Origin of the sequence: Rugamonas sp., assembly GCF_025354735.1 — a bacterium.
Taxonomy (GTDB): domain Bacteria; phylum Pseudomonadota; class Gammaproteobacteria; order Burkholderiales; family Burkholderiaceae_D; genus Rugamonas.
The window spans coordinates 57,074-108,141 of record NZ_JANXMI010000001.1; the positions used below are offsets into that span (position 1 = coordinate 57,074).

The 51,068-nt window shown below is 65.6% G+C and carries 46 protein-coding genes and 1 pseudogene (1 of these 47 cut by a window edge); 33 read left to right on the plus strand and 14 right to left on the minus strand.

Going from position 1 to position 51,068, the window contains the following annotated elements:
- Together Q0S71_RS00245 and Q0S71_RS00250 are read right to left on the minus strand one after the other, a co-directional pair.
- Positions 1 to 27, minus strand: the 5' portion of a protein-coding gene (locus Q0S71_RS00245; RefSeq protein WP_295989984.1) for a GAF domain-containing protein. The gene continues 1,203 nt to the left of window position 1, outside the view; 27 of the gene's 1,230 nt are visible here — the first part of the coding sequence; it begins with the start codon at positions 25 to 27; its stop codon lies beyond the left edge, outside the window.
- Positions 24 to 1,106, minus strand: a complete 1,083-nt coding sequence (locus tag Q0S71_RS00250; RefSeq protein WP_295989986.1) for a serine/threonine-protein kinase — start codon at positions 1,104 to 1,106, stop codon at positions 24 to 26. Before Q0S71_RS00250 ends, Q0S71_RS00245 begins: the two co-directional genes overlap by 4 nt.
- A 462-nt stretch (positions 1,107 to 1,568) precedes the next feature.
- On the opposite strand from Q0S71_RS00250, the gene tssA reads away from it, so the two are divergent.
- The 13 genes from tssA to Q0S71_RS00315 all read left to right on the plus strand — a co-directional run bounded on the left by tssA (position 1,569) and on the right by Q0S71_RS00315 (position 17,117).
- On the plus strand, positions 1,569 to 2,609 hold the full coding sequence (gene tssA / locus Q0S71_RS00255; protein ID WP_295989988.1) for a type VI secretion system protein TssA: 1,041 nt from the start codon (positions 1,569 to 1,571) through the stop codon (positions 2,607 to 2,609).
- A gap of 91 nt (positions 2,610 to 2,700) precedes the next feature.
- Positions 2,701 to 3,201: a type VI secretion system contractile sheath small subunit gene (tssB, locus tag Q0S71_RS00260; protein WP_295989990.1), complete on the plus strand. Its 501-nt coding sequence runs from the start codon at positions 2,701 to 2,703 to the stop codon at positions 3,199 to 3,201.
- 21 nt (positions 3,202 to 3,222) lie between these two features.
- Positions 3,223 to 4,710 carry a type VI secretion system contractile sheath large subunit gene (gene tssC / locus Q0S71_RS00265; protein ID WP_295989992.1) on the plus strand — a complete coding sequence of 496 codons (1,488 nt, stop codon included), beginning with the start codon at positions 3,223 to 3,225 and terminating at the stop codon, positions 4,708 to 4,710.
- Between the two features lie 89 nt (positions 4,711 to 4,799).
- A complete protein-coding gene (locus tag Q0S71_RS00270) occupies positions 4,800 to 5,297 on the plus strand; it encodes a type VI secretion system tube protein Hcp (RefSeq protein ID WP_295989994.1) in 498 nt (165 codons plus the stop codon).
- A 127-nt stretch (positions 5,298 to 5,424) separates the two neighbouring features.
- Positions 5,425 to 6,291 (plus strand): type VI secretion system accessory protein TagJ, encoded by an 867-nt coding sequence (locus Q0S71_RS00275; RefSeq protein WP_295989996.1) that lies wholly within the window; start codon positions 5,425 to 5,427, stop codon positions 6,289 to 6,291.
- Positions 6,284 to 6,793, plus strand: coding sequence for a type VI secretion system baseplate subunit TssE (tssE, locus tag Q0S71_RS00280; RefSeq protein WP_295989998.1), 510 nt, complete (start codon positions 6,284 to 6,286; stop codon positions 6,791 to 6,793). The genes Q0S71_RS00275 and tssE overlap by 8 nt, the downstream gene beginning before the upstream one ends.
- The gene (gene tssF, locus Q0S71_RS00285; protein WP_295990000.1) at positions 6,790 to 8,664 is read left to right on the plus strand and encodes a type VI secretion system baseplate subunit TssF; all 1,875 of its coding nucleotides are present in this window, start codon (positions 6,790 to 6,792) and stop codon (positions 8,662 to 8,664) included. Before tssE ends, tssF begins: the two co-directional genes overlap by 4 nt.
- Positions 8,649 to 9,689, plus strand: coding sequence for a type VI secretion system baseplate subunit TssG (gene tssG, locus Q0S71_RS00290; protein WP_295990002.1), 1,041 nt, complete (start codon positions 8,649 to 8,651; stop codon positions 9,687 to 9,689). Before tssF ends, tssG begins: the two co-directional genes overlap by 16 nt.
- 79 nt (positions 9,690 to 9,768) lie before the next feature.
- Entirely contained in the window at positions 9,769 to 12,504 is a 2,736-nt protein-coding gene (gene tssH / locus Q0S71_RS00295; RefSeq protein ID WP_295990004.1) for a type VI secretion system ATPase TssH, read from the plus strand.
- Positions 12,505 to 12,583: 79 nt separating this feature from the next.
- Complete coding sequence (locus Q0S71_RS00300; protein ID WP_295990006.1) at positions 12,584 to 13,279, plus strand: hypothetical protein; 696 nt, start codon at positions 12,584 to 12,586, stop codon at positions 13,277 to 13,279.
- Between the two features lie 63 nt (positions 13,280 to 13,342).
- Positions 13,343 to 14,677, plus strand: a complete 1,335-nt coding sequence (locus Q0S71_RS00305; RefSeq protein ID WP_295990008.1) for an anthrax toxin-like adenylyl cyclase domain-containing protein — start codon at positions 13,343 to 13,345, stop codon at positions 14,675 to 14,677.
- An 82-nt stretch (positions 14,678 to 14,759) separates the two neighbouring features.
- Positions 14,760 to 15,983, plus strand: coding sequence for a hypothetical protein (locus Q0S71_RS00310; RefSeq protein ID WP_295990010.1), 1,224 nt, complete (start codon positions 14,760 to 14,762; stop codon positions 15,981 to 15,983).
- A 48-nt stretch (positions 15,984 to 16,031) separates the two neighbouring features.
- A complete protein-coding gene (locus Q0S71_RS00315) occupies positions 16,032 to 17,117 on the plus strand; it encodes a hypothetical protein (RefSeq protein WP_295990012.1) in 1,086 nt (361 codons plus the stop codon).
- Positions 17,118 to 17,211: 94 nt separating this feature from the next.
- On the opposite strand, the gene Q0S71_RS00320 is transcribed toward Q0S71_RS00315, so the two are convergent.
- On the minus strand, positions 17,212 to 17,499 hold the full coding sequence (locus tag Q0S71_RS00320) for a tetratricopeptide repeat protein (RefSeq protein ID WP_295990014.1): 288 nt from the start codon (positions 17,497 to 17,499) through the stop codon (positions 17,212 to 17,214).
- 112 nt (positions 17,500 to 17,611) lie between these two features.
- Here Q0S71_RS00320 and Q0S71_RS00325 point away from each other — a divergent pair, with 112 nt between their 5' ends.
- The 8 genes and pseudogenes from Q0S71_RS00325 to tagF all read left to right on the plus strand — a co-directional run bounded on the left by Q0S71_RS00325 (position 17,612) and on the right by tagF (position 29,215).
- A complete protein-coding gene (locus tag Q0S71_RS00325; protein WP_295990015.1) occupies positions 17,612 to 18,001 on the plus strand; it encodes a DUF4280 domain-containing protein in 390 nt (129 codons plus the stop codon).
- 24 nt (positions 18,002 to 18,025) lie between these two features.
- Positions 18,026 to 19,969 carry a type VI secretion system Vgr family protein gene (locus tag Q0S71_RS00330; protein WP_295990016.1) on the plus strand — a complete coding sequence of 648 codons (1,944 nt, stop codon included), beginning with the start codon at positions 18,026 to 18,028 and terminating at the stop codon, positions 19,967 to 19,969.
- A 206-nt stretch (positions 19,970 to 20,175) separates the two neighbouring features.
- Positions 20,176 to 22,131: a type VI secretion system-associated FHA domain protein TagH gene (gene tagH, locus Q0S71_RS00335; RefSeq protein ID WP_295990017.1), complete on the plus strand. Its 1,956-nt coding sequence runs from the start codon at positions 20,176 to 20,178 to the stop codon at positions 22,129 to 22,131.
- A 30-nt stretch (positions 22,132 to 22,161) separates the two neighbouring features.
- On the plus strand, positions 22,162 to 23,493 hold the full coding sequence (tssK, locus tag Q0S71_RS00340) for a type VI secretion system baseplate subunit TssK (RefSeq protein ID WP_295990020.1): 1,332 nt from the start codon (positions 22,162 to 22,164) through the stop codon (positions 23,491 to 23,493).
- A 6-nt stretch (positions 23,494 to 23,499) separates the two neighbouring features.
- A complete protein-coding gene (icmH, locus tag Q0S71_RS00345; RefSeq protein WP_295990022.1) occupies positions 23,500 to 24,894 on the plus strand; it encodes a type IVB secretion system protein IcmH/DotU in 1,395 nt (464 codons plus the stop codon).
- Between the two features lie 46 nt (positions 24,895 to 24,940).
- Positions 24,941 to 27,709: pseudogene (tssM, locus tag Q0S71_RS00350) on the plus strand (type VI secretion system membrane subunit TssM); the annotation flags it as partial.
- Between the two features lie 382 nt (positions 27,710 to 28,091).
- Positions 28,092 to 28,505 (plus strand): type VI secretion IcmF C-terminal domain-containing protein, encoded by a 414-nt coding sequence (locus tag Q0S71_RS00355; protein WP_295990062.1) that lies wholly within the window; start codon positions 28,092 to 28,094, stop codon positions 28,503 to 28,505.
- 14 nt (positions 28,506 to 28,519) lie between these two features.
- The gene (tagF, locus tag Q0S71_RS00360; RefSeq protein ID WP_295990063.1) at positions 28,520 to 29,215 is read left to right on the plus strand and encodes a type VI secretion system-associated protein TagF; all 696 of its coding nucleotides are present in this window, start codon (positions 28,520 to 28,522) and stop codon (positions 29,213 to 29,215) included.
- Between the two features lie 109 nt (positions 29,216 to 29,324).
- Here tagF and Q0S71_RS00365 read toward each other — a convergent pair whose 3' ends face one another.
- Genes Q0S71_RS00365 through Q0S71_RS00380 form a run of 4 tightly spaced genes read right to left on the minus strand, consistent with a single transcriptional unit; the run spans position 29,325 to position 33,413 of the window.
- Positions 29,325 to 30,170, minus strand: a complete 846-nt coding sequence (locus Q0S71_RS00365; protein WP_295990023.1) for a protein phosphatase 2C domain-containing protein — start codon at positions 30,168 to 30,170, stop codon at positions 29,325 to 29,327.
- Between the two features lie 22 nt (positions 30,171 to 30,192).
- Entirely contained in the window at positions 30,193 to 31,692 is a 1,500-nt protein-coding gene (locus Q0S71_RS00370; RefSeq protein WP_295990024.1) for a serine/threonine-protein kinase, read from the minus strand.
- Between the two features lie 14 nt (positions 31,693 to 31,706).
- Positions 31,707 to 32,585 (minus strand): DUF3365 domain-containing protein, encoded by an 879-nt coding sequence (locus tag Q0S71_RS00375; protein WP_295990025.1) that lies wholly within the window; start codon positions 32,583 to 32,585, stop codon positions 31,707 to 31,709.
- A gap of 60 nt (positions 32,586 to 32,645) precedes the next feature.
- A complete protein-coding gene (locus tag Q0S71_RS00380) occupies positions 32,646 to 33,413 on the minus strand; it encodes a FecR domain-containing protein (protein WP_295990026.1) in 768 nt (255 codons plus the stop codon).
- Positions 33,414 to 33,731: 318 nt separating this feature from the next.
- On the opposite strand from Q0S71_RS00380, the gene Q0S71_RS00385 reads away from it, so the two are divergent.
- Positions 33,732 to 34,403 carry an alternative oxidase gene (locus tag Q0S71_RS00385; protein WP_295990027.1) on the plus strand — a complete coding sequence of 224 codons (672 nt, stop codon included), beginning with the start codon at positions 33,732 to 33,734 and terminating at the stop codon, positions 34,401 to 34,403.
- A gap of 81 nt (positions 34,404 to 34,484) precedes the next feature.
- Here Q0S71_RS00385 and Q0S71_RS00390 read toward each other — a convergent pair whose 3' ends face one another.
- Positions 34,485 to 34,778 carry an H-NS histone family protein gene (locus tag Q0S71_RS00390; RefSeq protein WP_295990029.1) on the minus strand — a complete coding sequence of 98 codons (294 nt, stop codon included), beginning with the start codon at positions 34,776 to 34,778 and terminating at the stop codon, positions 34,485 to 34,487.
- A 224-nt stretch (positions 34,779 to 35,002) separates the two neighbouring features.
- Here Q0S71_RS00390 and Q0S71_RS00395 point away from each other — a divergent pair, with 224 nt between their 5' ends.
- From Q0S71_RS00395 to Q0S71_RS00410, 4 genes are all read left to right on the plus strand, one after another.
- On the plus strand, positions 35,003 to 35,209 hold the full coding sequence (locus Q0S71_RS00395; RefSeq protein WP_295990031.1) for a DUF2892 domain-containing protein: 207 nt from the start codon (positions 35,003 to 35,005) through the stop codon (positions 35,207 to 35,209).
- Between the two features lie 109 nt (positions 35,210 to 35,318).
- Positions 35,319 to 35,648, plus strand: coding sequence for a hypothetical protein (locus Q0S71_RS00400; RefSeq protein WP_295990032.1), 330 nt, complete (start codon positions 35,319 to 35,321; stop codon positions 35,646 to 35,648).
- Between the two features lie 64 nt (positions 35,649 to 35,712).
- Positions 35,713 to 36,099, plus strand: a complete 387-nt coding sequence (locus Q0S71_RS00405) for a thioredoxin family protein (protein ID WP_295990035.1) — start codon at positions 35,713 to 35,715, stop codon at positions 36,097 to 36,099.
- 8 nt (positions 36,100 to 36,107) lie between these two features.
- The gene (locus Q0S71_RS00410) at positions 36,108 to 36,836 is read left to right on the plus strand and encodes a cytochrome c biogenesis CcdA family protein (RefSeq protein ID WP_295990037.1); all 729 of its coding nucleotides are present in this window, start codon (positions 36,108 to 36,110) and stop codon (positions 36,834 to 36,836) included.
- Between the two features lie 19 nt (positions 36,837 to 36,855).
- Here Q0S71_RS00410 and Q0S71_RS00415 read toward each other — a convergent pair whose 3' ends face one another.
- Genes Q0S71_RS00415 through Q0S71_RS00425 form a run of 3 tightly spaced genes read right to left on the minus strand, consistent with a single transcriptional unit; the run spans position 36,856 to position 40,267 of the window.
- Positions 36,856 to 37,656 carry a sulfite exporter TauE/SafE family protein gene (locus Q0S71_RS00415; protein WP_295990039.1) on the minus strand — a complete coding sequence of 267 codons (801 nt, stop codon included), beginning with the start codon at positions 37,654 to 37,656 and terminating at the stop codon, positions 36,856 to 36,858.
- Between the two features lie 28 nt (positions 37,657 to 37,684).
- Positions 37,685 to 39,355: a bifunctional protein tyrosine phosphatase family protein/NAD(P)/FAD-dependent oxidoreductase gene (locus Q0S71_RS00420; RefSeq protein WP_295990041.1), complete on the minus strand. Its 1,671-nt coding sequence runs from the start codon at positions 39,353 to 39,355 to the stop codon at positions 37,685 to 37,687.
- Between the two features lie 30 nt (positions 39,356 to 39,385).
- Positions 39,386 to 40,267 carry an MBL fold metallo-hydrolase gene (locus tag Q0S71_RS00425; protein WP_295990044.1) on the minus strand — a complete coding sequence of 294 codons (882 nt, stop codon included), beginning with the start codon at positions 40,265 to 40,267 and terminating at the stop codon, positions 39,386 to 39,388.
- Between the two features lie 224 nt (positions 40,268 to 40,491).
- On the opposite strand from Q0S71_RS00425, the gene Q0S71_RS00430 reads away from it, so the two are divergent.
- The 3 genes from Q0S71_RS00430 to Q0S71_RS00440 all read left to right on the plus strand — a co-directional run bounded on the left by Q0S71_RS00430 (position 40,492) and on the right by Q0S71_RS00440 (position 43,544).
- Complete coding sequence (locus Q0S71_RS00430) at positions 40,492 to 41,820, plus strand: sigma 54-interacting transcriptional regulator (RefSeq protein WP_295990046.1); 1,329 nt, start codon at positions 40,492 to 40,494, stop codon at positions 41,818 to 41,820.
- A 203-nt stretch (positions 41,821 to 42,023) separates the two neighbouring features.
- Positions 42,024 to 42,755: an ABC transporter substrate-binding protein gene (locus Q0S71_RS00435; RefSeq protein ID WP_295990048.1), complete on the plus strand. Its 732-nt coding sequence runs from the start codon at positions 42,024 to 42,026 to the stop codon at positions 42,753 to 42,755.
- A 33-nt stretch (positions 42,756 to 42,788) separates the two neighbouring features.
- On the plus strand, positions 42,789 to 43,544 hold the full coding sequence (locus Q0S71_RS00440; RefSeq protein WP_295990050.1) for an ABC transporter substrate-binding protein: 756 nt from the start codon (positions 42,789 to 42,791) through the stop codon (positions 43,542 to 43,544).
- Between the two features lie 80 nt (positions 43,545 to 43,624).
- On the opposite strand, the gene Q0S71_RS00445 is transcribed toward Q0S71_RS00440, so the two are convergent.
- On the minus strand, positions 43,625 to 43,813 hold the full coding sequence (locus Q0S71_RS00445) for a hypothetical protein (protein ID WP_295990052.1): 189 nt from the start codon (positions 43,811 to 43,813) through the stop codon (positions 43,625 to 43,627).
- Positions 43,814 to 43,829: 16 nt separating this feature from the next.
- Between Q0S71_RS00445 and Q0S71_RS00450 the strand changes: the two genes are divergently transcribed.
- The 4 genes from Q0S71_RS00450 to Q0S71_RS00465 all read left to right on the plus strand — a co-directional run bounded on the left by Q0S71_RS00450 (position 43,830) and on the right by Q0S71_RS00465 (position 49,117).
- A complete protein-coding gene (locus Q0S71_RS00450) occupies positions 43,830 to 44,837 on the plus strand; it encodes a catalase family peroxidase (RefSeq protein ID WP_295990054.1) in 1,008 nt (335 codons plus the stop codon).
- A gap of 113 nt (positions 44,838 to 44,950) precedes the next feature.
- On the plus strand, positions 44,951 to 46,132 hold the full coding sequence (hmpA, locus tag Q0S71_RS00455; protein WP_295990056.1) for an NO-inducible flavohemoprotein: 1,182 nt from the start codon (positions 44,951 to 44,953) through the stop codon (positions 46,130 to 46,132).
- A gap of 80 nt (positions 46,133 to 46,212) precedes the next feature.
- The gene (locus tag Q0S71_RS00460; protein WP_295990058.1) at positions 46,213 to 46,584 is read left to right on the plus strand and encodes a DUF2946 domain-containing protein; all 372 of its coding nucleotides are present in this window, start codon (positions 46,213 to 46,215) and stop codon (positions 46,582 to 46,584) included.
- A gap of 145 nt (positions 46,585 to 46,729) precedes the next feature.
- The gene (locus Q0S71_RS00465; protein WP_295990059.1) at positions 46,730 to 49,117 is read left to right on the plus strand and encodes a TonB-dependent receptor; all 2,388 of its coding nucleotides are present in this window, start codon (positions 46,730 to 46,732) and stop codon (positions 49,115 to 49,117) included.
- Between the two features lie 59 nt (positions 49,118 to 49,176).
- On the opposite strand, the gene Q0S71_RS00470 is transcribed toward Q0S71_RS00465, so the two are convergent.
- Together Q0S71_RS00470 and Q0S71_RS00475 are read right to left on the minus strand one after the other, a co-directional pair.
- Positions 49,177 to 50,664 carry an efflux transporter outer membrane subunit gene (locus Q0S71_RS00470; protein ID WP_295990060.1) on the minus strand — a complete coding sequence of 496 codons (1,488 nt, stop codon included), beginning with the start codon at positions 50,662 to 50,664 and terminating at the stop codon, positions 49,177 to 49,179.
- A partial coding sequence (locus Q0S71_RS00475) for an HlyD family secretion protein (protein ID WP_295990061.1) occupies positions 50,661 to 51,068 on the minus strand: 408 nt, incomplete at its 5' end. The genes Q0S71_RS00470 and Q0S71_RS00475, both read right to left, overlap by 4 nt.

Sequence of the window (51,068 nt, forward strand, 5' to 3'; positions counted from 1 at the left end):
GGCGCCGTCGTCGGCTGGCGCGCTCATCGGCCGGCGTCGCGGAGGGCCGGCGCGACGATGGTGGCGTCGATGTCGATGTCGATGCCGATGCCGGCGGGGAAGGGCAGGATGCGGGTGGCGTCGGGATCGCCGTCGTCGGGCGCCGGCCGCCACGCCGTGGCCACGCTCGGCGCCGTGGCCATGCTGGTCGCGAACGTCGCGGCCGGCGCCGACAGGAAGGGATTCACGCCCTGCACGCGCGGCGGCATGGTGGTGTCGGGGGCGATGTTTTCGCCATCCAGGGCGCGCTGCAATTCGTCGCGGAAGGCGTTGGCGTCGGCGTAGCGGTCCTCCGGCCGTTTCGCCAGCGCGCGCAACACGATGCGGTCGAAGACGGGGTCGAGCGAGGGGCTCAGCAAGCTGGGCAGCACCGGCTGTTCGTACAGGATTTTCTGTTGCAGCGCGAACAGGCCCTGGCCGCGAAACGGTTTTTGCGACGTGAGGAACTGGTACAGGATGATGCCGACGGCGAAGATGTCGGACTGCGGGCCGGCGCCGCGGCCGGCGATTTGTTCGGGCGACATATAGCTCGGCGTGCCGACCATGGCGCCGGCCTCGTCGGTGGCCGCGCTGGTCAGGCAGGCCACGCCGAAATCGGTCAGCTTGACGCGCAACTGCGTGCCGAGCATGACGTTGGCCGGCTTGATGTCGCGGTGGATCACGCCGTGCTGGTGGGCGTAAGCCACCGCGTTGAGCAGTTCGCAGGTCATGCGCACCGAGTCGACGAGGGTGAAGTCGAGCGAGAAGGCTTGATTTTCATCAAAGTAATTGCCGAGTTCTTCGCCGGCGATCAGTTCCATGACGAGGTAGGCGATGCCGTGCTCTTCGCCGAAATCGTAGACGGTGACGATGTTGGGATGGTTCAGCCGCGCCACGGCCTGGGCTTCCTGGATGAAGCGGGCGGAGTAGTCGGCGCGCTGCTCGGCGTCGATGCGCGAGGTCAGGATCACCTTGACGGCGACGCGGCGGTTCAGTTTCGGGTCGACGCCTTCATAGACCAGGCCCATGGCGCCGCGTCCGAGCACGCGCAGTAGTTGATAGCGGCCGAGTTGTTTTAATTCGTTCATGGTGGGTGGACGGCTTTTGATGTCGCAAGTGTAAAGCACAATCGCGGCATCGTAGCAGGTCTATGCTGAAATCTTGTCGGGGGCGTATCGCATGCCGGCCGCCATCCTTCGCCATGGCGCGGCGGGGCGGCTCAACGTGTTCAATTGCGTTTAAATGCGTTTGAGAATTAATAATTACCATAACGAAATTATTAATTTCATTTTCCCCAAACAACTGCACATCCGTATTGATTTTACAAGAAATATAATTCTTTTTTTGCCAAAGTGAAAATGTTTTTAAGACATATTTTTTCGAGTATAGTGACCGTCGTTGAAAGTGGCTAAGGTCGATTTAATTCCCTGCCGCTTTTGGCGCCCCATATTCAGCGCAGGACTAAACACCGTTCGGTGAAGGCAATTTGTGATGAATAATGATGCAATCCGGGCTAGCGCCGTGCAAGTCTCACCGGTCGGCGCGCTGGTATGAGCGGCGCCGATCTCGATGCGTTTTTTCTGGACCTGGAGGCCGACGCGCCTTGCGGCGGCAATCTCGAATACGACCCCGATTTCGTAGCACTTGAACAAGACATGCTGGGCAAGCCGGAAGTGCAGTACGGCGACACCATCACCGCCGCCGTTCCGCCGGAATGGAAGGCCGTCAAGCGTGTGGCCCTGCAATTGCTGGCGCGCAGCCGCGACCTGCGCCTGGCCGTGCACTTGCTGCGCGCCAATCTGGCCTTGCAGGGACTGCCCGGCCTGACGGACGGTCTGCGCCTGATCGAACGCTTGCTCGAGGAACGCTGGGACAGCGTGCATCCCGAGCTCGACGCCGACGACGACATGGATCCGACTCTGCGCATCAATTCGCTGGCGGTTCTGGCCGACCGCACCACCGTGCTCAAGGACCTGAGGGACGTGACGCTGTTGACGCTGCCCGGGCTGGGCCCGTTGAGGCTGAGGATGCTCGACATCGCCAGCGGCGAACTGGCGCCGTCGGAAGGGCAGGACAAGGTGGCCATGGAGTCGATAGAGCGCGCCTTGCGCGACGTCGACGTCGTCGCGCTGGCGGCGGCGCGCGACGCGCTGGCCCGCGCCTACGACAGCGCCGTCAATATCGAAACCGTGCTGGTGCGCCAGGTCGGCCATGCGCACGCGCTCAACCTGGATGGCTTGACGCGCATGCTCAAGCGCGGCCGCGACGCCCTCGGCGTCGAGGCCGCCGCCAGCGAGGCCGACGAGGCGGATGATGCAGACGGCGCCGGGGCCGCCGGCGGCGCGTCCGCCGACGCGCCGGCGCGGCGCGGCGCCGCCATCAGCGGCGAGATCGCCAGCCGCGACGACGTGGTGCGCATGTTGAACAAAATCATCGGCTATTACGAGCAGCACGAGCCGTCCAGTCCCTTGCCGCTGCTGCTGATGCGGGCCCGGCGCCTGGTGCCGAAAAGTTTCATGGAAATTCTGGAAGACCTGGCGCCCGACGGCGTGCAACAGGCCAGCTTCCTGCGCGGACCGCAGGACGAGTAATCGAATCAACTAACAGCAGCATCAACAGCAACACCGGCAAGGCGCAGCACGAACAAGCGGGTATCGGTTTTTCAATCATGGAGGTTTTATCGTGGCCAAAGAAAGCAGTCAGAAATTTATCGCGCGCAATCGGGCGCCGCGCGTGCAGATCGAATACGACGTCGAAGTGTATGGCGCCGAGAAGAAGATCCAGTTGCCGTTCGTGATGGGCGTGATGGCCGATCTGTCGGGTCAGCCGGCCGATCCGCTGGCCCCCGTGGCCGAGCGCAAATTCCTCGAAATCGACGTCGACAACTTCGACGAGCGCCTCAAGGCGATGAAGCCGCGCGTCGCCGTGCAAGTGCCCAACACGCTCACCGGCGAGGGCAACCTCAGCGTCGAGATGACGTTCGAGAGCATGGACGACTTCACGCCGGCGGCCATCGCCGGCAAGGTCGGCGCGCTCAGCAAGCTGCTCGAGGCGCGCGGCCAGCTGTCCAACCTGCTGACCTATATGGACGGCAAGACCGGCGCCGAAGACTTGATCGCCAAGCTGCTCGCCGAGCCCGCGCTGATGCAGGCGCTGACGTCGGCTCCCAAGCCGCAAGAATAACTGACACGTCCGGAGACTACGATGGCTGAACTACAAGCACAAACGGAACAAGCCGGCGCCACGCTCGAGATGAGCGATTTCGGCAGCCTGCTGCAAAAGGAATTCAAACCGCAGTCGGACAAGGCCAAGGAATCGGTCGAGAACGCCGTGCGCACGCTGGCCGAACAGGCGCTGCTGGGCAGCAACCTGATTTCGGGCGACGTCCTGGCCACGATCGAAGGTTTGATCGCCGCGCTGGACAAGAAATTGAGCGAGCAGATCAACCTGATCTTGCACACGCCCGAATTCCAGGCCCTCGAAGGCGCGTGGCGCGGCCTGCACCACCTGGTCAACAACACCGAGACCGACGAGACGCTGAAAATCCGCGTCATGAACATCTCCAAGAACGACCTGGGCAAGTCGCTCAAGAAGTTCAAGGGCACGGCCTGGGACCAGAGCCCGATCTTCAAGAAAATGTACGAGGAAGAATTCGGCCAGTTCGGCGGCGAGCCTTTCGGCGCCATCGTGGCCGACTATTATTTCGACAACAGCGCACCCGACGTCGAGCTGCTGTCGGGTATGGCCAAGGTGGCCGCCGCCGCCCACGCGCCCTTCATCGCCGCCGCCGCGCCGTCCGTGATGCTGATGGAATCGTGGCAGGAGCTGGCCAATCCGCGCGACCTGACCAAGATCTTCCAGACCCCGGAACACGCCGCCTGGCGCTCGTTCCGCGAGTCCGAGGATTCGCGCTACGTCGGCCTGGCCATGCCGCGCTTCCTGGCGCGCCAGCCCTACGGCGCCAAGACCGACCCGGTCGAAGCCTTCGACTTCGAGGAAGACACCTCGGCCGCCGACAGCAAGAACTACACCTGGGCCAACGCCGCCTACGCGATGGCGGTCAACATCAACCGTTCGTTCAAGGAATACGGCTGGTGCTCGCGCATCCGCGGCATCGAGTCCGGCGGCGCGGTTGAAGGCCTGCCCGTGCACTCCTTCCCGACCGACGACGGCGGCGTGGCGATGCAGTGCCCGACCGAGATCGCCATTTCCGACCGCCGCGAAGCGGAGCTGGCCGCCAACGGCTTCATGCCGCTGGTGCACAAGAAAAACACCGACTTCGCCGCCTTCATCGGCGCCCAGTCGCTGCACAAGCCGGCCGAATACGACGACCCGGACGCCACCGCCAACGCCAACCTGGCCGCGCGCCTGCCTTACCTGTTCGCCACCTGCCGCTTCGCCCACTACCTCAAGTGCATCGTGCGCGACAAGATCGGCTCCTTCAAGGAACGCGCCGAAATGGAGCGCTGGCTGACCAAGTGGATCATGCAATACGTCGACGGCGATCCGGCCAGCTCCAGCGAAACCACCAAGGCCAGGAAGCCGCTGGCGGCGGCCGAGGTGATCCTGGAAGAAGTCGAAGGCAATCCGGGCTATTACACCTCGAAGTTTTTCCTGCGCCCGCACTACCAGCTGGAAGGTTTGACCGTGTCGCTGCGCCTGGTGTCGAAATTGCCGTCCGCTAAAGGTTAACCGTGTGCCGCGCGGGCCGGCCCGCCGCGCAAATTGGGATGTTCAACCACCGCCGGTCGCTCGAATGACCGGCACTACAGGAGAATAAAATGGCTTTAGATATGTTCATCAACATGGGCGCCACCATCAAGGGCGAATCGCGCGACAAAGTACAAGGTCCGCTGGGCGACGTCGACGTGCTGGCCTGGAGCTGGGGCATGAGCCAGTCCGGCAGCACCCATATGGGCAGCGGCGGCGGCGCCGGCAAGGCCAGCTTCCAGGACTTGTCGTTCACCAAATACGTCGACAGCTCGAGCAACGCGTTGATGAACGCGCTGGCCAAGGGCAGCCACTTGCCCAAGTGCGTGCTGATCGCGCGCAAGGCCGGCGAAGGCCAGAACAAATACATCACCATCACCATGGAAGAAGTGCTGGTGACGTCGGTGTCGACCGGCGGCAGCGGCGGCGAAGACCGCCTGACGGAAAACGTCACGCTCAACTTCGGCAAGGTGGCCTTCGCCTACACGCCGCAAGACGCCAAGGGCACTGTGGCCGGCGACAAGACCTTCACGTGGAATATCGCCGAGAACAACGGCGAAATCTCCTAAGCACCGTGGCGCTCCGCGCCCGTCGCCCGTGCGGCGGCGGGCGCGGACCGCCATCATCATCTTCGGCAATCCGCAATCCGCATGACCGAATTTTTTTCACCGCCGCATGACGGTGGGGGAGCATGGAATGACCGCGCAAGACTGCATTCGTGATGGAAACCTGGCCGGCGCGCTCGCCGCCCTGCAGGATGCCGTGCGCAAGAACGCCGCCGACGCCAAGCTGCGCGTGTTCCTGTTCCAGCTGCTGTGCGTGCGCGGCGAATGGGCCCGCGCGCTGACCCAGCTGAACGTGGCCGGCGAACTCGACGCCGGCACCCTGCCCATGGTGCAGACTTACCGCGAAGCCATCCAGTGCGAAGCGCTGCGCGCCGACATCTTCGCCGGCAAGCGCGCGCCGCTGATCTTCGGCGAGCCGCAACCGTGGCTGGCGCAACTGATTTCCGCCTTGCAGTACGACGCCACCGACCCGGCCCGCGCCGCCGCCGAGCGCGCGCAGGCGCTGGCCGCCGCGCCGGCCTCGCCGGGCAATATCGACGGCGTGCCCTTCGCCTGGCTGGCCGACGCCGACCAGCGCCTCGGCCCGGTGCTCGAAGCCATCGTCAACGGCCGCTATTTCTGGATCCCGCTGTGCCGCATCAGCCGCATCGAGCTCGACGCGCCGGCCGACCTGCGCGACACCGTCTGGAGCGCCGCCTCCTTCACCTGGAGCAACGGCGCCCAGACCGTCGGCCTGATACCGACCCGCTACAACGGCACCGCCGCCAGCGGCGACGACGCCTTGCTGCTGGCGCGCCGCACCGAGTGGATCGCGCAAGGCGAGGGCGACGCCGGCCTGGGCCAGCGCATGTTCGCCACCGACACCGCCGACTACGCGCTGATGGACGTGCGCGTGATCGCCTTCGACGCCGCGCCGGAGACGGCCGATGGCGCCGAAGTCGCCGATGCGTCCGCCGCGGCCGACGCCGCGCCAGCGGCGGAGCCCACGCATGGCTGAACTGGCGCCGCGCGAGCGCCTGCAACCGAGTCTGCTCGACCGCCTCAGCGACGACGAGCCCGACAACAGCAGCGAGCCGCGCGAACGGCGCGTGCTGTCGCTGCGCACGCTGCGCGAAGGCGTGCTGCGCGACCTGGCCTGGCTGCTCAACACCACCAACCTGCTGTCGGTGATCGAGCACGGCGACTTGCCCCACGTCGCCAATTCCGTGCTGAACTACGGCGTGCCGGTGATGTCGGGCCACTCGCTCAACAGCCTCAATATCGCCCAGCTCGAACGGGGCATACGCCAGGCCATCTGGGACTTCGAGCCGCGCCTGATCCGCGCCACCGTCGGCGTCAAGGCGCGCATGAACGCCGACGAAAAAAACACCCTGACCTTCGACATCGAAGCGGACCTGTGGGCCCAGCCCTATCCCGAGCGGCTCTACCTGAAGACCGAACTCGATCTTGAGCGCGGCGCCGTGCTGCTGTCCGAAACCAACGGCCGGAGCGTCAAATGAATCCGCGCTTTCTGCGCTACTACAGCCAGGAGTTGCAGCACCTGCGCGAAGTGGGCGGCGAGTTCGCCCAGGAATATCCCAAGATCGCCGGGCGCCTGGGCCTCGACGCCTTCGAGTGCGCCGACCCCTACGTCGAACGCCTGCTCGAAGGCTTCAGCTACATGGCCGCCCGCGTGCAGATGAAGATAGACGCCGAATTCCCGCGCTTCACCCAGCACCTGTCGGAACTGGTCTATCCCCATTTCCTGGCGCCGACGCCGTCGATGGCGGTGGTGCAGCTGCAGCCCGACCTGAGCAATCCGGCCCTGCAAAAAGGCTATGTTGTGCCGCGCGGCAGCGCCATGCGCAGCGTGCTGGGCAAGGGCGACAATACCGCCTGCGAATACCGCAGCGCGCACGCGCTCACGCTGTGGCCGGTCGAACTGGTCGAGGCGAAATTCTTCACTCACGGCGGCAGCCAGGCCGGCCTGAACCTGCAACTGCCGCCGACGGTCAAGGCCGGCGTGCGCCTGCGCCTGCGCAGCACCGGCGCCGCCTTCAAGGACTTGCCGCTCGATACGCTGCAACTGCATCTGCGCGGAGCCGACGAAATGCCGGTGCGCATCTACGAAGCGCTGCTGGCCGGCGTGGAAGGCGTGCTGGTGACGCCGGTGGCGCGCCCGGCCGCCTGGCACAGCCTGCTGCCCAAGACGGCGCTGCGTCCGCTCGGCTATGCCGAGGGCGAGGCCTTGCTGCCGAGCGGCAAGCGCAGCTTCCAGGGCTACCGCCTGTTGCAGGAATATTTCGCCTTTCCCCAGCGCTTCCAGTTCGTCGAACTGGCCGGCCTGCGCGCCGCGCTGCGCCAGTGCGCCGACAAGGAAGTCGAGATCACCATCCTGCTCGGCCGCGCCGACGCGCAGCTGGAAAAAATGCTGGACGCCTCCAATTTCGCCTTGCACTGCACCCCGGTGGTCAACCTGTTCCAGCGCCGCGCCGACCGCATCAACGTCACCGGCGAGCAGCTCGAATACCACGTGCTGGTCGACCGCACGCGGCCGATGGATTACGAGGTGTTCCAGATCGAAGCGGTGACCGGCTACGGCACCGGGCCCGGATCGGAACAGGCCTTCGAGCCGTTTTATACGGCCAAGGACCTGGGCGGGATGCAACAGGGGCGCGCGTTCTTCCAGCTGCGGCGCGAACCGCGCCAGGTGTCGCAGCGCCAGCGCCGCGACGGCCCGCGCTCGAGCTACGTCGGCAGCGAAGCCTTCATCGCCATCGTCGACGCGGCCGAAGCGCCCTACAGCGCCGAGCTGCGCCAGCTGGGCCTGTCGGTCTGGTGCACCAACCGCGACTTGCCGCTGGCGATGGCCATCGGCGTCGGCAAGACCGATTTCATCCTCGACGACGGCGGCCCGGTGACGGCGGTGCGCTGCGCGGCCGGCCCCAGCCAGCCCCATCCCTCGTTCGCCGAGGGCAGCGTCGCCTGGCGCCTGCTGAACCAGCTGTCGCTCAACTACCTGTCGCTGCTCGACAGCGACCCCGCCCAGGGCGCCGTCGCGCTGCGCGAGATGCTGGACCTGTATTGCCACCCGACCGATCTGAACGCCCAGCGCCAGGTCGAGGGCGTGCGCTCGATCAGCGCCAAGGCCGTCACCCGGCGCATGCCGTCGCCCGGCCCCATCGCGGTGGGACGGGGCCTGCAAATCACCGTCACGCTGGACGACGCCGCCTTCGAGGGCACCGGCGCCTTCGTGCTGGGCGCCGTGCTGAGCGAGTTTTTCGCCCAGTACGTGTCGATCAACTCGTTTACCGAAACAGTGGTGCGGACCATCGCGCGCGGCGACATCATGCGCTGGCCGGCCAAGGTGGGCGCATGCGCGATCCTGTAGCCGTCGAGCTGCTGCTCGAAGCGAAGGCGGCGCGCATGGATTTCTTCCAGGTGCTGCGCCTGATCGAGAATGCCCGGCCCGACCTGCCGCGCATCGGCGCCTCGCTGCGCCCGCGCGACGACGCGGTGCGCTTCGGCCAGGACCCGGCGCTGATCTTCCACCCCACCATGCTGGGCCGCTTCACCCGCGCCGACGGCGACGCCCGGGCCCGCCTGGCCGTCAATTTCTTCGGCCTGCTGGGCGCCAACGGCCCGATGCCGCTGCACATCACCGAATACGTGCGCGACCGCCTGCGCCAGGGCGGCGACGCCACCATGCTGGCCTTCCTCGACGTCTTCCACCACCGCATGCTGGCCCTGTTTTACCGGGCCCGCGCGAGCGCCGAGCCGGTCATCAGCCTGGACCGCGCCGACGCCGACCGCTTTTCCAACTTCGTCGGCAGCATGTTCGGCATCGGCGCGCCGGCGCTGCGCGAGCGCGATGAAATCGGCGACTTCGCCAAGCTGCACTTCGCCGGACTGCTGGCCAACAAGGCGCGTCCGGCCTCGGGACTGGTGACGATATTGCGTGAATATTTCAAGCTGCCGGTGCGGCTGGAACAATTCGTCGGCCACTGGATGCGGCTGCCGGCCGAGATCCAGAGCCGCCTCGGGCGCGCCGACGAGGGCAACCGCCTCGGCAGCTCGCTGCTGCTGGGCCGCAGCGTCTGGGATTGCCAGCACAAATTCCGCATCGTCATCGGCCCGCTCGACTACGCCGACTACCAGCGCTTCCTGCCCGGCGGCGACAGCATGGCGCGGCTGCGCGCCTGGGTCCGCAATTACGTCGGCCTCACATTGGACTGGGACGTGCGCCTGGTGCTGAAAAAAGAACAGCTGCCGCCGCTGCGCCTGGACGGCTCGACCCGCATGGGCTGGAGCAGCTGGCTGAGCAGCACGGCGCCGGCGCGCGACCCCGACCAGTTGCTGATCCATCCGGCCGGCCTCGACGCGGCGCCGGCGGCCGCCGTTGGCAATACAGCTTAGCAGTACACCTTATCGATACATTAGCGCTACCAATCCAGCGACCGCAAGGCCGCCGTCCGCAAACCACAAAGGGGAAGTCATGGCCGACATCAGTCGTGTTGCATTGTTTGGAAAACTGAACAGCCTGTGTTACCGGGCCATCGAAAGCAGCACCGTGTTCTGCAAGCTGCGCGGCAATCCCTATGTGGAGCTGGTGCACTGGATGCATCAGATACTGCAATTGCAGGATTCCGACCTGGTGCGCATCATCCGTCATTACGAGATCGACGCGGCCACCCTGGCGCGCGACCTGACCGCCGCGCTCGACCGCCTGCCGCGCGGCTCGACTTCCGTCACCGACCTGTCCTCGCAGCTGGAGGAATCGGTCGAACGGGCCTGGGTCTACGGCACCCTGATGTTCGGCGAATCGCAAATCCGCTCGGGCCACCTGGTGGTCGGCCTGCTGAAAACGGCCGGCCTGCGCAACGCCCTGTACGGCATGTCGAAACAGTTCGAGAAGGTCAAGCTGGAACACCTGTCCGACAACTTCGCCAAGCTGCTGGGCGAATCGCCGGAAGCGAAACTGTTCGCCACCGACGGTTTCAGCGGCGGCGGCGCCGCGCCCGGCGAAGCGTCGGGCGCCATCGCTCCGGCCGCGATGGGCAAGCAGGAAGCGTTGAAAAAATTCACGGTCGACCTGACCGAGCAGGCGCGCAGCGGCAAGATGGACCCCATCGTCGGCCGCGACGACGAAATCCGCCAGATGGTCGACATCCTGATGCGCCGGCGTCAGAACAACCCCATCATGATCGGCGAAGCCGGCGTCGGCAAGACGGCCGTGGTCGAAGGCTTCGCCCAGCGCATCGCGCGCGGCGACGTGCCGCCGGCGCTCAAGGACGTGCAGCTGCTCACGTTGGACGTGGGCCTGTTGCAGGCCGGCGCCAGCATGAAGGGCGAGTTCGAGCAGCGCCTGCGCTCGGTCATCGATGAAGTCCAGGCCAGCGCCATCCCCATCATCCTGTTCATCGACGAAACCCATACCCTGGTCGGCGCCGGCGGCGCGGCCGGCACCGGCGACGCCGCCAACCTGCTCAAGCCGGCCCTGGCGCGCGGCACCCTGCGCACCATCGGCGCCACCACCTTCGCCGAGTACAAAAAGCACATCGAAAAAGATCCGGCCCTGACGCGCCGTTTCCAGAGCATCCAGGTCGACGAGCCTAGCGAGGAACGGGCCATTTTGATGATGCGCGGCGTCGCCTCGACGATGGAAAAACACCACAAGGTGCAGATTCTCGACGAGGCGCTGGAAGCGGCCGTGAAACTGTCGCACCGCTACATCCCGGCGCGCCAGCTGCCCGACAAATCGGTCAGCCTGATCGACACCGCCTGCGCCCGCGTGGCCGTCAGCCTGCACGCCACGCCGGCCGAGGTGGACGACAGCCGCAAGCGCATCGAAGCGCTGGAAGTCGAGCTGGCCATCATCGGCCGCGAAAGCGCCATCGGCATCGACATCGGCAAGCGCGCCGCCGACGCCCACGATTTGCTGGGCGCCGAACGCGAGCGCCTGTCCGGCCTGGAAGCGCGCTGGAACGAGGAGCGCGTGCTGGTCGACCAGCTGCTGGCGCTGCGGGCCCGGCTGCGCGACGGCGCCCAGCCGGTCGAAGGCACGGGCAGCAAGCTCGAAGCGGCGGCCGGCACGGAGGCGCCGGCTGCGGCTTCGACGGCGGCAGCGGCGGCCACGCCCGAAGAACGCGCCGAGCTGATGGCGCAACTCAAGGCGGTGCAAGCGACGCTGTCGGCGCTGCAAGGCGAAACCCCGCTGATACTGCCGACCGTCGACTACCAGGCCGTGGCCGCCGTGGTCGGCGACTGGACCGGCATCCCCGTCGGCCGCATGGCGAAGAACGAGATGGAGACGATACTCAACATCGCCGGCGCGCTGGCCAAACGCGTCATCGGCCAGGACCACGCGATGGAGATGATCGCCAAGCGCATCCAGACCTCGCGCGCCGGCCTCGATAATCCGAGCAAGCCGATCGGCGTGTTCATGCTGGCCGGCACCTCGGGCGTCGGCAAGACCGAGACCGCGCTGGCGCTGGCCGAGGCGCTGTACGGAGGCGAGCAAAATCTCATCACCATCAACATGAGCGAGTACCAGGAAGCGCACACGGTGTCGACGCTGAAAGGCGCGCCGCCCGGTTACGTCGGCTACGGCGAAGGCGGCGTGCTGACCGAAGCGGTGCGCCGCAAGCCGTATTCGGTGGTGCTGCTCGACGAAGTCGAAAAAGCCCACCCCGACGTGCACGAAATGTTCTTCCAGGTGTTCGACAAGGGCTTCATGGAAGACGGGGAAGGGCGCTTCATCGACTTCAAGAACACCCTGATTATCCTGACGACGAACGCCGGCACCGACCTGATCGCCGGCCTGTGCAAGGATCCCGACCTGATGCCGGAGCCGGACGACATGGCCAAGGCCCTGCGCGCGCCGCTGCTCAAGGTGTTCCCGCCGGCGCTGCTGGGCCGCCTGGTGACGATACCGTACTACCCGCTGTCGGACCAGATGCTGGGCCAGATCGTCAAGTTGCAGCTGAACCGCATCAAGAAGCGGGTCGAGGCGCGCTACAAGATCGCCTTCGAGTATGGCGAGGACGTGGTCAAGCTGGTGGTGTCGCGCTGCACCGAGGGCGAGTCGGGCGGGCGCATGATAGACGCCATCCTCACCAACTCCATGCTGCCCGATATCAGCCGGGAATTCCTGACGCGCATGATGTCGGCCACGCCCATCGTCGGCGTGACGGTGAGCGTCGTCGAGGGCGAATTCCACTATGGTTTTTGAGCGCGGCCTAGCGAAGACTCAGTCCGCTTGACGCGGCGATGGTGATGGCGGAGGCCGGCTTTTCCGGAATTATCAGTTCATGTTTTTATGGGAGCATTTTGTCATGCATACTGTAAATACCAATAATAATGTCGTCGCCTTGCAGGTCACGCAAGGTGCGACGATTTTGAATTTGACGACTTCGCTGCAACGCCATCACTTCAATTTTTGCGCCGAGGCCGGCGCCTTGGCCGTCAACAGTCTGATTTTCAGCATCATTCCGCAGTCGGGATGGGAGCTCGACGCTGGCGATGTGGGCACCGCGATCGACTTGCACTTGACGGGCGGCCTGCCGCCGGCCGGACTGTACGACCTCGATGTGGTGACATCGAGCGGGCGTACCTATCGGGTCGATAATTCGGCCCGCAACGCGCTCAATCCGGTCAATCACTTTTACCCGATTGCAGGCACGTCCTTGTGGGCGGCCATGAACCAGCAGCAATATCAGATGGCGAGAGCCTTGCGCCGTATTCAGGTCGCCATCGAGGCGCGCCGCGCCGAAGGCGAAGCGCAAAACAAGGTGGCCGCTTACTCGGATTTCAAGTCGCTGATCGAAAGAAAGGCTTCCATCGACAAGGACAGGGGGGCGGCCAACAACCCCGTCTTGAGCCGATATCAGGAGGCGGTCATTGAATGGCGCACCAACGCCGCCGACGCCTTCAGGGCTCAGCTCGACGAGGTGAGCGGCGACCGGGTCCTGGTCGGCCTGGTAAAGGGTTTGCTGAGCAAGTGGTAGCCGCTTCGATAGCTGCCCGACAGTCCCCATAGACTTAGCAATAAAATTATTCAGAAGGCGACAATGTTAATAGGACTCAGCGCTTCGTTCAGCCACAACCAGAACGGCATGACCCGGCTCGATATGGAAGCGACCAAGCGGGTGGCGGAACGCCTCAACGAGGTGATTATCTTCCGCTCCACCGGTCCCTGGTCGAAGCGCTGGCTGGAAGATAATTATCCGAGCAAGAATTTCCACGTCAAAGGCAAGAGCTCGGACTGGGGGCCGCATGCCGGCCTGGTGCCGCACAATGGCCTCTACAGCAAGGTCGGCTACGACGCGGCCAAGGCGGCCAAGGGCACGCAGGCCAACAACGACGGCCTGGCCTCGGGTTTCGCGGGCAAGCAGCCGCTCGTGCTGACGCAACATCAGATCGATCAGCAGCTGAACCGCACCGAAGGCAGCCCGGCACGCAGCGCCATCGACACGATGATGAAAATCCCCGGCAGCACCGACACGCTGTTGCTGGCGCGGCGCTCGGGCGACGCCAAGTCGGTCGTGTTCCGCGCCTGTGCGCGCCCCGACGGCCGGTTTGAAATCAGGGTCTATCCGCCAGTCGACGGCAAGGTCAGCTCGCCGTTCCTGGTGCTCGACAAAGACCCCAAGGGTTTGAAGGCGGAACTGTTCGAGGTCATGACATCCAACGAAGCCGGCGCCGGCCTGCCGATGACGGGCGATTACGACCTGTTCGCCATCTGCCCGTCGTGGGCGCAATACGGCAGCCAGGCGCCGCACGACATCGTCAAGCCCGGCATCCAGATCGCCGGCGGTCCGCTGCACAAGGGGCTGGCTTTCCGGGCCGGGCAGGGCATGGACAATGTGATCGATCCCACCTTGCACACCATGAGCGAGGCCGGCGACTTCGCCAGCCGCAAGGCGGGATTGGAGGTGCGCGCGGCCGGCGGCATGGGGCCGCTCGGCCGATTGACGGCGCAACAGCACCAGGCCTATTTTGCGCCGTCGGAAAAGTCCGAACACGGCGACATGGGCAACTTGACGCCGCGGATACTGCGCTGCATTAACGAGCTCAATGTGGCCATGGGCGCCGTCGGACCGAGGGCGGCCTTGCGGCGCGTCCACCACAATGCCGAGTCGCACCGCAACCGTGCCTTTGGCGCGCTGACCCGGCGCGACATGGTGACCATGAAAGATGGCGACCAGTATGGCGACGGTTTTCCCTTGACGGTGTTCCAGCCCAGCACCCTGTACACCGGCAATGCCTTGAACAGCCGCTGGCGCAGCGTGGCGCGTTACGGCGACGTCAGCACGCTGGAAACCTTGGCCGAGTTCAACGCCTACGCGCAAGCGCTGGGGCAATCCGACTATTACGTGCCGAAAAACTGGATCTGGAGCGCCTAGCACCCGCTTCCGGCCGGCCACATCCCGATCACCAGCCGGCGCACCGGCATCGTCGCCGCGACCATGCGGTCGCCGATGCCGCTTGCCTGCTCAGTTGCCTGCTCATTCACCGCACGGAGGCCATGTGGCTACCATAGAATATTTTGCAAAAGTTCCCGACGCCGCCACTTTCAAAAAGGACAGCAGCGTCACGCTCGGCAGTCGCAGCGGCGACGCGCTGCTGCGGCGCATCGATCAACTGCTGGAAGAACTGGGCAATCAGGTCGCGGCGACCAGCCTGGCGGCCGAGTTCAACACGACGATACTGTACGGCCAGCTCTATCATGCCGTCGATGGCTGGCTCAAGGAGCGCGCCCGCGGCGTCGGAAGTTCGGGGCGCGAGCCGGCGGTGCGGGCCTTGTACACCATCGTCTGCACCACGCTGGCCAAGCGCGCCAACGTCGGCATCAGCACCTTGCCGAACTGGTTGACGGCCGCGTTCGGCCGCGACTTGTCGGAGCATGGCGAAAAGCTGGACTATGAAAATCGGCTCGCGCAATACCTGTCGTCGACCGAGCGCGCAAAATACCGGATCCGCTTCAACGGCGGCATTGCGCAGCAAATGCAATGGTGGCTGACCCGCACCAACTGGCAAAACGTCGACAGCGCGCGCGACTTTTCGGTGGACGCCGGTTGGCGCGAGGGCCATTCCGGTTATGCCCTGAGCCAGGGAGGCGACTTTTATAGCGGACCGCACAAGGCGGCAGGCAAGAGCGTAAAAGGCGGCAGCTTTTTCCACTCGTCCTACATGGCCGGCGATACGGTGCGCTGCGCCGGTACCTGGAAAATCGTCAATGGCAAGCTGCTCGAAATTACCGACGCGAGCGGTCACTATTTGCCGACGATCAAGCACATGCTGGGCGCCATCGAAACCCTGAAAGGCTACGGCGTCGACCTGAGCGCGGTCAGGATTTTCCTGATGTCCCAGGGCAATCCCGCGCCCGAGTTCAGCCTGACCAGTTTCATGGAGGCGTCGCAGCGGCTGTCGCTGGAGGGGATGGCGGCGGAATTTACCGAAAAGCGCAAAGTGCAGCAAGTGCGCATTGCAACGCAGGTGGCAAAGCATTTTGTCGACGATGAAGTCAGCCGCAAAAAGCGCATCGCCAACCTGATCGTTGTGGTCCAGCATTTGAGCGAGCGGAAGCACGTCACGCTAAAGGGCACGGAAACAAAAAAAGCGGACGACTGCGCCACCTGTGCAGGCTATTCGAAGGAATGGAAAGGCATACTCGAGCAAATCGAAAAGGACAGGGCGTTGGCGGCTTGACCGTCGGGCCTCCTTGTTCATCGACCGTCATGCACACGTGATTGCGCCATGCCTGCTTATTCCATGCCATTGACGCCGGGCGCCGACCGGCGGGCGCGCCGCTGCGTCGTCTGCCAGCAGGCGCTGGCGGGCGGTGCCACGCTGTTCGCCGCAGCCGACGATGCATACCCGACCTGTCACGCCGTTGCTTGCCGCATGGTGGTGAGCCGGCGCGCCGATATGGGCGAGGCTAACTTTCGACATTATCTGCAAATGCAGGCGCGCCACCGGCTACAACTGGCGGCGGCGACGGCGGCGTCGGTGGCGCGCGAGCGCGCCGAGGCCGAGGAAAACGCCAACGGCTGGGCGGCGCTGCGCGCCCGGGTGGCCGGCGATCTGACGCCTGCGCCGCTGGAGCTGCTGCTGCCCTCGGGTCCGCAGCGCTCCCGCCCGCTGTCGGCGACGCGACGCGAGCGCTACCGTGCGCATCTGCTAGGTATCATCGCCGAGGCCAGCGTCATCGATCGGGCGGCGCCGGGCGACAGCGCCGCCGGACCTGACGCTGCCGATGTCGATGCCGATGCTGGATCGACGCTGGCAGGTCGTCTTTGCGGCTGGTGCGGAGGAGGGTGTTGCACCTACGGCGGCGACCAGGCTTATTTGAGCGCGGCGACCATGCGTCGCTTTATGGATGCGCAGCCGCAGTTGTCGGCAGCCGAAGTGGCGGCGGCCTATCTGGACCGGCTCGCGGGCAGCACCCAGGCCAAGTCCTGCATCAATCATACGGCGCGCGGCTGCAGCCTGCCGCGAGAGATGCGCAGCACGATCTGCAACCGGTTTTCCTGCGTCTCGCTGGCCCGTTTGCAGGCGGCGCAGCGCGGCGCGCGGGCGCAACCAGCGCAACAGATGGACCAAGCGGGGCAAGCGGACCAAATGGACCAAGTCGAACAAGCGCATCCAGTCGAACAAGCGGTGCCGATGGTGCACGTGATATTGGTCGTGCGTCGCAAACAGGATCACTGGCGGCGCGCCGAGCCGGATCGCGACAACGCCGTCAACGCCTACGCCGTGCTGCGCGAAACGGGCGTACAGCGCATCAGCTTGCGCGCCGCGTCGCCATCGGCCGCCGCCGCCGCCGCGAGCGCCACCGATTAACGCCGCGCCGCGATAACCAGCCCGGCAACGGGCGCGTTCAACTCGGTGCGCAGCACGTCGCGCCGCACCTCGAGCACGGTCAAGCCGGCGCCGCTCAGCGCTGCGCGCGCATACGCTTCGGCATGGCTGTGGCGCCCGTGCGGATGCAGTTGGAAGCTGCCGTCGCCGCCCGGTTCTTCCAGCGTGAACACCAGACTTGCTGGTGCAGCAGCACGCCCAGGTAGTGCAGCGCGTCGGGATGGCGGGGCTGGGTCGCGAGGATGGCGCGGTAGCGGCGCTCGGCGTCGCCCGGCTTGCCGGCCTGGTGGGCGGCGATGGCCAGGCGCAGCGCGGCGTCCAGCGGCGCGGCGCGCGGACGGGCCGGCGCGGATGGTTTGTTCATGGGTTTTCCTGTCGCTGACGATACGCTTAGCTTAAAGCAAAACGTTGCAAGAAAGTACTTCCTACGCCATACTGTCTGCACGAAAGCGCGCCCGCGCGCACAGGAGAGCGGCATGCCTAACCAGGTTTCGATGGGAGCGATGATGACCTGCACTTTTGGCGCGGCGCCGTCGTCCCTGGTCGTGTTACCGGTCAACAAGGTGTTGTGCGAAGGCCCGCCGGCCGCCAACATCATGGACCACATGCCGATGGTCAACATCATGCCCTTCGGCATGTGCAGCTCGATGGCCAATCCCATGGTCATCGCCGCCACCGCCGCCGCGCTGGGCGTGCCCACGCCGATGCCGTGCATCCCGATGACCATGGCGCCGTGGGTGCCGGGCGCGCCGACGGTGTTGATCGCCAATATGCCGGCGCTCGACAACGTCTCGAAATGCCTGTGCAACTGGGGCGGCGCGATCGCGTTCACCACGGCCGGCACCGTCAAGACCATGATTCCTTAAATCAGACCGATATAGAGATCCCCGATGCCCGCAACGCAAGTCGACCGCGACATATCCGTCACCTCCGCGCTGCCGGACGACACCCTGCTGTTCCTCTCGATGAGCGGTAGCGAACAGCTGGGCCGGCTGTCGGAATACCGCGTCCAGCTCAGCAGCGCCAAGAGGGACATCCAGATCGGCGCCGTGCTGGGCAAGACCATGGGCATCCACGTCAACCTGGCCGACGGCGGCGTGCGCCATTTCAACGGCGTCGTCACGGGCTTTCGCAGCAACGGCTGGGATGGCGATTCGGCGGCCTACGAGGCGACCATCCATCCGTGGCTGTGGCTGCTGACGCGCTCGGCGAACTGCCGCATCTTCCAGGACTTGTCGGTGCCCGACATCGTCGCCCAGGTCTGCGGCGCGCCGGCGTACGGCGGCCTGGCCGACCTGTCGGCCGGCGCGCTCGGCGGCAACTACGCGGCGCTGCCGTATTGCGTGCAGTACCGCGAGACCGACTTCAATTTTGTCTGCCGCCTGCTGGAGAGCGTCGGCATCTATTTTTTCTTCACGCACGACGCCGATAAACACACGATGGTGCTGGCCGATTCCTACGGCGCCCACGTGCCCATCGCCGGCGACGCGCTGAAGTTTTGCAGCGAGGACAGGCGCCTGAGCGGCGACGACGAGATGGTGTTCTCGTGGTCGGCGTCGGGCGAAATCCAGTCCAGCGCCTACACCCTCGACGACTTCGATTTCGAGAAGGCGGCCGCCAGCAGCAGCGGCGGCTTGCTGGTGAAGTCGACCATCGCCACGGCGTTCGATCAGGCGGCGTACGAGATGTACGACTATCCGGGCGGCTATGTTCTGGCGGCCGACGGCACCGCCTTGGCGCGCGGGCGCATGGAAAGCCTGCACGGCCAGTGCGAGCGCATCGACGCCGCCAGCAACGCGCGCGCGCTGTACACGGGCGGGCTGTTCACGCTGGCCGAGCATCCGCGCGACGACCAGAACCGCGACTACCTGGTGACCGAGGCCAGTTACGCGCTCAAGGGCTCGGACTACCGCAGCGGCGGCGGCGGCGGGGTCGAGTTCCAGGTGACGCTGGCGGCGATCGGCAAGGAGCACGCGTTCCGGCCCCTGCCGGTCACGCGCAAGCCGGTGGTGCGGGGGCCGCAGACGGCGATGGTGGTCGGCAAGGCCGGCGAGGAAATCTGGACCGACAAATATGGCCGCGTCAAGGTGCAGTTTCACTGGGACCGCCTGGGCAAGGACGACGAGAAAAGTTCATGCTGGGTGCGCGTGTCGCAAAGCTGGGCCGGCAAGGGCTGGGGCGCGATCTTCATTCCGCGCATCGGCATGGAGGTGGTGGTCGAATTCCTGGAGGGCGATCCGGACCGGCCCCTGATCACCGGCTGCGTCTACAACTCGGACGCGCTGCCGCCGTACGCGCTGCCGGCCGAGCAGACCAAGTCCACCCTCAAGTCCAATTCCACGCTGGGCGGCGAGGGCTACAACGAGCTGCGTTTCGAGGACAAGAAGGGCGCGGAGGAAGTCTACGTGCAGGCCGAGCGCGATTTCAAGCGCGTGGTCAAGAACAACGACACGCTCAAGGTCGGCTTCGAGACGGCCGCCAAGGGCGACCAGGATATCGCCATCAAGAACGACCGCCTGCTCGACGTCGGCCATGACGAGACGATCAAGGTCGGCAACGACGAGACCATCACCATCGGCCGGGACCAGAGCCTGGACGTCAAGGGCGACCAGAAGGTCAAGGTCGGCAAGACCATCGTCATCGAGGCCGGCACCTCGATCGAGTTGAAGGTGGGCGGCAGCAGCATCAAGATCGAGGCCGGCAAGATCACCATCAAGTCGGCCGAGATCGAGATCGCCGCCGACGCGAATATGAAGGTCAACGCGGGCGCGATGATGGACGTCAAGGCCGGCGCCGTCATGACGCTGGCCGGCGCGCTGGTGAAGATCAATTGACGGCGGCGCATGCCGGCCCCGTGCGCGGCTTTTGTCCGCGCCGCGCGACGATGCCGGCGGCGGCTGTTTTTAATGCCCAGATGATCGAAAATGCAACGTATAATTGATCGCCGCCGTGACTGTTGACGTTTGCTTCGATGGTGCCCGGCCGCCCGGCCTTCCCGGGGTCGCCGGCGCCCCACCTGCCACCCATATTGCCTGATCCGATGCCGTTAACCCTGAGTATTTTGACTTACCGCAACCAGCCGGCGCCGCACGCGTCGGCGGGGCACTTCACCGAGGCTGGCGGGGCCCTGGGCCGCGCGCCCGATAACCTGCTGGTGCTCGACGACGCCAGCAAATACATCTCGCGCACGCACGCGCAGGTGGCGTTCCGCGGCGGCGCGTATTTCCTGGAAGATGTGGGCAGCAATCCCAGCGTGGTCAACGACCGGCCGCTGGGCAAGGGCCGCGACATCGCGCTGGCCGACGGCGACCGCATCGTCATCGGCGACTATCAGCTGGAAGCGCGCATCACCGTCGCGGCGCCGGCCGCGCCGTGGCTGCCGCCGGCGCCGCTGAACGACACGGCCCTGCCGCTGTTCGTGCCGCCGCCCGTGGCCGCGCCGGCGTCCTTGCCGCCGCTGGAGCCGGCACCCGCCGCGCCCGTGGCTCCCTCCTATCACCAGGGCGCCGTCGATGCGCTGGCCGGCGCGCGCATCCTCGATGTGCGTCCCTGCGACGACGCCGGCGCGGCGCTCGACGATCCGCTGGGCCTGAACCTGTTCGGCGCGCCGCCGCTGGCGCCGCCGGCCCAGCCCGTGCCCGGCGACCTCGGCTTGAACCTGGCGCCGCAATACCGCGCCGCCGAAAGCGACCATGTGTCGCCCGAGCTGGTGCCGTTCCGCCTGCCGGTCGGCGGAGCGCAGCCCTACAGTCCGATGCCGATGCAGGCCCCGGCGCCGATGCCGCCGCCGGCGCGTCCGGCTGGCGGCTACGCGATCCCCGCCGACTACGATCCTCTGGCCGATTTTTTGCCGCGCGTGACCACGCCGGCGCCAGCGCCTGCCGCTTACGCCCATGCGGCACCGACGCCGACAGCCCATGCCGCGCCTGCGCCGATGCCGATCCCGACCGATGATGCCGTACCGTCGCCCGTGGCCTTCGCCGCGCCGGCGCCCATCGTCCAGAGCGCGCCGGCATCCGACGCATGGCCTCAATTCGCGTTGCCGGCCGATGTCGCGCCGCTGTCCGCCGCTACCGCCGCGCCGTCTTCGGACCGCGCTGGCGAGAGTGCTGATGCGGCGCAGATGCTGATGTCGGCGCCGCATCCGGCGGTCGAGTCGGCACCGGCACCGACGTCGCAGCAGCCAGCGCAGCACCAGCCACAACAGCCGCAGCCGCAACAGCCGCAACAGCCGCAACAGCCGCAACAGCCGCAACAGCCGCTTCAGCAGGCGACCATCGCCGCGCCAACGCCAACGCCAACGCCAACGCCAACGCCAACGCCAACGCCAGCGGTCGCAGCGCCCGCGTCGGCCGTCGCGCCGTCGTCCAGCGCTGCGCCAGCATCCGTCGCCGGCGCCAGCGACAGCGAAGTGCTGCAAGCGCTGCTGCGCGGCTTGGGCCTGCCGGACCTGCCGCTGAACCGTTCCGGCGTCCAGATCGCCGAAACCGTGGGCGCGATGCTGCGCGAGGCCACCGCCGGCACCATGGAAGTGCTGATGGCGCGCGCGCTGACCAAACGGGAAAGCCGCATCGACATGACGATGATTTCGATCAGCGCCAACAATCCACTCAAGTTCTTCCCGAATTCCGATAGCGCGCTCAAGCAGATGCTCACCAACGGCATGGCCGGCTACATGGCGCCGGTGCAAGCCATGCACAGCGCCTTCGACGACTTGAAGGCGCACGAACTGGCCGTCATCGCCGGCATGCGGGCGGCGTTGGCGGCGGTGCTGCACCGCTTCGACCCGGCCCAGATCGAAAGCCGGCTGGCCGTGCCGACCGTGATGGACAAGATGATGGCCTCGCACCGCAAGGCCAAGATGTGGGACCGCCTGGTCGAGTTGTACGGCGAGATCGCGCGCGAGGCCGACGACGATTTGCAGCGCCTGTTCGGCGAGAAATTCTCGGAAGCCTACGAAGAGCAGGTCGAACGCCTGCGCCGGGCCGGCAAGTAGCCCGGGAATCACACTAAAAATTGGGGCATCATGGCGTGGAAAAATAAAGTAGTCTGGTCCGAAGGCATGTTGCTGCAACCGCAGCACTTGCAGCAGCACGACCGTTATTGGCAGAGCCACCTGGAGGCGCGGGTGGCCGCCCTGGCGCCTTACGGCTACGGTTTTTCGGCGCTCCAGCTCGACGAGCAGCAACTGGCGCTGGGCAAGCTGGCGCTGCAATCGTGCCGCGCCGTGCTGCCCGACGGCACGCCCTTCGACCTGCCGTCCGAGGACGAGCTGCCGCTGCCGCTGGACGTGCCGGCCGACGCGCGCAACGTGCTGGTGGTGCTGGCGCTGCCGCTGCGCCGCCACGGCGTGGCCGAAGTGGGCAACCTCGACGGCGCCGACAATTTCGCCCGCCACCGCAGCGACGATTACGAAGTGTGGGACAGCAATGGCCTCGACAACAGCGCCCTGATGCAGGTCGGCAAGCTGCGCCTGCGCATCGCGCTCGAAAGCGAAGTCGTGAACGCCTACGCCACGCTGGGCATCGCCCGCATCGTCGAGCGTCGCGCCGACAACCGCGTCGTGCTCGATCCCGAGTATTGCGCGCCGTGCCTGGACTTCCGCGCCGCGCCGCGCCTGGCCGGTTTCGCCGACGAACTGCTCGGCCTGCTGCACCAGCGTGGCGACGCGCTGGCCGGGCGGCTGTCGCAGCCGGGCGCGGCGGGCGCCGCCGAAATCGCCGATTTCCTGCTGCTGCAATTGCTCAACCGCGTCGAGCCGCTGTTCATCCACCTGGCCGGCGCCACCGGCATGCACCCGGAGCGCCTCTACCGCGCGCTGCTCGAGCTGGCCGGCGAGCTGGCCACCTTCACCGAGGCCGGCAAGCGCGCCGCCGCCTATCCGCTCTACCGCCACGACCATCTGGCCGAAAGTTTCGCGCCGCTGATCGCCGACTTGCGGCGCGCGCTGTCGACCGTGATGGATGCGCAGGCGGTGCCGATTCCGCTCGAAGAACGCCAGTTCGGCATCCGCGTGGCCGTGTTGGCCGACAAGGAACTGTTGCGCACGGCCAGCTTCGTGCTGGCGGTGAACGCGCAGATGCCGGCCGAGATGGTGCGCAACGCCTTCCCGGCGCAGGTCAAGATAGGCTCGGTGGAAAAGATCCGCGTCCTGGTCAACCTGCAATTGCCCGGCATCGGCCTGCGCGCCTTGCCGGTGGCGCCGCGCCAGCTGCCATTTTATGCCGGCTACACGTATTTCGAGCTGGACCGCAGCAGCGAATATTTCCTGCACCTTAATAACTCGGCCGGTTTCGCGATGCATGTGGCCGGCGATTTTCCGGGATTGCAGATGCAGTTCTGGGCCATCAGAAGGTAGGCCGGCGTGAGCACACAAGACCCACTGGACCCCCGGCAAGATCCGGACGCGACCATGATGGTGCCGACGCCGGGCGGGCGCCGCGCGGCGCCGGCACCTGCGCCGGCCACGCCGCCGCTGGCAGCATCGGCCGACGCCACCATCGCCGGCGGCGTCATCCCGTCCGCCGCGCCGGCACCGGCCGCACCATCGCCTTCGTTGCCCTCGTCCGGCGTGGTCGGCGTGGCCAGCGCGCCGGGCAGCGGCCTCAACCCGCTGGTGCGCGCCGCCAATCCCTTGCTCGACCTGGTGGTGCCGTTGCGCACCACCGCCCAGCCGCCCGACCTGCTGCCATTGCGCGAGCGCCTGGCGCTGGCCATCAAGACCTTTGAAGCGGACGCCCGCGCCGGCGGCGTCGACAGCGAAGCCATCGCCGCCGCGCGCTACGCTCTGTGCACGCTGCTCGACGAAACCATCGCCAGCACGGCCTGGGGCAGCGGCGTGTGGAGCACGCGCAGCCTGCTGGTGGCCTTCCATAACGAAGCGTCCGGCGGTGAAAAAGTATTCCTCATCCTGCAACGCCTGAGCCAGAATCCGGCCGCCAATCTGGACTTGCTGGAACTGATGTATTTATGCCTGTCGCTGGGGCTGGAAGGCCGCTACCGCATGGTCGACCAGGGCCAGGCGCAACTGGCCACGCTGCGCGAACGGCTGCTGCAACTGATACGCCAGCACCGCGGCGGCTACGAAGCCGACCTGTCGCCGGCCTGGCGCGGCGAGGGCGCGCAGGCGCCGTCGCCGCTGCGCCGCGTTCCGGTCTGGGTGCTGATCGCCGCCGCCGCCGTGCTGCTGCTGATCATTCAGCTAGTGTGCAGCATGATGCTGAACCGCGCGTCCGACCCGGTGTTCGCCGGCCTGTCGAAAATCCACGTGCTGCAAACGGTGCCGGTGGCGCCGCGCGCGCCGCCGCCGCCCGCGCCGGCCCGCATCGCCGGTTTCCTGGCGACGGAAGTCGCGCAGGGCCTGGTGAGCGTGCATGAAACGGCCGAACGCTGCGTCATCACCGTGCGCGGCGACGGCATGTTCGACTCCGGCAGCGCCGAAGTGCAGGGCCGGGTCGCGCCGCTGCTGGCGCGCATCGGCGCGGCGCTCAACACGCTGCCGGGCAAGGTCATCGTCATCGGCCACACGGACGACACCAAGCCCGGCCTGTCGGCCCGCTACCCGTCGAACTACGATTTGTCCAAGGCCCGCGCCGGCGCCGTGCTGGCTGCGCTGGCCGAACAGGCCGGGCCGCCCGGCCGCTACGGCGCCGAAGGGCGCGGCGACACCGAGCCGCAGGTGGCCAACGACACACCGGCCAACCGCGCGCGCAACCGCCGCGTCGACATCGTGGTATTGACCCCGGCGCTGGCGCCATGACGGCCAGCGCCTTTTCCCAATTCTTGGGCCGCCGCGGCGGACGACTATGAAACGACTTTTTTCCTGGCTGCTCAAGCGCTGGGTGCTGTCCCTGCTCGGCGTGTTGCTGTTGTCCCTGCTGGTCTGGTTCGAGGGGCCGCTGTTCGCCTACAACGGCAGGGAGCCGTTCGCCTCGACCAGCGTGCGCTGGTTCTTCATCCTGCTGTTTTTGGCGATCTGGGCCGGCTACTTTCTGTGGCAGGCCATCGCCGCCCGGCTCGCCAACCGGCGCCTGATGGCCAGCCTGGCGCCGCCCGAGGACGGCGCGGCCAAGGTCGCGCCGCAGCGCCAGGAAGCCTTGCAGGAGCAAGCCTTGCTGGCCAAGCGCATGCAGCAGGCCATGGACGTGTTGCGCAAGGCCGCACCCGGCAAGAAACAGTGGAACGGCCAATATCTGTACCAGCTGCCGTGGTATATGTTCGTGGGCGCGCCGGGCAGCGGCAAGACCACCACGCTGCTCCATTCCGGCCTGAAATTCCCGTTGGCCGACACGCTGGGGCCGGGCGCCATCGGCGGCGTCGGCGGCACCCGTCATTGCGACTGGTGGTTCACCGACGAGGCCGTGCTGCTCGACACGGCGGGCCGCTACACCACCCAGGACAGCCACGCCGAAGTCGACCAGGCCGGCTGGAACGGCTTTCTCGGCCTGCTGAAAAAACACCGGCCGCGGCGGCCGATCAACGGCGTCATCGTCGCCCTTAGCGTGGCCGACCTGTTGCAGCAGGGCGCGGCCGGACGGCAGGCGCAGGCGCTGGCGATCCGCGCCCGCATCAAGGAATTGCACGAACGCCTGGGCAGCAGTTTCCCGATCTACGTGACGGTCACCAAATGCGATTTGCTGGCCGGCTTCGTCGAGTTTTTCGACGGCCTGGGCCGCGAGGAGCGGGCCCAGGTCTGGGGCATGACCTTTCCGGCCGGCGCCGGCGGCCAGGCTGGCGTGGCGCTGGCGAGTTTTCCGCAGCGTTTCCAGGCCCTGGAGCGGCAGTTGCAGGTGCGCGTGCTCGAACGCATGCAACAGGAGCGCGACCTGCAACGGCGCGCCTTGCTGTACCGCTTCCCGCAGCAGTTCGCGGCCATCGGCGAGGTGCTGGGCGGCTTCCTCAACGAAGTGTTCCAGGCCACCCGCTTTGAAGAAACGGCGCTGCTGCGCGGCGTGTACTTCACCAGCGGCACGCAGGAGGGCAGCCCGATCGACCGCGTCATGGCCTCGCTGGCCGCCGCCTTCGGACTGGACCGCAAGGTGCTGGCGCCGAACGCCGCCAGCGGCCGCAGTTATTTCATCACCACGCTGCTGCGCGAGCTGATGTTCAAGGAAGCCGAACTGGCCGGCACCGACCGCCGCTACGAGCGCCGCCGCCAGCATCTGCGCTGGCTGGCCGGTGGCGTCGCCGGCCTGTTGCTGGTGTTGACGGCCGCCGGCCTGGCCGTCAGCGACATGCGCAACAGTCGCTACGTGGCCGAGGTGACGGCGCGCAGCGCCCAGCTCGACCAGCTGGCCCAGGCCACGCCGTCGCAGGGCAGCGTGGTGGCGCTGCTGCCGTTGCTGAACGCGGCGCGCGCGCTGCCCGGCGGTTACGCCGAGCGCGACAACGGCGTCCCGCTGCTCAATCGTTTCGGCTTGAACCAGGCCGATAAACTGGGCGCCGGCGGCCAGATCCTGTACCGCCGCCTGTTGCGCACCACGCTCATGCCGCGCCTGGCCGGCCGGCTGGAAGACGTGCTGCGGCGCGGCGACGCCAACAACCAGGAATTGCTGTACGAAACGCTGCGCGTGTATCTGATGCTGGGCCAGCCCAAGCATCTGGACCCCGACTCCGTGCAAGCGTGGCTGAACTTCGACTGGCGCCGCAACCTGCCCGACGCCAGCGCCGACCAGCGCGACCAGTTGGCGGCCCACGTGGCGGCCCTGTTCGACGCCGGCGACGACAGCGCCGAGCCGCCCGCGCTGGACGCGACCCTGATCGCGCAGACGCGGCTGACGCTGGCCATGATGCCGCTGCCGCAGCGCGTCTACAACCGCCTCAAGCGCCAGGTGGCGCAGGCGCGGCTGCCCGAGTTCAGCGTCAACCGCGCGGTCGGACGCGACGTCTCGCTGCTGCTGGCGCGCGGCAGCGGCGAACCGCTCACGCGCGGCGTGCCCGGCGTCTACAGCGTGGCCGGCTACCGCGAACTGCTCAAGCAGCTGCCGCAGGCCATGCTCGACATCGCCCAGGACAGCTGGGTGCTGGACCGGCGCGAGTCGGAGGGCGCGGTGGCTGCCGTCACCGGCGACCAGCTGCGCGCGGCCGTGCTGCAACTGTATTACGCCGACTACATCAAACAGTGGGACGGCTTGCTGGCCGACGTGCGCATCGTGCCGTTTTCCAGCCTGGACCAGGGCGCCCGCGTGACCAACGCGCTGGCCGCGGCCGACTCGCCGCTGCGCAGCTTCCTGCAGGCGGCGGCCAAGGAAACCACGCTCGACGGCGCCGGCGCCAAGCCGGCCGTGGCGGCGCTGGACGAGGCGGTGCGCGGCAAGCTGGCGGCGGCGCGCCGCAAGCTCGAATCGGCGCTCGGCTCGGGCGACGACGCGGCGCCGCCGGAAGCGAAGGCGGCCAACCCGGTCGACCAGCATTTCGACGCGCTGCACAAGCTGGTGGGCGCGCCCGGCGCGGCCGGTCCGGCGCCGCTGGACGCGCAACTGGCCCTGCTCAAGGACGCCTCGCAGTACTTCGACGCCGCCGACGGCGCGCGCCGCGCCGGCACGCCGCCGCCGGCGGCCGAGGTGATGCAGCGTGTCAAGCGCGAAGCGGACGGCAAGCCGGCGCCGCTGGGCGCGATGCTGAAAAAATATCGACAGCGCCGGCGCCGGCCTGACCCTGGGCAGCGAGCGGGCGCGGCTGCAAGCGCTGTGGAGCGCGGCCGGCGCGCCGTTCTGCCAGGACGCCATCGCCGGCCGCTATCCGCTGGTGCGCGGCGCGGCCAAGGAAGTCACGCCCGACGACTTCGGCAAATTCTTCGGACCGGGCGGCGTCATGGACGACTTCTTCGCCAAGAACCTGGCGGCCCAGGTCGACATGGGCGCGGCCCAGTGGAAGTGGCGCGACGGCGGCGCCGGCGCCACCGGCGTGCCGCAGGAAGTGCTGAACCAGTTCCAGCGCGCGGCCCGCCTGCGCGACATGTTCTTCGCCGCCGGCGGCCGCCAGCCCGCGCTGCGTTTCGAGCTCTCGCCGCTGAGCGCCGACGCCGCCCTGACCAAGGTCGGCTTCGACATCGACGGCCAGGCCGTGGCGTACGCGGCCGGCGTGGCGTCGCGCCCGGTGCAGATCGTGCTGCCGAGCGGCAAGGGCGGCGGCCAGGTCCACCTGGAAGCGACGCCGGCCCTGCGCGCCGACCTGCGCACGGACGGTCCGTGGGCCTGGTTCCGCATGCTCGACAAGGGCGTGCTGGAGCCGACCGGGCAGGGCGAGCGTTACAAGCTGAGCTACGATCTCGATGGCCACAAGGCCGTCTACCAGCTCACCGCCAGCAGCGTCGTCAACCCGTTCCGGCGCGACGCGCTGGAACAGTTCCGCTGCCCGGCCGGGTGGTAGCTGTGATGGACATCATGGACGATGACGCGTTCGACCCGCGCCCCGGCTTTTTCGGCAAAGTCACCAGCCATGGCGATTTCGTCGGCCGCCGGCTGGCGCCGGCCTTTCAGCAGGCCTGGGATGGCTGGCTGCAAGGCGGACTGCAACTGAGCAAGACGGCGCTGGGGCCGGCCTGGCTGGCCACGTATTTGAGCAGCCCGATCTGGCGTTTCGCGCTGGCGCCCGGCGTGTGCGGCGAGCGGGGCTGGGCCGGCCTGCTGATGCCCAGCGTCGACCGGGTGGGGCGGCATTTTCCGCTGACGCTGGCGTGTGCGCTGCCCCCGTCGATGCCGCTGCTGGACTGCATGACATCGCACGAAACGTGGTACGGGCGGCTGGAAGCGCTGGCGCTGTCGTCGCTGGGCGAGCAATTTTCGCTGGACGATTTCGACGCCGCCCTGAGCGCCGCCGCGCAGCCGGACGGCGCGGTGGTGGCGCCGGCCGGGCCGATCATCGCGCTCGACGCCACACGCTCGTTGGCCGACGCCGACGGCGCCGGATTGATGCGCGCCATCGCCGGCGCCGCGCTGGCCGGCCAGTGTCTGTGGTGGACCGACGGCTCGCCGCAGGTGGCGCCGTGCATATTGATTAGCCGCGGCCTGCCGCCGCCGGCCGCGTTCGCCGCGCTGCTCGACGGCGACTGGCGCGGCCACGGCTGGCCCGGCGCCTGAAGCGGTCGCGCCGCAAACCGGCGCAAACGACGAGCATAGGACCCCGGTTAGCGCCAACATCACCGCCGCCGTATAACATCGCCATGTTGCGCGCCGCCGGGCCCGCGCGTCAGCCGCCCTGAAGCGTCTGAAACGGATCGCACCAGGTCAGCAGCACCGTAATATTATCGCGGCCGCCGTACTGCTTGGCCAGCGCGATCAGTCGCGCGCAGGCGGCGTCGAGCGTCGCGGCCGTGGCGCCGGCCAGCACCTGCTCGATTTCCCCGTGCGGCACCGCGCCGTGCAAGCCGTCGCTGCACAGCATCAGCACATCGCCCGGCAGCGGCAGTTGCGAGCGCACCTCCGGCGTGATGTGCGGCGACGGCCCGACCGCCTGCAACAGCAAATTGCGGGCCGGCAAGTGGTCGATGACGCCCGCTTCCAGCGCCTGCTGATACAGGGTCTGGTCGCGCGTGAGCTGTTCCAGCCGGCCGTCGCGCTGGCGGTACAAACGGCTGTCGCCCACATTGAACAACACCAGCGCCGCGTCGCCGGGCGGATGCCAGAAGCCGCACAGCGTGGTGCCCATGCCGCCGCCCTCGGGACAGTTGCGCGCCAGGTTTTGCGCATACAGGCCGTGGTTGGCGAAGTCGATGGCATCGTACAACAGGCCGACGGCGCGCATGGTCGGGTCCGACCAGGTGGCGTCGGCGTCGTCGCTGCCGTGCTGGCGCATGGCCGCGTCGGCGTGCCGGTGCAGATAGTCGCACAAGGCTTGCAAGGCGCCGGCGCTGGCCACCTCGCCGGCGGCGTGGCCGCCCATGCCGTCGGCCACCATGGCCAGGCCCAGCGACTCGTCGATGAGGAAGTTGTCTTCATTGCTGTCGCGCACCGGGCCGACGTCGGTGGCGCCCAGCGCCACGCCCAGCGACAGGCGGTGCGGCCGGCCGCCCGACAGCGGCGTCCAGGCGCTCATCGGGCGCTCGCGGCGGCGCGCATCAGGCCACCCCGTTTTCGCTGAGGAAGCGGGCCCGCTCCGGCAGCACGTCGATATGCTCGGCCACCAGGCGCAGGAAATCGTTCCTGTCGTTGGTCTGGCGCGCCGCGCGTTTCGCCACCACCTTGGCGATGGGGCCGATGAAGACGGTCAGCTTCTGGACGGTGCTGTCGATAAACGCATCGTCGTAGGCGACCGGGGCGCGGACCGCCGAGCGGCCGGCCTGGCCGCCCACGCCGGTCCCGGTCCCGGTTCCGGTTCCGGTGCGCATGCCGAGGCCGGTGGCGCCGCTGCCCAGCGCGGTGCGGGTGCTGGCGGCACCGCTGCCGGTGCCGCTGGCGGCCAGCTTTTTCTTGAGCAGCGCGACGCTGGCCTGGAATTCCAGCCGGCCGACGTCGGACGGGATGTGCGGCAGCAGCAGGTCGCACAAATCGTCGATGCCGTCGGCCTGCGCCGCCACTTTCTTGAGCAGGAACTTGGCCATCGGGCCGATCTGGCGCGACAGGATGGTGTCGAGTTCCGGGAACGCTTCGAGCTTCCACGGCGTCATGGTGTTGCTGCCGGTGCCGGTGCCGAGGCCGGCGCCGGTGGCCGGGCCGGCCTGCGGCGCCGGGTTGAAGCGCAGCCCGGCCGCCATCACGGTGCGGTCGGCGTCGCCCATGGCGGTGGCGTCGGGGTCGGCGCCGTCGGGCTGGCCGGCCTGGTTCAACGCGTCGAGGAAGGCGCGGGCCGACGCGTAGCGCTCGGCCGGCGCCTTGGCCAGGGCGCGCTCCAGAATGCGGTCGTAGCCGGTGCCCAGCGCGGGCAGCACGCGCGACGGCGGCGCCGGCATTTCGTTGAGGATTTGCTGCATGACGATGGAGGGCGAGCCGACGAAGGGCCGCACGCCGGTCAGCATCTGGTACAGCAGGATGCCGGCCGAGAACACGTCGGAGCGGCCGTCGACGGTCTCGCCGCGGAACTGCTCGGGCGACATATAGCTCGGCGTGCCTATCATGGAGCCGGTCTGAGTCAGCGTCGACGATTCGATGCGGGCGATGCCGAAGTCGCTCACCTTGACCTGGGCCGCCGACGTGATGAGCAGGTTGGCCGGCTTGATATCGCGGTGGACCACGCCGCGCGAGTGGGCGTATTCGAGCGCCAGCAACAGGTCGCCCATCCAGGCGTTGATGCGGGGCAGGGCGGTCGGCTGGTCGGGCACCATCAGCGTGTTGAGCGCGGTGCCGTCGACGAATTCCATGGCGATGTAGGCCGATTCGCTGTCCTCGCCATAGTCGTACACCATGACGATGTTGGGGTGTTGCAGCCGGCCGGCGGCCTGGGCCTCGTTCTTGAAGCGGCTGATGAGGTCGGCCTGCTGGGCGTCGCTGAACAGCTCCTTGCGGATGGTCTTGAGCGCCACCACGCGCTCGATGTGCGGATCGAAGGCCTTGTAGACGACGCCCATGGCACCCTTGCCGAGGATGCTGTCGATACGGTATTTGCCCAGGTGTTCAAGCATGAAATCGGTCCGCCTTATTCGTCGAGCATTTTCATCGCGCTCGCCAGGCTGGTGCGCATGCGGCCGAAGGAGCGCGCCAGCACCGACAATTCGTCATTGCCCTTGACGTCGAGTTCCTCGGCGTTGAATTCGCCCAGGCTGACCTGGTCGGCCAGGCGCGACATCTGCGTGATGCGGCGCGTGACGAACATGTGGACCATGACGTTGAGGGCGATGAACAGGAACACGAAGATGCCCAGCATCGACAGCATATACGTGCGCAGCATCACATTGGCCCGTTGCAGCGGCACGTCCATCGGCACCGACACCACCTGGGCGCCGATCACTTCCATATGCTTCCAGCCGAAGCCGTTGTTGCGGCCGTAGATGTCGATCATGGTCTTGGGCGCGTTGTCGGGCACGCTGTGGCAGCGCAAACAGGCCGCGTTGGTGATTTGCAGCGGCCGCGCCACGTACAGCGCCGGGCCGATCGAGGTGGCGCGCTCGCCCACCAGCTCCTTGAGCGTGGGCTTGGCGCGCAGGGTGTTGACCAGGTCGGCCTCCCAGTCCGAGGCGCGGTCGCGCAGATTGGTCGGGTTCAGCGTCGCTTCCTTGTAGCTGAAGTCGGGATAGGATTTGAGCAGCTGGTTCAGGTGCTCGGTGGCGGCGTACGAGGGGATCGACTGCGGCAGGAATTCATATTTGAGGTGGGTTTCGAGCAGCGGCAAGATCTGGCTCGACGTGTAGCTGCGCGCGGCGAGGGCGGCCTGCATCAGCACGCGCGCGCTTTGCAGCGTCTCCTCGCGTGCGTTTTGCTGCAACAGATAATTGGTGACGGCGCTGGCGGCGACAAAGCCGAGCCCGAAAATGGTCAGGAAGACGATATTGAATTTCGCGGCGAGCGACAGTTTCATGACGGGCCTTGGGGCGGAAGTGGATGGGAGCGGGGACAGGCTCAGCGGGCTATTTACAGGCTATTGATGCGCGACCGACGGCGGCGCCGGTTTTTTGGGCGGCGGCGGATAGAATCGGCGTTGCAACGTTTGGCGCAGCGCCGGCGCGTCGGCCAGCCACGGCGTGACCTGGCTGAACGTGGCGGCGGCGTCGAGCTTGGGCGCCACCGCCACGCCTTTGCTGTTGACCGATACCAGGGTATCGAGGAAGGTAGGTGGCATGCCGCCCAGGAAATCGCGGGGCGCGCGCGGCAGTAATTTCAGCAGCTCGGCCGCGTTGCGCACGGCATATTGCTCGCGCAGGACCTTGACGGCGCGCGCCGTTTTCCCCGCCTCGGCATCGCTGACGAGCAGCTCGCCATTTTCGACAAACAGTTCGGTTTTCCGGGCCGCGTGGCGCACCGTCACCGAACCGCCGGCCACGGCGAAGGCGAGGGCGCCGCTGGCGATCCGGGGCGCGTTGTCGGCGTTCGTGCCGGCGGCCTGAACTTTCAGCCAGCCGTCCAGCAGCTGCACTTCCGGCGCGCCGGCGCCCAGCTTGAAATACACGCGGGTGGCGGGGCCCAGGGCCAGCGTGGCGATGCCGGCGATGTCGATTTGCACGCCGCCGTCGCCGGTTTCGAGCAGGTCGCCGCTTTGCAGACGGGCGCCGCGCACCGCGCTATAGAAATTGGTGCCGCGCAGCAGGCGTACCGGCTGTGCCGCGTCGGAGAGTGTGGTCTCGGCCCGGGCCGGCAGTACGGTGTGCAGCAGGGCCATCGTCAACAGCAGATAGGAAAGGTGGTACACGTTTCTGCTCACTGGTAGGACCTTCGATTGTGCGTTCGGCGTGGCCTCGCGCCGGGGGCGGCGTTCCTGTCGGCGATTCAAGGCGTAATTGTACCGCAGGCAACCCCGGCGGAAGTTGCAATTTTTGCAGATGATTAGGAATTAATTAATGTTTGCCCGGTAGCGATAACGTTGATTTTGATCCGGGCAACGCGGTGGCATGTTTTCTTTAAAGAAAGGATTTCTTGACCTCGATATCAATAAGAAGTATTATTGGTACATGTTTTGTGATCCAGCCGATTACATATCTGTCATTTAATCTTTTCGTAGGAGAATAAAATGCACGCCTCTAACAACCACAGCAACAACGCCACCGTCGCCGCCAGCTCGCTGGACGATCATCGCACCGCCCGCAACATGTCCGACCGCGTCGCGCTCGGCATCACGCTGACGCTGCGCTTCTTTGCCGACACCTTCTTTGCCAAGCGCTACGGCAATCGCGCCATCGTGCTTGAAACGGTCGCCGCCGTGCCGGGGATGGTCGGTGGCATGCTGGTCCATTTGCGCTGCCTGCGCTGGATGGTGCCCGACCACGGCTGGATCCGCACCCTGCTCGACGAAGCTGAAAATGAACGGATGCACCTGATGACCTTCGTCCAGATCGCACAGCCGAATTGGTTCGAGCGCTTCGTCGTCTTGTCGGTGCAAGCGATATTTTTCGTCACCTTCTTCATGCTGTACCTGCTGTCGCCGCGTACCGCGCACCGCTTGGTCGGCTATTTCGAGGAGCAGGCGGTCATCAGTTACACCCTCTACCTGACGGAAATCGATGACGGCCGGGTTGAAAACATCGCCGCGCCGGATATCGCCATCGCCTACTGGAACCTCGCTGCCGATGCGCGCCTGCGTGAAGTGGTCATCGCCGTGCGTAACGATGAAATGGGTCACCGCGACGTCAATCATGAGTTCGCCGATATTTTGACGGCGGGTCCAGTCGCTCAGGAAGTCTGAGCGGGAGTACGGTACGCCGCCGTCCTTGAGCGCATTAACCCGCGCTCAAGGACGGCGGCGGCAAACAGGTTTATTCACCTGTTATTTAACCAGATAATCAGCCTTGTCTTTACCCTGCAACCACAATGGAGCGCGCCCACGGCCGGTCCAGGTTGCACCGGTTTCTGAATTCTTATATTTTACGGCGACGGACGCTTTCGTTTTGGCAGCCTTACCTTTAGCCCCCGACGTTTGCAGATCCGATACCGTCAATCCATACTGTTGCATGATTGCGTGTATCTGCGTCTTGGCTTCCGCTATCTCATTCTGCCTCGCCGTCTCGGCAAGCGCCTTCAGCTTTGCGATTTCTTCGGCGTATTTTGCATACGTGCTCATATCGGCTCCTGAAAAGATAAATGATGGAGTAACTGTAGCACGCTCGATCTCAAAAATCCAATCCCATATTTTTACAGGGCTGTGAAACCGGCGGCCGAAATATGGCGATGAATTTCTCGTAAAAACATCTGAGTTTCATATATTCCGGCGTGGGTGACTCAAGTTACATACTTCCATCCCGCGCCAGTTCATCATCTACGTTTTTACTAAACGTGGAGTAGCAAATGCAAAAGAATATAGGCCTGTTCGACCGTCGTGGCCGTGTCATCCTTGGTGTCGTCCTGGCGCTGTTTTTTATCCGGGAAGACGCCTGGCGCTGGGTCGGCCTGCTATCGCCGGTCATGTTCGCGACGGCTTATATATCGTGGTGTCCCATCTACCGGGCGCTGGGCATGCGCACCACGCCGAAACCGAAGTCCAGGGCAAAGTGAACGCCTGAGGCCACGTCGGTACAAAAATGCAAAATCCCTGGCAAGATTTAAAGATGTATGTATAATAAATCTTATCGCGCAGGTTTGCGCCGACGTTCACGGAGGCATCATGACCCACTACTCAACCCCAGCAAAACTTCTGACCTGGACTTCGACTCCCTGGGACGGGCGGCGCCCCTTGCGCGTCAAGCCTATGGTGCCGGGCACCGCGGGTCTGCACAGTCTGGTTTCCACGGTGCGACAGTTCTCTGTCTTGCGTTGCATCGAGTGGGCAAATAATTGCCTCGGCCTGGCGAAGCGGGCAACCGTGCAACGCACGGCAGGATTATCGGTGGCCGCAGTGGCAGCGGATACACGCGATCTGTCGGGAGGCTGCGCCGCATGTCGCGGCGCGCATTTCGAAATCGGCGCGATTTCGTGCGGTCAGGAATATCTATAAGGCGTAGTTCTACCGGTGCCATGCGTAAGTAAGCGCATTACATTTCGGTCTATTTTAGGATTATATGAAACTCAGCAAATTGTTTGTCACACTAGCACTGGCCTCCCTGGCATCGATATCCATGGCCGGTGAAATCAAACCCTACGACCAGGCCGCATTCGACCAACTGGCCATTGCCGGCAAGCCCGTCGTTCTGTCCATATACGCCACCTGGTGCACCACCTGCAAGGCGCAAAAGCCCATCGAGGACGAATTGATGCACGCTCCGGCTTATCGCGACCTCACGATGATGACGATAGACTTCGATGCCGCCAAACCGCTGCTCGCGAAATATCACGTCGCCATGCAAAGTACGCTCATAGCTTTCAAGGCTGGCAAGGAAGTGGGGCGATCGGTAGGCGATACCACGCATGCCGGCATCGCAGCCTTATTCAAGAAAACCCTGAATTAAGAGCGGCTATGGATTTCGGCCCCACCTCATATGGATTCGGCTTCGCCGCCGGCCTCTTATCGCCCTTATCGCCCTGCGTTTTACCCATCATCCCGATCCTGTTGGGAACAGCGGCGAATGCGCATCCACGGGCGTCATTGGCCCTGGCTGGCGGACTGGCGATTTCCTACGCGGTGATCGGCACCACACTGGCTTCCGTTGGCACGGTGGTGGGTCTGGACGGCGAGATACTGAAAACAGGCGGCGCCGCGATACTGGGCCTTATCGGCCTGGTTTTGATGTCGACAAAACTGCAGGAACGCTTCGCGCGCACGACGTCGCGCGTCAGCGACGCCGGCAACACGCTGCTGGCCAAAATATCCATCGACGGCTTGGCGGGACAATTTATCGTCGGCCTGTTGCTGGGCGTGGTCTGGAGTCCATGCGTCGGTCCGACCCTGGGCGCGGCCGTCGTGCTGGCCAGCCAGGGCGCGCACACCCTGCAAGTGGCGGCCATGATGGCGCTGTTTGGATTGGGCGCGGCCGCTCCCGTCGTCGTGCTGGGCATGCTGTCGAAACGCATACTCGGCTCGACGCGGGGGAAGTTGCTGATGGCGGGCAGGGCGGGCAAGGTAGCGATGGGCGCTTCGATGGTACTGGTGTCGATGCTGATTATTAGCGGATACGACAAGCAGTTGGAAAGTTCCATCGTTGAATTCTCCCCATCCTGGCTGACGGCAATCACTACCAAGTTTTAGCCCCGCCGGCGCATGATTTCTAAAAGACAGCCTTAAGGAAAAGCGCCACCGCCACCAGCGCGGACACAAGGGCAAATGCCTTTTGCAGATGCTGGCCCGCCAGTTTCGATGCGACCAGACGGCCGCCGGTCATGCCCACCAGGGCGCCGGCGGAAAACGGCAGGGCAATCGCCCATTGCAAATGCCCCGTGGCGGCGCTGGCGGCAACGCCCGACATCGACACCAGCGCGATCACGGCGAGCGAGGTGGCCACCACGGACTGCGTGCTCAAGTCGGTGTAGCGTTGCAGCGCCGGCACCATCACGAAGCCGCCGCCCACCCCAAGCAAGCCCGACAAGGCGCCCGCCACGACGCCCGACAACGCGAGCGCCCTGGCGCAGGGCGCGGTCCAGTTCAACTTGCCGCGCTTGGCGTCGAACCGGCATGGCGGCGGCCGCTTGTCGTGCGCGCCGGCGTTGGCCGCGGCCGGCATCGAGCGCTGATACACCCGCAAGGCGACGTAGAGGAGGACCAGCGAAAACGCCACCGTCAGCGGCCGGTTCGGACTGCGTTGCGTCAGCCACAATCCGGCCGGCGAGCAGAGCACGCCGGCCCCGGCGATCAGCAGCGCCGCCTTGTACCGCACGGTGCCGTTCTTGAGCCCCATCACGGCGCCCAGCGCCGCCGCCAGGCCGACCGCCAGCAAGCCTATCGGCCCGGCTTCGGCCATGCTCAGGCCGGCGCCGAAAACCAGCAGCGGCACGGCCAGTATTCCTCCTCCGGCGCCGGTCAGGGCGAGAATGAGGCCGACAGCGAAGCCGAGTAACAAGACCGTGGTCATCGCGCGGCCCCTCCGTATCGGCGCGCCATCATAGATCCGCCAGCCGCGGTTTCGCCATCCATTCGCGTCCCTTCAGCATGCCCATCCAGTACAGCGGCGGCAAGATGCGCTCCTTGAGCAGCCACGCCAGCTGCGATGGCCGGGTACCGTCGATCAGCCACGCCGGAAAGCTGGGCGCGAGCTTGCCGCCGTAGGTGAATTCGGCCAGCACGATCTTGCCGCGTTCGACCGTGAGCGGGCAGGAGCCGTAGCCGTCGTAGCGGGCCTTGCCCCGCGCCCGGCCCAGCGCCGCCAGCACATTGTGCGCCACCACGGGCGCCTGCTTGCGGGCCGCCGCCGCCGTTTTGGCGTTGCTCGTGTTGACGACGTCGCCGAGCGCATGAATATTCGGCCAGGTCTTGTGCCGCAGCGTGGCGGGATCGACGTCGAGCCAGCCCGCCGCATCGGCCAGGGCGCTGATGCGGATGAAATCCGGCGCCACTTGCGGCGGCACCACGTGCAGCATGTCGAACGGCTGCTGGAAGAATTCCTTGCCGCCGTCGGCCGTGTTGCGACTGAAGGTGGCGAGCTTCGCCGGCCCGTCCACGCTGGTCAGCGTGTGGCCGAAATGGAGTCCGACGCCATAGGCATCGATGTATTCCATCAGCGCCGGCACGTAATCGGCCACGCCGAACAGCACGGCGCCGGCGCAGCGGAACTCGATCTCCATCTGGCCGAGCAGGCCGTGGCGGCGCCAGTGGTCGGCCGCCAGGTACATGGCTTTTTGCGGCGCGCCGGCGCATTTGATGGGCATGGGCGGCTGCGTGAAAATGGCCCGTCCGCCGCGCGCATTCCGGATCAGCTGCCAGGTGTAGGGCGCCAGATCGTAGCGGTAGTTGGAGGTGACGCCGTTGCGGCCCAGCGTGTCGGACAAGCCTTCGATGGCCTGCCAGTCGAGCTTGAGGCCCGGACAAATCACCAGTTGTTCGTACTTGAGCACCTTGCCGCCCTCGAGAATGACGGCATTGCGCTCGGGCTCGAACGCCGCCACGGCGGACTTGATCCAGTGCGCGCCGCGCGGGATGGTGCTGGCCATGGTGCGGGCGGTGTCGGCGGCATCGAACACGCCGGCGCCGACCAGCGTCCAGCCGGGCTGGTAATAATGGACCTCGGACGGGTCGATGATGGCGATGTCCAGGCCGGGATCGCGCGCCAGCAGGCTGGCGGCGGTGGCGATGCCGGCGGCGCCGCCGCCGATGACGAGGACCGTATGCGCCGCTACCGCCAGGTCGGCGGGCGTGCGGCCTTTTTCCAGGATGCGCCGCACCAGCCCTTTCAGGTCGAAGCCGGCTTTCTTTGCCGTATCGATGATCTGCGCCAGCGGCAGTTGTTCGGCCTGCGACAGCGCCCACATCGTCGTCGAACGCATGCCGGTGCGGCAATATGCCAGCACCGGTTGCGGCGACTGCTCGCGCAGTTGGCCGAAGGTGCGTACTTGCTCGTCGCTGACCTTGCCCGATTCGGCCGGCAGATAGTGCGCCGTCATACCGAGCGCCAGCGCCGCGCCTTCGATCTCCGCGAATGCGGGCTGGTCTACGCCTTCGGCATCGGGCCGGTTGCAGATGATGGTCAGGAAGCCTGCCGCGCGGATCGCCGCCAGTTGTTCCGGCAAGACTTGCGCCGATATCGATAAGCCGGGCGCGAGTTGATGAATTTCCATAGTCTCTCTATTTAACTGGTTCAAAGTGCATCAGACTGCGCTGAGCGGGATTTTCAGATAGCGCTTGCCGTTCGTTTCCGGTTCTGGAAAATGTCCGGCGCGCATATTCACCTGGACGGCGGGCAGCAGCAGCGTCGGCATGTCCAGCGACGCGTCGCGCTCGGTGCGCATGGCAACAAATTCGTCTTCGCTGATGCCTTGGCGGACATGGACATTGCCGGCCCGCTCCTCGGCTACCGTGCTGACATAGCGCACTTCGCGGCCGCCCGGCTGATAGTCGTGGCACATATAGAGCAAGGTATCGTCCGGCAAGCTCAGAACCTTGCTAATGGAGCGGTACAGCGCGCGCGCATCGCCGCCGGGAAAGTCGCAGCGGGCCGTGCCGTAGTCGGGCATGAACAGGGTGTCGCCGACCAGCGCGGCGCTGTGCCGGCCGTCGCTGATGACGTAGGTCATGCAGGCCGGCGTGTGGCCGGGCGTGTGCAGCGTGCGGCACTGCAAACGGCCGATGGAAAAGGGCTCATCGTCGCCGAACAGTTGGTCGAACTGGCTGCCGTCGCGCGCCATGTCGCTGCCCGTGTTGAACAGCGTGCCGAACACTTGCTGGACGGTGGCGATCTGCTGGCCGATGCCGATGCGGCCGCCCAGCTTGCGCTTGAGGTAAGGCGCGGCCGACAAATGGTCGGCGTGGACGTGCGTCTCCAATATCCAGTCGACCTGCGCACCGAGTTCCCTCACCCGGGCGATCAAGCGGTCGGCCGATGTCGTGCTGGTCTGGCCCGACTTGTGGTCGTAGTCGAGCACGCTGTCTATCAAGGCGCAGCGGGCGCTGGCGGGGTCGAGCACCAGATAGGAAACCGTGCTGGTGGCGGGGTCGAAAAACCCCTCGATGTGTAGTGGCGTGTTGCTCATGATCTGACATTCTCCTGGTGGTACTGATACTTTCCGGTAATATTGCAAGACCCGTGCCAACGCTAGCGCCCGCAGGAGGAGCTTGGTAGGCCGTTGATTATATTGATATTTTTTCAAATGGCGGAAACGCGGAGTGGCCGTGGCAGAGATGGGACTGCCAAATGGCAGCGTGCTTGACAGACATGGCAGTCCCGCGTCACTATGGCGGATGACCAGGAGCCACGATGCCAACCCCGCCTTCCCCCAGCAATGAAGCGTCGCCACTCCACGCCACGGTGCAGTCATTGATTTCGTTTCTCGAACACGAAACGCAGCCGATGATCGTGCTCGATCCGGATTACAACATCCTCGCGGCCAACACCGCGTACCGGCGGCAATTCGGCAGCAGCGACCAGCCCTTCATCGGCCACAAATGCTATCGGATTTCCCATCATTACGATGTGCCTTGCGACCAGGCCGGCGAACATTGTCCAATGAAAAAAGCGCAGGAACTGCGCGGGCCGGACCGCGTGCTGCACATCCATCACACGCCGCGCGGGCCCGAGCACGTCGCCGTCGAGTTGCGGCCGATTTTCGACGAGGAGGGCGCCATCACCGCCTACGTGGAAAGGCTCGAGGTCGTGCGCAGCGCGTCGGCGCGCCCCAGCGAGGAAGGCCTGGTCGGCCGTTCGGCGGCGTTCAACCAGGTATTGGCGGCCTTGCAGCGCGTGGCGCCGTCGATGTTGCCGGTGCTGTTGCTGGGGGAGTCGGGCACGGGCAAGGAATTGTTCGCGCGCGCCGTGCACGAGACCAGCAAACGGTCCGCCGGTCCCTTTGTCGTGGTCGATTGCTCGGGATTGACGGAAACGCTGTTCGAAAGCGAATTGTTCGGCCACGAGAAAGGCGCGTTTACCGGCGCGACGTCGCGCAAGCCGGGGCTGGTCGAGACGGCGCAGGGCGGCACCCTGTTCCTCGATGAAATCGGCGACGTGCCGCTGGCCATGCAGGTGAAGCTGCTGCGGCTGATTGAATCGGGCACTTACCGGCGCGTCGGCAGCGTCGACACGCAGCATGCGGATTTCCGGCTGGTGGCGGCCACGCACAAACCGCTGGATCAGATGATGGCGCAAGGGACTTTCCGGCAAGATTTGTACTACCGGATCAGCGCCTTCCCTATTTTGTTGCCGCCGTTGCGAGAGCGGGCCGAGGACATCGCCTTGCTGGTGCATTCATTTTTGCAGCGGGCGGCGGACGCCGGCAAACCCAGGCTGACGATGGCGCCGAATGCGATGGCGCTGTTACAGCAGCGCGCCTGGCCCGGCAATGTGCGTGAATTGCGCAACGTGCTGGAACGGGCCCGACTGTTCGCCGATGATGGCGTGATCCGCATCGAGCACCTGCCGGCCGCGCCGATGGGGCAGGGCGCCGTCGCGGACGTACTGCCCCCCGGCGACGGCCCGACGCTGGCGCAAGTGTTCGCCACCTTTGACGGCACCCGCAAGGAATTGGCTGCCCATCTGCGCTTTAGCGAGCGCACCTTGTACCGCCGGCTGAAAGAACAAAACCTCGACTAGGCCGCCCACCGCCGATACCCAGGGAATTTCTTGACACGCAATCGGGGCGTGCCGACCGTTGTTTTCTGATAAATGGGCGGCGTCAAAATTGGACCATCAAAGCTGCGTGAACAAGGACCATGAAACTAGGTGTACCATCGTCGCGACGCTTTCTTCTTACACCTGTATTACACCTGCGGCCAGTGCCACACGCGGAGTCGACCATGAAGGCCATACCGCATCTATGTTTGCACCTGTGTTTTTGCCTGAGTCTTTGCGCCGAGGCGGACGCTGCGCCGCCGCTGGTGCTCAATACGCCTTTCAATGCGCCGCTCACTTCCGCCCGACATGACGGCCAGCTCGATTTGCTGTACGCCAGCCTGTTTCATCGGCTGGGCTTGCAGGTGCAAATTCAGTATATTGCGGCCGAGCGCGGCTTGCTGAACTCGAATAGCGGCGTCGACGACGGCGAAGTCGCGCGCATTGCGGGAATCGAGCGGCTGTATCCGAATCTAATACGGGTGCCGGAAGCGGTCATGAGTTACCAGATGGTGGTCTTTAGTCGTGGCCTGCATCTTGCGATAACCGGGCCGGCCAGCCTGGAGCCCTACGACGTCGGCATCGTGCTCGGCTGGAAAAGCCTGGAGCGCGCCGTCACCGGCACGCGCTCTTTGACCAAGGTGGGAAATGGCGAACAGCTGTTTAATATGCTGGCGATGGGCCGCATCGACCTTGCCGTATTTGAACGGCAGCAGGGTCTGAATCTGATCCGTCGCATGGGCCTGAAAGGCATAGCGGTGGCCGACGCGCCCCTTATCGCCGGCGAACAGTATATGTTCCTGAATAAAAAACACGCCGCCCTGGTTCCCCGTTTGACAGCGGAATTGCGCGCGATGAAACGGGACGGTTCTTTTCAACGCATATTGGACGATGTTCAACGCCGCGAACAGGAGTAGCGGCGCGTGTTCCGGGTGAAAGGCCAGGACGGTATGGATATCGATAGGCAAAGGCGCACATGGACGCGCGGCTTCCTGGCCGGCGCGCTCGGCTTGCTGCTGCCACAGCACGCCGCCGCCAGGCCGCCGCTGAAACTGGCGGTGATGTCGGTACTGCCGCTAGGCATGGTCGACGCCACGGGCAAGCCCTTCGGCATGTACGCGGACATGGGCGTCCAGGTCGTGCGCGACGCCGGATTCGAGGCCGAGGTCGCCGTCGTGCCGTTGCCGCGCGCCATCGCGCTGCTCGCCGCCGGGCAGAGCGACTTGCTGATCGCCTTCCAGACCAAGCCCATCGCCGACGCCGCGATACCGCTGTATTACGTAGCCAATGTCGACGTGATTATCGCCGGCCTGCGCGGCTCATCATTCAACAACCTGTCCGATTTGCACGGCAAAACCGTCGGCCAGCAGCGCGGCGCCGATTACGATCCCCGTTTCTCCGGCGACAGCGCCATCAAAAAATACGACGTCACCGATACGCCGCATCTGTTGCGCATGTTGATGGCGGGCCGGGTCGATGCCGTCATCGCCAACGCCAACACCTTGCTGTATTACCTTAAATCGGCCGGCATGTCTCGGGATCAACTGGGGAGTTTCATGCTGGTCAGGCGCCGCCAGTCGTGGCTGTGGTATTCACGGAAAACCTACGAGGAAGCGACCGCGCTCAAGCTCAAGGCGGCGTTGCGGCGCATGCATGCGAATGGCGAACTGGATGCGATTTATCAGCATTATGTGCAGGGGCTGTAGAGTATGCCGAGCGCTGTCGTATTTCAGAGACCGCGAAAGATGGATGAGTAGCAATTTAATATGAACGTGCTAGTATGAAATTAAGGGTGGATAGCATTTTTTGCCGCCGGATATAAGCATTTTTGGGCGGAAAATTGGCAATCAATAATATAGATGATTGGTTTTTTTATTATTTCCCGGGCGCTGGCGATTAATTCCCCATAAGCTGGCGCAAGCGCGGTCAGCGGCGTACCGCGTGCTGGGCTAGCCGCAACAAGTGTCCAATCCACCTGGGAGCTTCATATAATGAAAAAATTCATACACTTCTCTACGCTTGCACTGGTCCCCATCGGCATGATGGCGGTTTCCACTTTATCCCTCGCCCAGGTGACGACGCCGCAGCCCGAATTGAAAACCACGCCCACCGAAATGGTCGATACGCTCAATACCGTATTTGGCCCGCATAAGGAACGCGCCATTCATGCCAAGGGTATCTTGCTTGAAGGTACGTTCACACCGGCGCCGACGGCGGCCAGCATCAGCATGGCGCCGCATCTGCAAAAGAAGTCCGTGCCCGTCATCGTGCGCTTCTCGAACTTTGCCGGCGTGCCCGATATTCCAGACAATCACCCGCTGGCCTCGCCGCGCGGCATGGCGATCCGCTTCAAGCTGCCCGATGGCAGCAACTCGGACATGGTGGTGCACTCCTTTAACGGCTTCCCCAGCGCCAACGCCGACCAGTTCCGTGAATTGCTGCAAGCGCTGGCGGCGAGCGGCCCCGACGCCGCCAAGCCCACCGCGCTGGACAATTATCTGGGCACGCATCCCATCGCCAAGAACTTTTTGACGGCCGCCAAACCGGCGCCGGTCAGCTACGGCAGCCTGCCTTACTTCGGCGTGAACGCATTCAAATTCACCAATGCGGCCGGCAAGGTGACGTATGGCCGCTACCGTATCGTGCCGCTGGCCCCGGCCGCCTACCTGAACGATGCCCAGACCAAGGCGGCCGCCCCCGCTTATCTGGGCGAGGAAATCACCGCGCATGTGGCCAAGCAAGCCGTGAAGTTCAAGCTGCTGGTGCAGGTCGCCGCAAAAGAAGACAAGGTGGATGATCCCTCCGTGGCCTGGCCGGACAGCCGCCACACGGTCGAACTGGGCACCATCTCGATAGACAAGGTGGCGCCGGATATGGCGGCGGCCCAGAAAGCCATAGTGTTCATGCCCAATGCGCTGCCCAAGGGAATCGAAGTGGAAGATCAGATGGTCAACTTCCGCTCCAACGCCTACGCGGTGTCGTTCGGCCGCCGCCAGTAGACAGGTCAAGGCCGCAGGGGATTCATTTTCCCCTGCGGTTTTTCTTGAACTTTAAAGATGTATATAGTATGATTGTTTATCGAATTTTCCTTCACTCTCAAAGGTAGCCTCTCATGCTGACAACTGAACAAAAAGCCATCGTCACCGCCACCGTGCCCATCCTCGAAGTCGGCGGCGAGTCCCTGACCCGTCACTTTTACCAAGTGCTGTTCCATGACTTCCCGCAAGTGCTGCCGCTGTTCAACCAGGCCAACCAGGCCGACGGCAACCAGCAGCGCGCGCTGGCCGATGCCGTGCTGATCTACGCAAGAAATATCGACCGCCTGGAACAATTGGGCACGCTGGCGTCGACCATCATCAACAAGCACGTCTCGCTGCAAATCGAACGCGAACACTATCCCATGGTCGGCGCCTCGCTGCTCAAGGCCATCCGCGAAGTGCTGGGCGCCGAAGTGGCGACCGATGCCGTCATCGATGCCTGGGCCGCCGCCTACGGCCAGCTGGCCGACCTGCTGGCCGGCGCCGAGCAGGAAATTTACGATAAGAATGCAACGGCCGAAGGCGGCTGGCGCGGCGAGCGCACCTTCAAGGTGATCGCCAAAACCGCCGAAAGCGACGAAATCACGTCCTTCGTGCTGCAGCCAGCGGACGGCGGCAAGGTGCTCACCCACCACGCCGGGCAATATATCGGCGTGCTGGTCACGGTCGATGGCGAACAGTCCCGCCGCCAATATTCCCTGTCGGCGGCCAGCAACGGCACCGACTACCGCATCAGCGTCAAGCGCGAGCCGGGCGGCAAGGTCTCGAACTTCCTGCACGATCACGTCGGCGTCGGCGACAGCATCGGCCTGTTCCCGCCATCGGGCGACTTCGTGTTGAGAACCAGCGACAAACCGTTGGTGTTAATCAGCGGCGGCGTCGGCATCACGCCGACCCTGGCGATGCTCGACGTCGCGCTCGGCACGGGCCGGCCGGTGCACTTCATCCACGCCGCGCGCCACGGCGGCGTTCACGCCTTCCGCGAGCATATCGATGCGCTGGCCGCGGCGCACCCCCAGTTGCAGCGTTTTTACTGCTACGAAGCGGCCAATGACAGCTTCCCGCAGCCGCACGCCACCGGCCATTTGAATCAGCGGCAACTGGGGGAATGGTTGCCGGCCAGCCGCGATGTCGATGCCTATTTCCTCGGACCGACGGGCTTCATGAAGGCCATCAAGTCGCACTTGCTGGAACTGGGCGTGCCCCTCGCGCAAACCCACTACGAGTTCTTTGGACCGGCCGAAGCGTTGGCTTAAATTCATCGCGGGCTCGGATGCGCACTGCGGTAAGCGCATCCGGAACCGCCTACGCTATTTCCTGTTTTTACCGACTCCTCATGCACCTGCGCAAGCATACTTTCATCGCCGTACTCTGGATCGCCATGCTGGCGATCTTGATGGCGACGCTTGCGCCCTCGATTTCGCACATGCTGGCGGCCCGCGCCGCCGTCGATCCTCCCGCCTGCCACATGGACGTCAGCGCGGCCGCGAGTTCGCCATCGGGCGCCGGCAAGCACGTCCACGCGATGGCGATGGATGATTGCCAGTATTGCTCGATGCAGGGCCACCTGCCGATGCTGCCATGGGTCGCGCTCGTTGCGCCGGCGCTGATTCTTCTCGTGCGCTTTGCGCCACCGCTGTTTTTCCTCTCTCCTCAGCCGCTCTTCGCCTGGCTGCACGCACAATCACGGGCTCCGCCCGCGCGCTGACCCGGCCCTCCGGGCCACCGCGTTCCATCCCTTACTCCCTCAGGCAGCGCTTTGCTGCGCCGTCTTGCATGGCATCGCCACGTCGATTCGACGGGGTCGGCCCGCGCACGTCGGCAGATACGCCCACTTAGTCCCAGGAATACGCATGAAATCGATCTATGCTCCCTTCGTCCGCCGCGCTCCACTTTCGCCGTTGAACACCGGCGCCATCCTGCTGCTGGCCACTTGCATGGCGCTGTCGGTACAACAAGCGTGGGCCGCCGATCCCGCTGCCGCCGACGATGCACAGCCGATGGCGGTCGTCGTCGTCAGCGGCAGCGGTCCGGACCTGACGGAAGTGCGCTCACCGGCCACCACCGCCACCGTCACCGCCCGCCAGCTTGAAGAAACCAACAACGTCATGAACGTCGAAGACGCGCTCAAATACCTGCCCAGCATCCTGGTGCGCAAGCGCTTCGACGGCGACACCCAGGCCCCGGTGGCCACCCGCACCACCGGCGTCAACTCCAGCGCCCGCAGCCTGGTGATGGCCGACGGCGTGATGCTGTCGGCGCTGGTGAACAACAACAACGGCAACGGCTCGCCGCGCTGGTTCATGGTCGCACCCGAGGAAATCGACAGCGTCGACGTCATGTACGGCCCGTATTCGGCCGCCTACGCCGGCAACTCCTACGGCGCCGTCATCCAGCTCAACACGCGCATGCCGACCAGGTTCGAGGCCAGCGTCAAGGTCAACGCGGCCTCGCAGCACTTCGGCCTGTACGGCACCAGCGGGCGCTACGGCACGCAAGACCTCGGCGCCACCTTCGGCAACCGCGACGGCGCGCTGGCCTGGTTCGTCAGCGCCACCCACCTCGACAGCCACAGCCAGCCCATCACCTTCGGCACGCTGGCGCAATCGACCAAGGCGGCCGCGCCCGGCGACGCCGTCATCGGCGGCGCGTACGCCGACCGCAACCGCAGCAACGGCGCCATCCAGGTGCTCGGCGCCGGCAACATCACGCACACGGTGCAGGACAGCGTCAAGATCAAGCTGGCCTACGACCTCTCGCGCGACCTGAGCGCCGTCTACACGCTCGGCTACTGGCACAACATCGCCGACGCCGGCATGACGTCGTATCTGCGCGACGCGGCCGGCGCGCCGTATTACGGTGGCGCCAGCGGCAACGTCAACATCGGCGGCAAGGCCTACAGCGCCAGCGCCGTGGCCGGCCAATTCTCCGCCAACAGCAGCGACCAGCAGCACTGGATGCAAAGCCTGGACCTCAAGACCCGCCACGGCGCCGTCTGGGACTGGGACGCCATCGTCAGCAACTACCATTACGACAAGGATGTGACGCGCACCTCGACCGGTTTGTTCCCGGCCGGCCAGCGCGGCGGCGCCGGCCGCACCGCCGACGCCGGCGGCACCGGCTGGTCGACGGTGGACCTGAACGGCAGCTGGCATCCCGATGGCGCCAGCGGCGCGCACGTGCTCAACTTCGGCCTGCACGGCGACCAGTTCCAGCTGGTCAGTCCGACCTATGCCAGCGCCGACTGGACGGCGGGCGACCATGCCAGTCTCTACAGCGACTCGCGCGGCCAGACCCGCACCGAGGCGCTGTGGCTGCAAGACCGGTGGCGGGTGGCGCCGGCGCTGACGGCCACGCTCGGCGCGCGCTACGAGCGCTGGCGCGCCTTCGACGGCTACAACTATGCGCTGGCCGGCGGCAAGGGCTACGCCGTCTACCAGCCGCAAGTGGAACGCTCGGGCCTGTCGCCGAAAGCGGCGCTGAACTGGAAGATCGATCCCCAGTGGCAGGCCACGGCCTCCTACGGCAAGGCGCTGCGCTTTCCCACCGTCGGCGAGCTGTATCAGAACGTCCAGACCGGCACCACCTACACCCAGGCCAATCCCAATTTGAAACCGGAAAACGTGCAGTCCGGCGAACTGGCGATCGAGCGCAACGGCGCCGAGAGCAAGCTGCGCGTGTCCTTGTTCGAGGAGAAGGTGAGCGACGCGCTCATTTCGCAATCGTCGCTGATCGCCGGTTACGCGACGCCGGTGTCGTACACGCAAAACGTCGACCGGACGCGCCAGCGCGGCATCGAGCTGGTCGGCGAGCGCCAGAACGCGCTGATCCGCGGCCTGGATTTGAACGGTTCGCTCACCTATGTCGATGCCCGCATCCTCGGCAACAGCGGCTACGTGGCCACCGTCGCCGGCGCCACCTCGGTCGGCAAGCACACGCCGTACGTGCCGGCATGGCGCGCCACGGCGATGGCGACTTACCGTCCGGCCGACAAATGGGCCATCACGCTGGCGGCGCGCTACAGCGGCAAGCAGTACGGCACGGTCGACAACAGCGACGTCAACGGCCACAGCTACACCGGCTTCGACAGTTTCGTGGTGGCCGATGTGCGCGTGCACTATCAGATCAGCCGCCAGTGGAGCGCGGCCGCCGGCGTCGACAACCTGAACAACCGCAACTACTTCCTGTATCACCCCTTCCCGCAGCGGACCTTTTTCACCGAGCTGAAATTCAATTATTAAAACGGGAAAAGCCCCCGGCGCCGATTGCAAAGGCGCCGGGGGCTTTTTTTTTGATCGCGTCAGGCCGCTGGCGCGATTTCCCAGCCGCCGCCCAGGGCCTTGTATAAACGGATGGCGACCAGCGAAACGTCGGCATTGCTGCGCACCAGCGCGGTTTGCGCATCGAGCAAGCCGCGTTGGGTCAACAGCACGTCGAGGAAGGTGGCCGCGCCGCCCTTGTATCTCGCCAACGCCGCCTTGTAGGCGACGCGGTTGTTGTCCAGCGTGCCGTTCAATATCGAGCGGCGCCGTTGCACGCTGCCGTAGGCGATCAGGGCATCGTCGATCTCATGCCAGGCGTTGAGGACGGTCTTTTGATATAGCAGCGCCGCTTCCTGCTGCTGCGCTTTGCGCAACTCCACGGTGCGGGTGATGCGCCCGCCCTGAAAGATGGGCAAGTTGAGCGAGGGGCCGATGCCGAAGCGCCGGCTGTCCCAGTCACCCAGCGAGCCGAAGGACAGCGGATTCATGCTGAAACCGCCGGTCAGGGAAATGCTGGGATAGAAATCGGCCTCGGCGACACCGATGTCGGCCGTGGCCGCATGCAGCATCGCTTCGGCCTGGCGGATATCGGGCCGGCGCCGCGCCAGGTCCGACGACAGGCCCACCGGCATGTGCGCCGGCACCGGCGGTATCGGCGCGGCCGTGCGCAGTTGCTCGCTGAGCGTGCCCGGCGCTTCGCCCAACAGCAGGGCGAGCGCGTTCATCAGCCGTTCTTCCTGTTCTTCCAGCTCCGGCAATTGTGCTTCGATGGTGCCCAGCTGCGCCGCCGCTTCCGCCGTTTCCAGCTCGGTGGCCGCGCCGGCCTTGCGGCGCAGTTCGGTGAGCTGCAAGCTTTGGCGCGCCAATGCCAGCACTTCCGACACCGAGGCGTGGGTGGCCTGGGTGGCCCGCAGCTGCACATAATTGGCCGCCGTCTCGGTCAGCACGGTGAGGATGACGGCGTGGCGGTTGGCTTCGGCCGCCGTGCCGCGAGCGTCGGCCGATTCGAAGGCGCGCTTGGTGCGGCCCCAAAAGTCGAGCTCCCACGACGCGTCGAAACCGTAGCGGTACAGCGTGGCCGGGCCGCTGCCTTGAACGCCCGGCAATACCTCGTCGCTATTGGCCAGGCGCGCGACCGGCGCGGCGCCCGCGCGGGTGACGGAGGCGCTGCCGTTGAGGGTGGGCATCGAGGCCGAATTGACGATGCTGCGCGCGGTACGGCTTTGCAGCACGCGCGAGGTCGCCACTTTCACGTCGAGGTTGCTGTCCACGGCGCGCTGTATCAGGCTGTCGAGCGTGGGGTCGCCGAACGAGCGCCACCACATCGTCTCGACCGCTTGCAGCGTGGGCGTGCTGGCCGTGCCCGCTTGCTGGTGCAAGGACCATACGCTCGGCAAGGCCGCCTTGGGCGCCAAAAAGTTGGGACCGACGGTGGTGCAGCCGGCCGCGCAGGCCAGGGACACCAGGGCGACGCCGATTTTCAGGCGCGACCATGATGCTGATGATGTAGGGAGAGGCAAGTTCATCCTTTCACCCGCGCTTCAAGGCTGGTATCGATTTTCGGCAGCACGGACATGCCTACCCGCAAGCGCATGACGTCGGCCTGGCCTGTATCGAGCTTGATCTTGACCGGCAGCCTTTGGGCGATCTTCGTGAAATTACCGGTCGCGTTATCGGGCGTGATCGCCGAGAACGTCAGGCCGGTGGCGGGCGCGACGCTGTCGACGCTGCCTTTCAGCCGCAGGCCGGGGAAGGCGTCGACGACGATATCCACCGGCTGGCCGGTGCGCACATGGGTCAGCTGGATTTCACGGAAATTGCCCACGATATAGATGCTGCGCAACGGCACCACGGCCATCAGCGACGAACCCGCGTTGACGTAAGCGCCGACCCGCACCGCGCGCCGGCCGACGAAACCGGCCGTCGGCGC

Excerpts from the sequence above, each read along its gene's own strand:
- Q0S71_RS00250 (WP_295989986.1), bottom strand. The coding sequence starts at position 1,106 with ATGAACGAATTAAAACAACTCGGCCGCTATCAACTACTGCGCGTGCTC.
- tssA (WP_295989988.1), top strand. The coding sequence starts at position 1,569 with ATGAGCGGCGCCGATCTCGATGCGTTTTTTCTGGACCTGGAGGCCGAC.
- tssC (WP_295989992.1), top strand. The coding sequence starts at position 3,223 with ATGGCTGAACTACAAGCACAAACGGAACAAGCCGGCGCCACGCTCGAG.
- Q0S71_RS00270 (WP_295989994.1), top strand. The coding sequence starts at position 4,800 with ATGGCTTTAGATATGTTCATCAACATGGGCGCCACCATCAAGGGCGAA.
- Q0S71_RS00275 (WP_295989996.1), top strand. The coding sequence starts at position 5,425 with ATGACCGCGCAAGACTGCATTCGTGATGGAAACCTGGCCGGCGCGCTC.
- tssE (WP_295989998.1), top strand. The coding sequence starts at position 6,284 with ATGGCTGAACTGGCGCCGCGCGAGCGCCTGCAACCGAGTCTGCTCGAC.
- tssF (WP_295990000.1), top strand. The coding sequence starts at position 6,790 with ATGAATCCGCGCTTTCTGCGCTACTACAGCCAGGAGTTGCAGCACCTG.
- tssG (WP_295990002.1), top strand. The coding sequence starts at position 8,649 with ATGCGCGATCCTGTAGCCGTCGAGCTGCTGCTCGAAGCGAAGGCGGCG.
- tssH (WP_295990004.1), top strand. The coding sequence starts at position 9,769 with ATGGCCGACATCAGTCGTGTTGCATTGTTTGGAAAACTGAACAGCCTG.
- Q0S71_RS00300 (WP_295990006.1), top strand. The coding sequence starts at position 12,584 with ATGTTTTTATGGGAGCATTTTGTCATGCATACTGTAAATACCAATAAT.
- Q0S71_RS00305 (WP_295990008.1), top strand. The coding sequence starts at position 13,343 with ATGTTAATAGGACTCAGCGCTTCGTTCAGCCACAACCAGAACGGCATG.
- Q0S71_RS00315 (WP_295990012.1), top strand. The coding sequence starts at position 16,032 with ATGCCTGCTTATTCCATGCCATTGACGCCGGGCGCCGACCGGCGGGCG.
- Q0S71_RS00320 (WP_295990014.1), bottom strand. The coding sequence starts at position 17,499 with ATGAACAAACCATCCGCGCCGGCCCGTCCGCGCGCCGCGCCGCTGGAC.
- Q0S71_RS00325 (WP_295990015.1), top strand. The coding sequence starts at position 17,612 with ATGCCTAACCAGGTTTCGATGGGAGCGATGATGACCTGCACTTTTGGC.
- Q0S71_RS00330 (WP_295990016.1), top strand. The coding sequence starts at position 18,026 with ATGCCCGCAACGCAAGTCGACCGCGACATATCCGTCACCTCCGCGCTG.
- tagH (WP_295990017.1), top strand. The coding sequence starts at position 20,176 with ATGCCGTTAACCCTGAGTATTTTGACTTACCGCAACCAGCCGGCGCCG.
- tssK (WP_295990020.1), top strand. The coding sequence starts at position 22,162 with ATGGCGTGGAAAAATAAAGTAGTCTGGTCCGAAGGCATGTTGCTGCAA.
- Q0S71_RS00355 (WP_295990062.1), top strand. The coding sequence starts at position 28,092 with ATGTTCTTCGCCGCCGGCGGCCGCCAGCCCGCGCTGCGTTTCGAGCTC.
- tagF (WP_295990063.1), top strand. The coding sequence starts at position 28,520 with ATGGACGATGACGCGTTCGACCCGCGCCCCGGCTTTTTCGGCAAAGTC.
- Q0S71_RS00365 (WP_295990023.1), bottom strand. The coding sequence starts at position 30,170 with ATGAGCGCCTGGACGCCGCTGTCGGGCGGCCGGCCGCACCGCCTGTCG.
- Q0S71_RS00370 (WP_295990024.1), bottom strand. The coding sequence starts at position 31,692 with ATGCTTGAACACCTGGGCAAATACCGTATCGACAGCATCCTCGGCAAG.
- Q0S71_RS00375 (WP_295990025.1), bottom strand. The coding sequence starts at position 32,585 with ATGAAACTGTCGCTCGCCGCGAAATTCAATATCGTCTTCCTGACCATT.
- Q0S71_RS00385 (WP_295990027.1), top strand. The coding sequence starts at position 33,732 with ATGCACGCCTCTAACAACCACAGCAACAACGCCACCGTCGCCGCCAGC.
- Q0S71_RS00390 (WP_295990029.1), bottom strand. The coding sequence starts at position 34,778 with ATGAGCACGTATGCAAAATACGCCGAAGAAATCGCAAAGCTGAAGGCG.
- Q0S71_RS00395 (WP_295990031.1), top strand. The coding sequence starts at position 35,003 with ATGCAAAAGAATATAGGCCTGTTCGACCGTCGTGGCCGTGTCATCCTT.
- Q0S71_RS00400 (WP_295990032.1), top strand. The coding sequence starts at position 35,319 with ATGACCCACTACTCAACCCCAGCAAAACTTCTGACCTGGACTTCGACT.
- Q0S71_RS00405 (WP_295990035.1), top strand. The coding sequence starts at position 35,713 with ATGAAACTCAGCAAATTGTTTGTCACACTAGCACTGGCCTCCCTGGCA.
- Q0S71_RS00410 (WP_295990037.1), top strand. The coding sequence starts at position 36,108 with ATGGATTTCGGCCCCACCTCATATGGATTCGGCTTCGCCGCCGGCCTC.
- Q0S71_RS00415 (WP_295990039.1), bottom strand. The coding sequence starts at position 37,656 with ATGACCACGGTCTTGTTACTCGGCTTCGCTGTCGGCCTCATTCTCGCC.
- Q0S71_RS00420 (WP_295990041.1), bottom strand. The coding sequence starts at position 39,355 with ATGGAAATTCATCAACTCGCGCCCGGCTTATCGATATCGGCGCAAGTC.
- Q0S71_RS00425 (WP_295990044.1), bottom strand. The coding sequence starts at position 40,267 with ATGAGCAACACGCCACTACACATCGAGGGGTTTTTCGACCCCGCCACC.
- Q0S71_RS00430 (WP_295990046.1), top strand. The coding sequence starts at position 40,492 with ATGCCAACCCCGCCTTCCCCCAGCAATGAAGCGTCGCCACTCCACGCC.
- Q0S71_RS00435 (WP_295990048.1), top strand. The coding sequence starts at position 42,024 with ATGAAGGCCATACCGCATCTATGTTTGCACCTGTGTTTTTGCCTGAGT.
- Q0S71_RS00440 (WP_295990050.1), top strand. The coding sequence starts at position 42,789 with ATGGATATCGATAGGCAAAGGCGCACATGGACGCGCGGCTTCCTGGCC.
- Q0S71_RS00450 (WP_295990054.1), top strand. The coding sequence starts at position 43,830 with ATGAAAAAATTCATACACTTCTCTACGCTTGCACTGGTCCCCATCGGC.
- hmpA (WP_295990056.1), top strand. The coding sequence starts at position 44,951 with ATGCTGACAACTGAACAAAAAGCCATCGTCACCGCCACCGTGCCCATC.
- Q0S71_RS00460 (WP_295990058.1), top strand. The coding sequence starts at position 46,213 with ATGCACCTGCGCAAGCATACTTTCATCGCCGTACTCTGGATCGCCATG.
- Q0S71_RS00465 (WP_295990059.1), top strand. The coding sequence starts at position 46,730 with ATGAAATCGATCTATGCTCCCTTCGTCCGCCGCGCTCCACTTTCGCCG.
- Q0S71_RS00470 (WP_295990060.1), bottom strand. The coding sequence starts at position 50,664 with ATGAACTTGCCTCTCCCTACATCATCAGCATCATGGTCGCGCCTGAAA.